We start from the raw sequence: 57,671 nt of genomic DNA, 5'->3' as shown, positions 1-57,671 counted from the left end.
TGTTTTGATCATATTTTTGGGGTTAGTCGGTTACTCACGTGAGCTGTATAACTTTTTATCGGATCCGTTGGTGGCACAGTTGCCTGCCAATTCGACCATGATTGCCACAGATATCACCTCGAACTTTATGGCACCGATACGTTTGACGGTCTTCGTCGCAGCCTTTTTGGCGATGCCTTATATTCTTTATCAAATTTGGTCATTTGTTGCGCCAGGTTTATATAAAAAAGAAAAGAGAATCGCTATCCCAGTGCTGCTGTCTTCTATATTTTTGTTTTATGCAGGTGTGGCGTTTTCTTATTTTATTGTGCTCAAAGGCGTCTTAAAGTTCTTTATCCTGTTTGCCCCGCAAAACGTATTACCGATGACCGATATCGACAGTTATCTGAGTTTTGCTTTAAAGCTATTTATGGTGTTTGGCTTGACCTTTGAGATTCCCGTCGTCACCTTGCTATTGATATTGGCAGGGATTGTCTCCATTCAGAGTCTAGAAGAAAAGCGTCGTTATATCATTGTGGGCTGTTTTGCTGTGGCTGCCGTGGTCACGCCGCCTGACGGGGTATCCATGCTGATGCTAGCAATCCCGATGTGGTTACTGTTTGAGCTTGGATTATTTTTGGCTAAAATCTTGATCAAAGAAGAACCTAGTACTGACCTGATATCAACAATCAAAGAATAAAGCATTTACCCGTCTGACTTATCTTGTTTTCTTCTTGCCCCACGCGTAAGCTTAGTGCTTATTGTCACGATTGAGTACCACCATCTATGAGCCATTGTTTATCCAGTGGCTTTTTTTGCCCCTTGTGTTTTTAATCACTTCTTGTATTTAGGTAGCTTTATTATGTCCGCATCGATGCCAGCTTATATGAGCGATCCCACTGATGAGCAGCTCGCCGCGCTGAATATGGCGATGGACCAAAAATCATTTAAAGTGGTGGCGTACGCAGGCGCTGGTAAGACCACGACACTCAAGCTAATCGGTGAGCGCTTGCGAGGTCGCGGGTTATATCTGGCCTTTAACAAAGCGATTGCCAATGATGCTCGTTCAAAGTTTCCGCCGCATGTAGAATGCCGCACTTTTCACTCGCTGGCCTACCGTCATGTCGCGCGTGATATTACCGCCAAGCTATCTCTACCGCGATTTTCACCTAAGCGCCTCGGTGATGATTTGGGCTTGCAACCTGTGCAAGTCCGTCGGCAAATGGATGGGGTTAATAAATACATTACGCTGACACCAGCACGGTTGTCTCGATTCGTCAGTGACGCAGTGAGTAATTTTTGTAGTACACATGCCAGCTACCCTGCGCCAAGGCATATCCTGTTCCCAAGCTGGCTCGATGATTCAGACGCCGAGCAATTACGCGAGATGCTCTACCCTGCCGTTGAGCAGCGCTGGCTACAGTCGATCGATGCGCGTCATCCTGCGGGCATCGGGCATGATATTTATCTCAAGCTGTGGGCATTGTCCAAGCCGAGCATCCCTGCGGACTTTATTTTGTTTGACGAGGCGCAAGATGCTGATCCATTAATGATGGGTATCTTGACCCAGCAATCAAGACAAGTCATCTATGTGGGCGATGCGCACCAGCAGATTTATGAATGGCGCGGCGCTGTGAATGCAATGAAAAAACTGCCATTGCCACAGACGTTATTAACGCAGTCTTTTCGCTTTGGTGAACCGATTGCAGAAGTGGCCAATACCTTACTAAAAGCGCTGCAAGAAGACGTGCCGCTAAAGGGCAATCCGAACAAACAGTCCTCTACTGATAAAGGTATGGTACACAGTAAAAAGGACGCCATTTTATGCCGGACCAATGCTGCGGCGATGTCACAATTACTCACAGGGTTAAAGCACGGGCACCGTGTAGCGCTACAAGCAGATACTGATCGTATGCTTAAATTCTGCCAAGCAGCAGAAAACTTAAAAAATGGTAAATCGGCTTATGGTGTACCCGAGCTGGCTTATTTTTATAATTGGGGCGATGTACAAGAGTACGCTGAAACCAATGAAGGCAGTGATCTTAAAACACTGGTCAAACTGGTCGATGACCATGGAACTAATGTACTAAGCCAAGCGGTCAATAGTCTCACCAGTATCGAAAATGCGGATTATGTCATCTCCACCGCGCATAAAGCCAAAGGGCTTGAATGGGGTAAAGTACAGCTAGATGATGATTTTTACTACGATGTGACGACCAATGCGGTCAAGATAAGTCCAGAAGAATTACGCCTGCTTTATGTTGCTTGTACCCGTGCCCAGAGCAATTTGGACATTCATAATATTAAAGACTTGATATCAGGATTACAGACAGGGAAAAAAGTGATTTTTGGCAATACTTAACCACTTTTTTGGTTGCCAACCTAACGCCTCAATCCACTTCACATTATAACGACCTTTTAACAGTGCATCACAAGTATGAATAATATTCAGCAACACCAAGCACGTCAAAATACCATGCATCAGTTATTTGCCAATCCCGTCCGACTCCTCGCACCCATGGAAGGTTTGACCGATCCACTGATGCGCCAAATTTTAACGCAAATTGCAGCAGACTTAGGTCGTCCCTATGATTGGTCAGTCAGTGAATTTATTCGTATCACCCAGCATGTCTTGCCAGCCCATGTGTTTTATAAATACGTGCCAGAGTTAAATCATAACGCCAAAACTGCCTCTGGCACGCCGATTCATGTGCAGCTTTTGGGTAGCGACGCGCAGCTGATGGCAGAAAACGCCACTTATGCTGCCGAGCTTGGCGCGCCTGCGATTGATATCAATTTTGGTTGCCCTGCCAAAACCGTTAATAGCCATCGCGGCGGCTCGGTGCTACTTGATGAACCCGAAACCATGTATCAGATTATCAGTGCGGTACGTAAAGCGGTACCCGCGCATATTCCTGTGTCTGCCAAAATTCGCTTGGGCTACACCGACACTTCACGTATGGATGACATTCGCGGCGCAATTAACGACAGTGGTGCCGACTGGCTAACCATCCATGCACGCACCAAAACCCAAGGTTATAAGCCGCCTGCCTATTGGGACAAAATCCAAAGTTTTAATGCGCTCGATATTCCAGTCATTGCCAATGGCGAGATATGGAGCGCCGCGCAAGCAAATGACTGTATGACTCAGGCAGGAACGCCACATCTCATGTTAGGTCGCGGCGCAGTGACACGACCTGATTTGGTTGCGCAAGTCGATAACTATACTGAAAATCATGATGACAGCGGAAAAAACACGGCAACCTTGCTATGGCAAGATTTGATCGCCCATCAAGTTAAGTTTTTGGAAGGTGAGGCAAAGAACGATGTGGTATTGGTTGGGCGTTATAAACAGTGGTTAGGGATGCTCACCAAAGGCTATGCTGAGGCGCAAACAGTGTGGGAAAGTATCAAGCGAGAGAAAAACAAAGCGGTGATTATCAATGCACTACAAGCAAGCGTACAACAATAATCACCTGATCATATGTGGTCTACTTAGTAAATATAGACGGGTAACGCTATACACTGACTCGTATCGCCAGATAAAATAGCATCAGACAGCATGCCATGGATAGCACCCAGAGAATAGAGCGAAACGTCGATAAGTTGGTGATATAAGCGGTGCAATAACCAATTCGAATGATCACATACAGCCATGCCAACACATTAATGATCGATTGTGGAACGAAAAATAGCATGGCCACCAACACGGCCGCCAAAAACACTGGCAAAGTTTCATAGCTATTTTGCTGCGCAGCATTGGCACGTGCAGCCATTCCAGTTGTGTGCTGAAAAAAATCGCGAGGATGTGCATTATTTCTGACCCTAAAGCCGCCAGATACTTTTGCCACTATTGATACAGCCCATGGTAGTAGACTTGCTACCACCATCGCCCAAATGGCAGACGCCACTTTATCAGAAACCAAGTCAAAAAATGCACTGATCATCGTATAAATCCTTAACCTGCAATCACTTCAAAATCATGGGTAATATTGACCCCACCTGCGACCAGCATGCGACTGGCTGAGCAGTACTTCTCTGCTGATAGATGAATGGCTTTTTCAACCTGTTTGTCTTTAATGTCTTGACCTGTGACTACAAAATGCAGATGAATATCGGTATAAACAGCTGGTACGGTTTCGGCGCGCTTGGCGGTCAGCTCACAACGCACGTCTGTCACTGCTTGACGTGATTTTTGGAGGATTGACACCACATCGTAGCTGGCACAACCACCCAGCCCTAGTAAGACTAGCTCCATTGGACTGGCGCCTTTTTCTTTGTCCGCATCGATTTGTACATTGTGTCCTGATGGTGACACGCCCATGAACGCTTTGTTCTCTTGCCATGTAACGCTTGCTTTTGATTCTGACATTGTAAATGTTCCTTACTGTAATTGGCATAAGCCTATTTTTATTGTTTGAAATATATGCAGCTTTGCTAGTGTAGCATAAGCCAAAGCAAGATTTGATAAAGCCATTGTTTGGCTATGGTGTCGTGAGAAAACAATTTCTTGGTTTTACTCTCTTCTTCAATAAATGATTTGAGCACTATGCAGCTATCGTTACTCGCATCGATATTTATCAAATTTTTATTTGAAAAACCCACAAAAGTCTATTTATAAATAATTGATTTTAAAAGGTAAAACTCGTGAAACATTTTATAGCAAAATACTGTTACACATTCTGCTTGTTTCTTGGTTTAATGACGGTAATGAATCTTGTTTTTAGCTGATATTGATAACCATCACCTTATAATAATTATGATTGCTATCGCAGTATCAGATGAAAACAGGCTATTTTTAAACAAATTAAAAAGGTTTAGTCATGATAGATGCAGACGGCTTTCGCGCCAATGTCGGCATCATCTTGGCAAATACACAAGGGCAGGTTCTGTGGGCAAAACGTATTGGTCACAACGCTTGGCAATTTCCGCAGGGTGGTATCGACCGCGGGGAGACGCCGATGGATGCAATGTATCGCGAGCTCTGGGAAGAGGTCGGTTTACACCCGCGTCATGTGGACTTATTGGCAGTCACTCAAGACTGGCTGCGCTATCGTCTGCCAAAACGTTACGTACGTCATGGCCAGCACCCCTTATGTATTGGGCAAAAACAAAAATGGTTTTTGCTACGCTTAGATGAGCCGAATACCCAACACATCCGCTTTGATGAAGGGAAACCTGAATTTGACCATTGGCAATGGGTCAGCTACTGGTATCCACTCGGACAAGTGATTCACTTCAAACGAGGCGTGTATCGTCGCGCTCTACAAGAGCTGGTACGTGAGCTACCCTTAAAGCAAGAGCTGATCTTGCCTGAGCAAAGCAATCATTTGATTCAATCTTAATCAGTAAAACGTACTTTTATTGTTTGTCATATTACAAAAAGCCTGTATCCAGTGATGCAGGCTTTTTTGTGTGAATGGTTTTAATAATGATGTATAGGTTCTCGTGAAATCAGTAGAAGTTATCACTGACATTGAATAATAAGTTTTTACTCACTAGCCACTGAATGTGGATACTCTCGACTGACAATGTGAGCGGTGATCTCTGAATCTACCCCGCCATTTTTGCTCAATGTCAAAATACTCTGGGTTCGTGTTCCATAAGTAGGCTTGCTGGTGTCAGCATTACCAAAGCTCACAGGCTCAATATAGACAGAGGATAAGGTCTGTTCAAGCTCAGTGCTCATCCCTGTATCTGGCAACTGATCATCCGGTGCCTTGGTATTATCTGACAACACATTGAATGCAGCTGCTTGCCAGTAGGCAGCCGCGCTGTCCTCGGCAATCAATGGCAACACCTCTTGGCGTAAACGCCCACGCAACCGCTCGGTCTTAAACCAGCTGTCCTCTGGCTGACCGTTTGAAATCACATGCAATCCTGTATGCAGTGGCGTAGGTGCATGACCACGATTATTAACAATGACTGCTTGCCGAGTGTCACCGACGATCAGATTAAAGCCTGCATAATTGCGCAAATCAATCTGCCGTGCAAATGCCATCGGACTGAGCGTACTGGTCAAAAAATGCGTGATCAACTCACCACGTGAACGCTCATTAATACCTGCCTGCACACCATCACGAAAGTTCAATACGGCCGCCCAGCGACCATTTTGCTGATAAATAGTGTCATCCTCGCCTACTGTATCTGTTAGCGACTGCTGATGAATACCCAGCCATGTACCGCCACTTTGCTTATCACGCCCTGCATAAATCGGCTGATCAGACCATTGATGCAGCCTCTCTGTCGGACGCTGCAGAAACTCATCGCGATTAGACAATAGCACTAATGGCAGCTCGTCAAACAACTGCCAAGCAATGGCGACAATACACATAATATTCCTTTGATAAACGTTTATGGGGCGCAAGATTTTTGGTAAAAATAAACATCATCGCTTAAAACTGATTTGCTCAGCAAGTATCATCTATCGATCACCACTCAATATCTTATTGGCAGGGTAACTGATTTGGGATGTTGTACGTATCACCTGTGACTGTTTATTCGGCACGTTAAACTCCCACGCTACCATGCCTTGATTGTCATTCCAATTGCGCTCGGTGACAGGCGGCGTGTGGGTGACAGCGACTTTGAGACTGTCATCACGGCTGATAGGCTCGCTCCCCAATACTTGCAGGCGCACAGGGCGGTTATGCTGATTGGTAAATTCATAGGCTTGGGTGGTTGTTAGAGTTTGGGTGCGGTTGAGCACGCCTTTTTCCCCTTGCTTGTCTTCATTGATTAGCGCTTTGACCATCATGCTAGGATCACGACCAAAACCAATCCCCTGCTCTTTTAGCATTTGATAGTTATAGCGCGATTGTCCAACATAGTTGTCATCACGGTACAGCTGTAGTGAGCCATCTACCCACTCTGGCGTCAGAAATGGCGCTGATGCATACCAGTAGGCAGCTGTCTCAACGCTTGGGGTACTACGAACCCACAGCTTACTGCTGCCAGACTGCTCGCCAATGACAGTACGTACTCGCCTGCCACCACTGGGTATCGTCACTCGCTGCGGCAAGCGATATTCAATAATACCGTTTTTATTTTGGCTACTGACCCTAAAGTTCGGCAGTGGTGCCATATTTGGTGCTCTAGAATCGTCGCTATAACCCTCTCTGGCAGATACTACGACAGGCGTGTTATCCGACATAGGTATTGCATACTCAACATTTTGGTTTTCTTCATATAGCGACAGGCGCGGTACATGAGGCAGTCGTCCTGTCGCGCGCTGGTTGGGGTTGGCTGTACTGAGAGTGACAGGAACGTTGGTCCAATTCTCGCCCGTTTGTTGGGCGATAATCGCAGAAGCGGTGATATTTAGCTGCTCGCTATTGGTGTTGAGACGCGCCTGATACGTAGGCTCCCAGCCTGCGCCTTGTACTTGATAATGCAATTTAATGCTACTTGGCGCGCGACTGGCAGTGCGTACACTCACTTGGGTCACATTACTCGCCGTTGACGTGACACTGCTTGCCATCATCTGATTTAGTGTATCTTGGGCGCTTGCTTGTCGCCGCTCCATCTCAATAATACTTTGGTTAATACGGGTCGCCTGCGCCTCTATATCGCGTGCGTTGCTAGCAATCGTACTCGCCGTATTGACTTGCGTGGCCTTAGTCAAATTTTGCAAATAGGCTTTTGCTAAGCGCGCCGCTTCTAATTCCGCATTAATACTAGCTAAAGTATTTTGCTGTGTTTGTACCTCGGCATCGCCTTGATATTGGCACTGGATTGCTTGCTCTCCTGTTAACTCTTCAATACTGATTTCACCAATATTGACATTACCCACCGCCTGCACGCTGAGACTGTCTTTATCCATATAAGGTGATAGGCACGAAAATACCACGGTTTGCTCACCGCTACCAGTAATGGGCAATGCTCGTGTCACACTTGCTAAGCCTTGATAAACCGTTACTTGCTCGATACTACTCTTTGCCGCTTGGGCGACGGGTAACCCTAATACCGTACTGCCCCCAAGCACAAGTGGCAAAACCATAAGGCGCGATCGTTGCGAGCGCCGTGATGAGGTGCGAGCATGAGCCGTTAGGCCAGACCACTGTGTTCGGTATGCGTTCATATATCTTTCCTTGGGGTGTGATTAATCATGGCGTCAGCGTAATCTGTTCATGAGATACGTATGTGAAATAATGTCTATTCTATAGGCTACCGTAGCCGTTTTGCAGATTTTTAGCAATAAGCGCTTTTAGCAACCTCTGTACTTACATAAGCTCTTCTCTATGGCGTGACTTTGTTTTTACATTGCACCAATTTTTTATCTCCTTCCCCGTTATGGTGCGCTCTATTAACAATCGTGCACTAAATTAACGAAAATCATAGAAAATATTTTTTTATTGCTCAAATATTATACGATTATTGGCATTTTTGACTTGGCACGGAACTTGAACGCTTAATAACTGTTCAGGAGCCATACTTTATCTTTTGTGTCTATTTAGGAGATGTCCATGTTTTCGTTACCCACTTTAGCCAATCCTCAGTTTGTTAATGCTCACCTACATGGCAAAATCAAATCACGTTTTTCCTTATTAGCGATTGCCGTCGTTGGTAGCCTGAGTCTAGCTGGCTGTCAAAAGCCTGCCGAAACTGCGGCATCGACAGAGACAACAACCGAAACCACAACAGAGACAACAACCACTCCTGCCGCTGATGGCGACACGATCAAAGTAGGCATCTTACACTCGCTATCTGGCACCATGGCCATTTCTGAAACTTCCCTAAAAGATACCGCACTGATGACCATTGACGAAATCAATGCCAATGGCGGTGTGCTCGGTAAGCAGCTAGAGCCTGTGGTGGTGGACCCTGCCTCTGACTGGCCGTTGTTTGCTGAAAAAGCGCGTCAGCTGCTCACTCAAGATAAAGTCGACGTGATTTTTGGTGGTTGGACCTCGGTCTCGCGCAAGTCTGTCTTGCCCGTGGTTGAAGAGCTGAATGGCTTGATGTTTTATCCCGTTCAGTATGAAGGACAAGAGCAATCAGAAAACATCTTTTATACTGGCGCGGCGCCCAACCAGCAGGCCATTCCAGCGGTAGAGTATTTGATGAGTGAAGAAGGCGGCGGTGCAGAGCGCTTTGTATTATTGGGTACCGATTACGTCTATCCACGTACTACCAACCAGATTCTAAAGGCATTTTTGAAATCAAAAGGCGTGGCTGATGCAGACATCATGGAAGAGTACACACCATTTGGTTTTAGCAACTATCAGACCATCGTCTCGAATATTAAAAAATTCTCAACAGGCAAAAAGACGGCGGTGATATCTACTATTAATGGCGACTCAAACGTACCGTTCTATCGTGAGCTTGCCAACCAAGGTATCAAAGCCTCGGATATTCCCGTCATGGCATTCTCAGTTGGCGAAGAAGAGCTGCGCGGTATCGATACCAGCTTGCTACAAGGACACTTGGCGGCATGGAATTACTTTATGTCGATCAAAAACCCCGTCAATAGCGATTTTACCAAACGCTATAAGCAGTACGCCTTGGACAAAAACCTGCCGAATGCCGACAAGGTTGTGACCAACGATCCTATGGAAGCCACTTATGTGGGTATCAATATGTGGAAACAGGCAGTGGAAGATGCTGGCACCACCGATGTTGATAAAGTACGTATTAGCATGGCTGGACAGACATTCGATGCGCCTTCTGGCTACACCCTCAAGATGGATGAAGAAAACCATCACTTATGGAAGCCTGTCATGATTGGTCAAATTCGCGCCGATGGTCAGTTTGATACGATTTTTAAAACGCCAGAGGTCATCCGAGCGCAGCCATGGAGCGAGTATATCCCGAAATAAATGGCTCCCTCAATAAATAGGTGCTGAAAAGCGCATGGTGGTAGCAAGTATGAATAGTAGACAAATAGACTATATCAATGAACGAGCCACCGCCTACTCGCTATCTTGAAGTTCAGCACTTATTCTCAAAATTTTAAGTACCTCCAAACCTTATCACGGCTTCTATGACTTACTGCGTTAAGTAATAGAGGACAAGGATTTGTTGTCTGTAAAAACAGGGAGCCGCACATGCAGCACCATACTTTACGCCCATTGTTGGGGCAGATATTATCCAAAAACAATAATGATCAGCAAGCAAGGACATACGCGTCTAGTATCTCAATGGTTGTGCCGCGACGGCTGCTGGTATTAATCGCCTTACTGTTAGCGGCCTTCACCACCATCGTTCATGCAGATGACGATGCTCAATCGGCAAATATCGCCACTGTGACCTCAGAGTCGATGACCGATGGTAGTGACACGCTGCGCACCAATAATGAGCAGTCATTGACTACCCCGACACAGCCTACGACGGCAGTATCAGGCGATGCTATTCAACAATTTGTGGCGGGCGATTTTAGTCAGCGCCAAGCCATGCTAAGTGCTTGGCCAGGATCGGTTGAGAGTTTGGACAATCTGGTCGAGTTGATTGCCAATGATGAGCTGTATCAAGGCAACCGTGGGCAAACGTATTTGCTCAATGCAGAGGAGCAACTCTTCACATATCCCGACAAAACCGAAACGTCCGATTGGCCAAGCGATTTGTCCCAAGTCACCTTGACCAATACCTTACGCTCGGCGCTTATCTTTGGACAGGCCAAGGTAAAGCTCGAATCTGACAAGCCAGCACAGCGCTTGCAGGCTGTGGAGATTTTGGCAGATAACATTGATCAAGTCGATCCAGCCATTATCACAGCCGCTGCCGCAAATGAGGACAATGCCAACGTTCAAAAAGCACTAACGGCTCTACAGGCTCGTATTGATTTCAAAAATGGCGATTTACCCACTCAGATTGAGGCTGTGAACCTACTCGCTGATAGCGATAATCCGCAGGTATTGGTTGATCTTGAATCTGCCCTTGCATCTGACAACTTGGATCCCACGCTTGAGGCGGCGCTCAGTGATGCCAGAGATAGCGTGGCACGCCGTATTGAGATAAGCACATGGACAGGTCATATTTTCACTGGCATGAGTACCGCCAGCATTTTATTGCTCGCAGCACTTGGCCTTGCGATTACTTTTGGTTTGCTTGGCGTGATTAATATGGCGCATGGTGAGCTGATTATGATTGGTGCGTATACCACTTATATGGTGCAAAACTTATTTCAAGCTTATCTGCCAGATATGGCGGGTTGGTATTTGCTTGCGGCGGTTCCCGCTGCATTTTTGGTCAGTGCTGTTATCGGTATGATTATTGAGCGCATTGTTATTCGTCCGTTATACGGTCGTGAGCTGGAGACGCTATTGGCAACCTTTGGCGTGAGTCTAATCTTAATGCAATTGGTACGGATGATTTTTGGCGCGCAAAACGTTGAAGTCAGTAATGTGGCGTGGCTCAGCGGTGCCTATCAAGTCTCATCAAGTTTGGTACTGCCTTATAACCGTATTGCCATCATCGTATTTACCGTCATCATCGTGGCGCTACTGGTGTACTTGCTCAACAAAACCCGCTTTGGTTTGTTTATACGCGCCGTCACTCAAAACCGTCAAATGGCACGTGCCGTTGGTATCCCTTCTGCGCGCATCGATATGATGGCATTTGGTTTGGGCTCTGGACTGGCTGGTATGGCTGGTTGTGCGCTTGCTCAAGTGGGCAACGTCGGCCCTGATCTGGGTCAGACGTATATTATCGATACCTTTTTGGTCGTCGTCGTTGGCGGGGTCGGACAAGTATGGGGCGCGGTATTGGCCGCCTTGGGATTGGGTGTCAGTGGTACCGTACTTGAGATTGGTATCGGTGCGGTATTGGCCAAGATTGTGTTGTTGGTTCTTGTGATTCTGTTCATTCAGAAGCGGCCACAAGGTTTATTTGCGCTCAAAGGCCGCTTTGTCGAATAAGGAGACTCTTATGATACTGACCAAATTACTGTCTGATACAAGGCGTAGCGCCATTTTAATCGGTTTGTGCTTTGCCGTGCTATTGATACTCCCTTGGCTACACTTAATGCCAGAGACGTCACCTTTTCATCTCTCTGCCTACTGGATTACCCTAATTGGCAAAATCATGGCATTGGCAATGGTGGCCTTGGCACTAGATCTGGTCTGGGGCTACGCTGGTATTTTGAGCTTGGGGCATGGTTTATATTTTGCGCTGGGTGGTTATGCATTTGGCATGTACTTAACGCGTGAGACTGCTGGCGATGGCTTGCCTGATTTTATGCGTTTTTTGAGCTGGACTGAGATGCCATGGTATTGGGCCGGCACGCAGCATTTTTGGTGGGCGATGGCATTGGTGGTTTTGGTGCCAGGTGTGATTGCCTTTATCTTTGGTTTTTTTGCTTTCCGCTCAAAAATCAAAGGTGTTTATTTTTCTATCATCACTCAGGCCATGGTCTATGCCGCCGCCCTGCTATTCTTCCGTAACGAAACAGGATTTGGTGGCAATAACGGCTTCACGGGCTTTACTACCCTCTTAGGTTATGACATTACTGCTGCCTCAACCCGTTCTATGCTGTGTTTTGTTACCGCCTTGGCATTACTCCTCTCTTACATGGGTCTGCGTTATTTGATGAATCAGCCGTACGGGCGAGTGCTAGGCGCAATTCGTGATAGCGAAAACCGCTTACAGTATTTAGGCTATCGCACGCTGTGGTACAAGCTCTCCGCTTGGGTATTATCCGCTGTCATTGCCGGTATCGCAGGTGCGCTCTATGTGCCGCAAGTCGGTATTATCAATCCAAGTGAGATGAACCCTGTGAACTCAATTGAGATGGCCGTTTGGGTAGCCACTGGTGGTCGAGGCAGCTTGGTGGGTGCGATTTTGGGGACAGGTGTGGTGAATGCAGTAAAAACCTATTTTACGGTTGCCTATCCTGAGTTTTGGCTATTGATATTGGGCGGGCTGTTCGTTGTAGTCACCTTATTTTTGCCCAATGGCATCATGGGCTTGTTCGATCGCTTCAAGAAGGAGAAACAGTAATGCTAACTGATAAATCAACACCATCTGAGCAGTCAATCCATGAGTATGGGCGTACTCATGGTGGTACGGGTCGCAGCCACCCAAAGCCAGCAGGCGTCGATTTTAGCCATGGCATTGCGCTATATCTAGAAGAGGTGAGCGTTTGGTTTGACTCGTTTCGCGCACTCAACAATCTGTCGCTCTATATTGAGGAAGGCGAGCTACGCTGTATCATCGGCCCCAATGGTGCGGGTAAAACCACGCTGATGGATGTCATCACTGGTAAAACTCGACCTACCGAAGGCAGTGTGTTTTTTGGTCAAACGCATAATCTTGCCAGCCTATCTACCGAAGAAATCGCTGAAGCGGGTATCGGGCGTAAGTTTCAAAAACCCACCGTGTTCGAAAATTTTACGGTAATGGATAATTTGCTACTTGCTGCGCCAAAAGACAAGCGCGTGGTCAAAAGCTTGTTCAACAAACTCGATGCCGATACGCGCGATACCCTCAATTCGACCCTTGAGCAAATCCGCTTGACGGACAAAATCAATAAGCCAGCAGGCTTACTCTCTCATGGTCAAAAGCAATGGCTAGAGATTGGTATGCTGTTGATGCAAAGCCCCAAGCTCATTTTGCTCGATGAGCCTGTGGCTGGTATGACGGATGCCGAAACTGAGCATACTGCCGAGCTGTGCCTGCGCCTCAAACAGAACCATACCTTAGTGGTGGTCGAGCATGACATGACTTTTATTGATGCGATTAGTGAAAAAGTCACCGTATTGGCACAAGGGGCGATATTGGCCGAAGGTACCTTGGCGGAAGTGCAAGCCAATGAAGCGGTGATTGAGTCCTATTTAGGTCGATAGTTGGACAATGATTCAATACATCATTAGCCCATAAACCGCGAAACTATGCAAATGCCAAGCTATGCAAATGCCAAGCTATGCAAATGCGAAACCCTGCAAATATTAAAAATCATTGAAAGATTAGGAGACCGTCATGTTACAAGTCAATGGTATCAATCAATATTACGGCGGCAGTCATATTTTACGAGATGTCTCGTTTACAGCGCCTGTAGGCGCGTGCAGTGTGGTACTTGGACGTAATGGCGTGGGCAAAACCACGCTACTCAAATGCCTGATGGGGATATTACCGATAAAATCAGGACAAATTTTGCTCAATGACCAAGACATCAGCAAACTCTCCCCCGAGCAGCGCGTGCGAGCAGGTTTGGCTTATGTGCCGCAAGGTCGCGATATCTTTTCGACACTAACGGTAGAAGAAAATATCTTAATTGGTATGGCAAAGTTTTCACGCGCTAAAGCCAAGCAAGTACCCAAGCATTTATATGATATTTTCCCAGTGCTTGATGAGATGAAACATCGCCGCGGTGGTGATTTGTCTGGCGGTCAGCAGCAGCAGCTTGCCATTGCTCGTGCGCTCGCCTCCGAGCCGTCTGTCCTTATTTTGGATGAGCCAACCGAAGGTATTCAGCCGTCTATTATCAAAGATATCGGTCGTGTGCTTCGCGACTTGGCTGACAAAGGGGACATGGCGATTGTACTGGTTGAGCAGTTTTATGAGTTTGCCGAAGAGCTTGCTGACAATTACACCGTGCTCTCGCGTGGCAAGGTCATCTCTCAAGGTGCAGGTGATACGATGGTCGACAACAAGGTACAAGATTTGGTCGCCATTTGATGACTCTTTCTCATACTTAGATAGTCATGCTCGCTCTTTGCCACTAATAATTGTGTCTCTATCTTACGCTGTGCATCATGAGAAACTCTTTATGATCGGTCTAAACCGCTCGCCTCTCTTCTATCATCCATATCTAGGGCATCAAATCAATGCCCTAAATCATCAATACCGCGTGCTTGCCTTGATAGCAATTGTGTATGACCAGCGCTTGAAATTTGCTATTATAGTCAGCACTTTATTATCGATATTATGACACTCTTATGATGATTCATCCTCAGTACGATCCTGTCGCCTTGGCACTTGGGCCCGTCGAAGTCCACTGGTATGGGCTGATGTATTTATTGGCGTTTGCTGCCGCTTACGGTCTGGCATGGTATCGCAGTACCAAGCGTGAGGGCTGGACGACAGATATGGTCTCAGATCTCGTGTTCTTTGGCGCACTGGGTGTCATCTTAGGTGGTCGTGTCGGTTACGTGTTGTTTTATCAGTTTGGCGAGTTGCTACAAAACCCAGCCTACATCTTCAAGGTCTGGGAAGGCGGCATGTCATTCCATGGTGGCCTGATTGGTGTCATGCTGGGGATGCTGTACTTTGCTCGCAAATATAAAAAGACTCCGTTTCAAGTACTCGATTTTATCGTGCCTTGCGTGCCGACGGGCTTATTGTTTGGGCGTATTGGCAACTATATCAATGGCGAGTTATGGGGCCGTGTCTCTGATGGTGGCTATAACTGGCTCACCTACTTTCCCCAAGCGGCTGGCTTTGATATGCAGCAGCTACAGGCCAATCCTGAGCTACAAGAGGTGATGACTGAGGTCAATGGTCAGTATTTATTGCCTCGTCATCCGTCACAACTGTATGAAGCCTTTGCTGAAGGTCTGCTGTTATTCTTGTTCCTGTGGTGGTACTCATCAAAACCTCGTCCGCGTATGGCAGTGACTGGTGTCTTTATGCTGGGCTATGGCTTGAGCCGCTTTATCATTGAGTTCTTCCGTCAACCAGACGTTGACCAAGGATTTATTTTGTTAGGCTGGGTGACCAAAGGGCAAATATTGAGCACGCCGATGATTATTATCGGTCTGTTTTTAATCGGTTACGCTTACAAGCGCGGTATCTACGATTGGGGTAAGCATGCCGCTTACTAAGGCTCTCGCCTTACCGATAAAACGATTAATAACTTGAATAAGAGGGTACGCCTCATAACGCCTACCCTAGCAATACTTTTAACAATGACAGCTTCTATGTGGATTATTAGCCTAATCTGTGGACGCTGTCAGCAGTAATTAAAGAGCATTTTTATGATCAATGGCACCCAAAGCAACAACGAACAAGCATATCTTGATTTGCTGCGCCACGTCTTAGACAACGGAACCGCAAAAGGCGATCGTACTGGTACAGGTACGCTGAGTCATTTTGGCGCGCAGCTGCGTTTTGACTTAGCGGTAGGTTTTCCATTATTGACGACCAAAAAAGTCCACTTTAAGTCCATTGCTTATGAGCTACTATGGTTTTTGAGTGGCAGCACCCACGTTCAATACTTGCAAGACCATGGCGTGCGTATCTGGAATGAGTGGGCGACAGCGGAGCAAACCGCACGTTTCAATCGTCCTGAAGGTGAGCTGGGCCCTGTCTACGGTCATCAATGGCGTAACTATGGTGCAAGTAAAGGCGCGGACGGCAGCTACAACGATGATGGTGTCGATCAAATCGCACAGGTCGTTGAGCAAATCAAGACCAACCCCAACTCGCGCCGCTTGATTGTTTCTGGCTGGAATCCAGGAGAGGCAGAGCAAGTGGCACTACCCCCGTGTCATACACTGTTTCAGTTTTTTGTGGCGGATGGTAAGCTCTCCTGCCAGCTGTATCAACGTTCGGCTGATCTTTTCCTAGGTGTGCCCTTTAACATTGCCAGTTATGCGTTATTGACGCATATGGTCGCGCAAGTGTGTGATCTGGAGGTTGGTGAATTTGTTTGGACAGGTGGTGATTGCCACATTTACCAAAACCACCGTGAGCAGGCTGAGCTACAACTGACACGTTCGCTATATACACCGCCAACATTGACCCTGAATCCAGAGGTGAAAGATATTTTTGCCTTTGAATACGACGATATTAGCGTCAATAACTATGAGTCTCATCCGACCATCAAAGCCAAAGTTGCCGTTTAAAATACGTCTCATGCACGACAATAAATAAGTCTGTAAGTTAAAATACAGACGTTTAAAAATATAATAGAAAGGACCCATTATGAGCTATGCCCACACTGAAGTTGCCCAAATCGCCGCCATAAGTAGCAATCGCTGTATCGGTAAAAACAACGAGCTGCCGTGGCATATCTCACAAGACCTGCAGCACTTCAAAAAAATGACCACACGTGACCCGCAAAATACGGCCTCTAGTAGCGATATTCAGGGCATCGTCATTATGGGTCGTAAGACGTTTGAATCCATGGGTAGCAAGCCTTTACCAAAGCGTGTGTGCTTTATCATCTCTACCCAAATGGACTATGCAGAACAGCAAGGACTGGTCGGACATGAATACGCGCATGTGGTGCATAATTTAGATGATGCCCTTACTCATGCCGCAAGTTTGGCACATGGGCTACATCTGGAGACGATCTGGGTGATTGGCGGTGAGCGCGTCTTTAGCGAAGCACTGATGTATACCGACCGCATTGAGCTGACCCACGTAGATACTGATATTACGGATGGTGATGCGTTCTATCCTGAGCTACCAGATCGCTTCAAAGTAGCAGAAGAATCTGAGCAAATGCACGATGAAAAAAGTGATTTGAGCTTCAAATTTACGACCTATAAAGTAGAGAAGACTGACCAATAGTGTTTGATTGACTCAAAAAAAAGGGTCAGCTTCAGATATGTATATTTATCAAAGCTGACCCTTTTTTATTTACTATCGTTTTAGCGTTACAGATCTACTCGTGTAATACTTTATAAACCGTCTTTGCCAGTACAGGGCCAATCCCTTGTACGCCTGCCAACTCTTGCTGTGACGCGCCAAGCAGTTGCTGCATACCGCCAAAGTGATTGAGTAAATCACGGCGGCGCTTTTCACCAAGACCTGGAATGACCTCAAGTACCGATGAGGAGCGGCGCTTATCGCGTTTTTTACGATGGGCGGTGATCGCAAAACGATGCGCCTCATCGCGAATATGCATCAGTAAATGTAATGCTTTGCTATCCATGGGCAAATCTAATGGCTCATGATCCAAAAAGTGCAACACTTCAAGTCCCGCCTTACGCCCTTCCCCTTTGGCAACACCAATGAGCAAGGTATCACCAAGAATGCCCAATTCAACCAGCACTTCTTTCGCCATACTCAGCTGACCCTTACCACCATCGATAAGCAACAAATCAGGCAACGGCTGCTTTTTATACCGCCTTGTCAGCACTTGCTTCATGGCTGCATAGTCATCGCCGCCTTGGATATCATGAATGGCATATTGACGGTAGTCACGCCTGCGCGCACCGCCTTGATCAAATACGACGCAACTACCGATGGTCGCCTCACCCATGGTATGCGCGATATCAAAACATTCAATGCGATCAATGGTGCGATCAGTCACCTCAGCCAGTACGTCTTTTAGTGCGCCAAAGCGTGCGTGCAATTCTAAATAATCACCAAGCTTAGTCTTTAGGGCATTACTGGTATTGAGTGTTGCCAAATCCAGCCACTCTGAGCGATGCTCACGCACATTGGTTTTGATGACTACTTTGCTGCCAAAATGCGTTGCCAATGCTTCGCTTACTGCTACCTGATCAGGAATCTCATGGCTTAATATAACCTCTGCTGGCAGATCGTCCGTCACCTGAAAATAAAACGAGGTAATAAAAGCTGATAGGTTATCTGCTAGCGACTCGCTACTGTCCACATCAGGGAAATAGTTTTTACCGCCTAACACGCGACCACCGCGCACGGTCAGCACGTTGACGCAAGTCATGCCCGCCTGACTATCAATGGCAATCACATCTGCCTCACCTTGCACGGTGTAGACAGCTTGCCTTGCTTGCACTTCGCGTAGCATCGACAATTGATCACGGTACAATACCGCCTTTTCAAAATCTAACGCTTCGGCAGCGCCTTCCATTTTCTCGATCAGCGTACTATGAATATCACTAGAGTCGCCCTTCAAAAAGCGAATGGTGTTATTCACATCTTCTGCATACTCTTCCGGCGATACCAGTCCAACGCAGGGCGCACGGCAACGCTTAATCTGATACTCCAGACAAGGGCGCTGGCGCTGCTTAAAAAAGGTGTTGGTACATTGGCGCATTTGAAACATTTTTTGCATCAACACTAGCGTTTCTTTTGCTGCATGGGCAGAGGGAAATGGGCCAAAGAAACGACCTTTTTGATGATTGCCTTTGCCGCGTCCATACGCCAAACGTGGATAAGGCTTATCCGCTGAGATAAACACGTATAGATACGACTTATCATCACGTAGCAAGACGTTATAAGGCGGGCGATACTCTTTAATTAAGTTCTGCTCGAGCAACAAAGCCTCGGTCTCACTACGCGTGATAATGGTCTCAATATTATGAATCCGTGCCACCAGTGCCCGCGTTTTTGGATGATCGATCGTCTTGGCAAAGTAACTATTCACACGGCTTTTTAGCGACTTGGCTTTACCAACGTATAAAATATCGCCGTTTTTGCCCAGCATCTTATATACCCCTGGCAAATTAGGCAAGTTCTTGATCAGATGCTTAAGACGGGCTTTTTTGTCATCGACAGGACTCAATTCTGAGACAGTAACCATAGAATGTATTGCTCTTAAAAATCTTAGTAATACTGCTAGTTATGGGGCAGGAATCGTGGTTTTGCAAGCTGATTATTGCCTCGATAGCACGCACAAAAAAGCCAGCTTTATGCTGACTTCGTTTGTTCGGTTATATGCTAATTATCAATGGTCTAATGACGGAAGTTTGCCATTAATGCTGGAATACCTGGCAACATACCGACGATAGCCATCACGCCAGTCAGTACCACGAACATAATACCTGGTATGATCCATCGGCTCATTTTAGTCAAATTAGCACTGCGCTCTTTTGAGCCAATCAAGCCCAAATTATCAAGCAATAGCGTGAGTGACCAACCAAAGGCTGGGTTCACTAAGGCAGAAGCAAACACCACAATAGCAGCAGACTGCGTGGTTTTACCTTCGCGCGTCATCTCCATGCCAGCCTCTAAGAGTGGGATGAAAACCCCAACGATCAATGCCACGCACATCACGGGTTGCCAGATGGCCAAATCCATTGGATAGCCCCAAACACCTGCGATAATACAGAACAAGGCCGTCAATAGCGCACCAGCAGGAATCGGACGCCTAGCAATCGCCGCAGGGACAATATACGTTCCCCAAGATGACGCAAAGTTGGCACCGCCTAGCACAGAGCCCACTACCTGACGAAATGAAGCGCTGGTCATCGTGTCATCGATGTCCATGAGCACTTTTTCAGTACGCTTAGGGTAGCTGATTTTTTGGAATACCTGATGACCCAAAAAATCTGGCGACCACATAGCAACTGCCAAGATAGCAAACGGCAATACCACAATGAAGCTTTCAATCGTCGGTAGCCCTAACATCCAACCTGTATTCTCACCCCACCAATACATTGGGTTCATATGCGGTAGACCTGGTGCCGTTTTGAACGCAAAAGGTGCGCCCAATGCAAAAGCAAGACCGCCACCTAACACGCAACTGAGCGGAACCGCAAGCCAGCGCTTTTGCCAATGTTCAAGCAATGCATATAGCAGGATAGTCGCTAGAATAATAAAGAAAGCAATGTGCGACATACCAATCCCTTCTGCCCAAGCAAAAAGGTTCTTAACCTGTGACGTCGTACCGATAAACCCTAAGTAGATTAAGAGGCCACCGCATACGCCTTTACTGGTTAAATTGGCCAGTAAGCTTCCTCCTTTACTAATAGCAAGCAGCAGGCCAAAAGCCCCAATGAGTAGGCCAAAAGCCATTGGATGCCCACCTGCAGCAACGACAATGGGAATCAATGGAATAAGTGGCCCATGAGTACCAGCGAGGTTGGCTGTCGGTAGCAGAAATCCAGAAAATAAGATAATAAAGAACGAGACAATCAACAGCTCATAACGAACGTTTTCTAAAACAAACGCATCACCTAAGCCGAGTGGTCCTGCAAAAGTTGCTGCAATAGCGCCTACCATGACCACTTTACCGATGGTCGCTGCCATCGCTGGGATAGTATCTTCATACTCAAAACGATAATCACGAAATGGTAAATTGGGACGCCAACGTTTTGGCTGCATAATTTGTAATTCGTGGTTGAGATAGGCATCTCGACTGTCGAAGCTTGAGCTTGGCTTATGCAAATCTATATAACTGCCTTGCAATTCGCTGTCTTGATTGGCTGGGTTTGGTCGCGGCGTATTAGACCCTGAAGATGAGGCCTGAATATTACTCATCACATTTCCTTGTGTCCATTAGGTTTTGATTGAATACTTTTTTGGTTTGGCGTTAGCTAAATGACCAATCGGTCATGATAAGCGGAAAACCATTGTATGTTAAGGCATAAGGAAATGCGAATTTAAGGTGAATTAAAAAGACTACATATATCGTTATAAAAATAAATTAAAGTTTTCATTGGATACAATAATAAACTTAATAGGAAACTATTGGGAATAGACAGCGCTAATTTAGACATAAAATTAAATTAAAGGCCAATTTTCTTAAGAATAACTGACATCTGAACATTTTTTATCATATAACTAAATACTAAAGATAGTTATATTAAATATTGCTTTGCGATAACTATAAAGACTATGCTTAGTTACGCTTTGAAACTAGCGAGTGCAGTCATTTTTAACTATGATAAATGTCTTTGTCGTTTATCGTCTAATAGCAAGCACTAAGAAACAGCGCTACCCATATCACTGAAAAATCAATAAAAGCAACAGGATAGATTTATGAGTGTACGTCCCAGCAATTTTGAGACTTTGAAGCGTCGAGCCAAGCAAAGTATCATGCCGCTACTGACCCCGCATCTTTTAAAGCTGCGACTCAATACTTACGCGCCCTATATCGGTGCAGGCATCAAAATCGACCACATCAGCCTCGATCAGGGATTGTGCGTGGTCAGCATGGAACTGACCACTCTCAACAAAAATATCGTCGGTACACAATTCGGTGGTAGTTTATACTCCATGGTAGATCCCTTCTATATGCTCATGCTGATGCATCAATTAGGTAGCAACTATGTGGTCTGGGACAAAAGCTCACATATTGATTTTATCGCGCCCGGTAACAGTAAAGTCACCGCGCGAATGAAAATACCTAGCACTGAGGTAATTACCATTCAAGAGTTGGCAAAAGACGGTGAAGCTGTATTTCGTGAATATAAAGTCGATATCGTAGACGATCAGCAAAAGCTCATTGCTACCGTCACCAAAACCTTGTATATCAGACTACGCAAATACAGCAAATCTAAAGAGCAGGCCAGCCGAATTGAAACACCCCATACTGAATAGTTTTTGGCTACTTTACTGGTAAGGCTTTTTGACTAATGACAAGGCATAGTATCTATCAGCTGTGAATATCCAGTTAACCAACCAGCAAGTTTAAATTGATAAGCGCGCACATACAAAAACCCCAATCTAGCATTCGCATAGATTGGGGTTTTGTCTTTTTTGGTATGGCCCGCTTATTTATAAATAAACCTATGAATAAGGGCTTGTATCTACTATTACCTTATTTGAGTCAATCCTAAAATAATACGATCAACTCAAAACGGCAAACTTGTGCTTAAATACCAGGTGCAGTATCAACGGCATCAGGTACACCAGCGTCAGTCTTTTTCTGAGCTGGACGTGGCGCAAGTTTTTCGCGGATACGTGCTGATTTACCAGAACGCTCACGTAAGTAGTACAGTTTCGCACGGCGAACAGCACCGCGGCGTTTCACTTCAATGCTATCGATCAGTGGTGAGTGCAGCTGGAATGCACGCTCAACACCAACGCCGCTTGAGATTTTACGTACGGTAAACGCTGAGTTTAGACCGCGATTACGCTTAGCAATTACAACGCCTTCAAAAGCCTGTAAACGCTCACGCTCACCTTCACGTACTTTTACTTGTACCACAACGGTATCGCCGGGTGCAAAGTTTGGGCGCTCAATCAATTGAGCATTTTCGATGACCTGAACCAATGGATGCTTGTTGCTCATGAGAGTTATCTCCTCACATTAGATAATAGAGGCTTGACGCATATCACCTGTTTGTAATAATTAATTGTATCTCTTTATAGGAAGATACAACATAAATGGGTTATAACCAACGGCCACTATGCGATGACTCGTTTTATTATTGCTCAAAATTCTGTTTCTTAACTGTTTATTAAGCTTAATGACGATAAAGTCAGGTATCAACAACCTACTTTTTATCTGCTTTTGCTAGTGCTTCAAGCCATTTCGCTTGCTCTACCGTCGGAGTAAACGCTTGCCACAAATCTGGACGACGCGTTTGCGTACGACTGACTTGCTGAGCAAAACGCCACTTAGCAATATTGGCATGGTGTCCTGAGAGTAATACCTCAGGGACGCTCATACCTGCAAACTCATGCGGCTTGGTATAATGCGGACAGTCAAGCAAGCCATCGACAAACGAGTCTTGCTCTGCTGACTTGTCATCCCCCATGATATCGGGTAGACGACGTATCACGCTATCCATCAGCACCATTGCCGGTAGCTCACCACCAGTCAACACATAATCGCCCAATGATACTTCCATATCGACATATTGTGACAGTAGGCGCTCGTCGATGCCTTCATAACGACCGCATAATAAAATTATGCCATCATAATCAGTCATACCGATGACACTACTCTCACTAAGCGTTTGCCCTTGCGGTGACATATAAATCACCGGACAATGCTCACTATCGACACGGCAACCGTATTCCTTGGCACGCAAGCGTGCATCCTCAATGGCTTTTGACAATGGCTCAGCCATCATCACCATCCCAGGACCGCCACCATAAGGGCGCTCATCAATACGGCGATAGTTATCAGTGGTATAATCACGTGGATTAATGCATTCAATTGTAACTTGCTCCTGAGTCACTGCCCGTCCCGTGATTCCAAACTCACGAATCGTGGCAAACATCTCAGGAAAAATACTAATGACGGCAAAATACATCTGATGTCTACTTACATTGAGGCTAAAACAATCGGTGTGACTATTAACAAATTCTGACTAAAAAGCCAGAAGCGATATCACCAGAGGCAATATTAATAATCACTTGGCCATGCCACAAGTACAGTTTTTTCAGTCGTATCGACTTCTATCACCGTTTGCTTATGCCATGGAATTAGGCGCTCTTCATTATCCAAACTGTCTGAATTGGTTCCCACGCGCATGATGTCGTGGGCACCAGTTTCAAACATTTCAGTGATATTGCCTAGATACTCGTTCTGCTCGTTCATCACGCGCATACCGACCAAATCCGACCAATAATATTCGTCTTCAGCTGTTTCCGGCAAGACATTTTGTTCGACCCAAACGGTCACACCGTTCATGGTCTCAGCAACATTGCGATCAGGAATCTGCTCAAATTGAGCCACAAGTCCTGTGCCTTGCTCACGCCAAGCTTTCACAGTCAAAGGCTTCATGCCAGTAGCAGTTTTCATCCACCACGGCTTCATGTCGAATATTGCTGTACGATCATCCGTATCGCTAAATACCCAAAGCCAACCTTTGATGCCGTAAGGCTTCTTGAGTTGACCAATTTTCATGAGATCACTAGCGTTTGGAGTGGATGACATAGCAGCTAACCTAACAATGATTAAAACAGCAATTACAAAAGCAATTGTGTCAAAAGCGATAAACAGTTAATGGCGCACCCTGGTCAGACCAGTTACGCTATGTGTTCTAAAGTCTACTGAATCAGCTTGTAATAAGACTACGAGCGGCTCAATAACAACGGAAACTTAAGCAGTTGCTTCAGTTTGTGCTGCAGACTTGTTGTAAGCTTTTGCTAATGAAGCAACGCGATCTGAAGGTTGTGCACCTTTTGCGATCCACGCATTGTACGCTTCCATGTTTAGGCGTACTGCTTCTTCAGACTCTTTAGCGAGTGGGTTAAAAAAGCCGATGTTTTCAATATAGCGACCGTCACGCGCGCGGCGTTGATCAGCAACAACTACTTGATAAAATGGGCGTTTCTTGGCACCGCCCCGTGCTAAACGAATAACAACCATGTGAATTCTCTCTTTCGCAGGTATACCAAAAAGGGCATAATTATATCACAGTCTTGATTTATTGAAAACATAAACTGTGCTTATTTAATTATTTATTAACAATAGCTTAAATACCCGTCTATGTAAAACATAATCGAGCATAACCGTACGTTTTATACAATCATTAAGGACGATCTATTTTAATCAGTTACTAAAATATACCGCGCTTTAGATTTGGTATTATTAAAATATTGGAGAGGCACATAACAGACTGCTTAAATGAATAGCGTCACAGTAAGATTCATCGATTATGCTATTCTATGGTGTGTTGAAGTAGACTGGCACACCCTACTCTCAGCCGCCATGTTTAGAAATAACCCGCTCTTTCTCCAAAATACAATTGCGGCTTAACTCAAAACCAAATTTAATCAGACATTTTCTTAATCTGCTGGATTTATATGATTACTCCAAACTCAAAGCCCCGTCGCAAAGGTTGGCTGCCACGTTCTTATTCCAATACCTGGCTGACAACCTTGATGGTCGCTTTTATTGTTCTCATAAGTGTGAGTTTGTCGATTTTATTCTTTTGGCGCAGTCTTTATCTGCCAGAACTCAAAAACCATGCGCGTTATTTGACAAGTGAGCTGCGATTAATCAATAGTGTAAATAAAGACTGGCAATATCGTCCTGATATCCGCCAATGGGTGTATCAACATTCTCATGTCGTGGTGGTGAACAACCCCAGTGACTTTCCAGAGGTGGCTGATAAAGCATTTGTGAGCTTCTTTACTGATGTACTTCAGTATGAGATTGGTGCACAGCTGGGTCGACCTGTCGAAGTTTATTTCAAGTTCAAACCAACACCGCAGCTTTGGGTACAAGACAGCCGCGATGACAGTTTCTGGATTCGTGAGCCAGTGGTTTATTACTCGCAGTACAGCCCAACATTGCTCATATTGTTTTTGATTGGTTTGCCTATCTTATCGCTGCTAACGATTATTTTGTTAGCTAGGCAATTGAACCGCCCTTTACGTTATCTACAACGTGCAGCGACTAACTATATTCGTCTGGGTCATGCGACCACACTGCCAACGCAAAAAGGCCCTACCGAGATACGTCAAGTAAACATGGCTTTCAACCGTCTATTTACAACATTAAATCAAGCCCAAAAAGAGCGAACTATTATGCTCGCTGGTATCTCACATGACCTGAGGACACCATTAACTCGTATGCGTTTGACTGCTGAGATGCTACCAGATGATTTTTTTCGTGAAGGGCTAATTTACGACATTGAGGATATGGATGCGATTTTGGAGCAGTTCATCTCATTTATGAAAGACGGCTCCGATGAGCCAGTTAGCTTGACCAATTTGGACACGATATTTAATGAGATCATGGTGCAATTCGCACCCATGAAGTTCGTTTATCAATCAGAGTGTCACAAGGTCATTCCTGTACGCCCCTTATCCATCAAGCGGCTCATCATCAACCTGATCAATAACGCCAATCGTTATGGCAAACCGCCGATTTATCTATCAGCCACGGTGATACCAACATTTATAGAAACGGTTGAAGAAGAAGATAGCGATGTCGTCAGTGAGAACGTTGTCAATAAAGAAGCACAAGAGCAACTGATGATTTGTGTGCGTGACTGCGGTGACGGTGTGGCAGAGGATCAATTGGAGCGTATCATGCAGCCATTTGAGCGTGGGGAGACCGCACGTACTACCCAAGGTAGCGGTCTAGGACTAGCCATTGTAGATCGCATTGCACGGTTACATCATGGCACAGTTGAGGCCATCAATCATCCCGATGGTGGGCTGCAAGTATGTGTGCGTATACCCCTACTCTCTAAAGTTGCTGGAGACAATACTTTGGCTGCTAATGCAGTCGATGACACATCTACAATCGATAGTATTACATCGAATGCAGACCACTCTTAACACTATCGCTCAGACAAACCCTGCGTGGATAAATTAATCTTTGCTACCAATGATAGGTGGAATATATTCAGCACTATTAGTAAATGCTAATGGCTGAGTAATTTCTTCTTTGGCTGTCTTTAGCGTTTGGGTTGTTGATGGCTGCTTTAGAAATAAGTAATAGCCCAGCGTAATCGCATTCAATAGCACCAAGCCACCAAATAAATATGGCATCCTTTGCCTCCTATATTGTCAAACTACCCTAGAATAAGCTGCTGCAAGCATGACACCTGATTATCAAAATATTGGTAATCAGGTTCGTTTAATGATGACAACTTTTTACTTGTCATTATTGTTCAGTATTATTCAGCGTTGTTATTTAGTATTGTTATTTAGTGTCAAAATCGCGTTCGCTTTTTTCTTGCGTCAATTCATCAGCAGCCAAAACTTGCGTCAATGGTTTGATAGGCCATGTCATCACAAACCTAGCACCCCCTAGTGAAAGACTCTCATCTACTTTCATACTACCATTAAACCAAAAGGCAATGCGCGATACAATAGACAGACCTAGGCCGTAGCCGCCTGATGCTCGTGTACGGCTATCATCCAAGCGCGAAAACGGTATAAATACTTTTTCACGATCAGCCTCAGGAATACCATGACCGTCATCTTCGACGCTAACGAAAGCATTGCCCTTTTTAACACCAGCACTCACGATAATAGTAGTTTCAGCATAACGTAAAGCATTACCTGCAAGATTCTGAATCACACGGTGCAGATAGCGTCGATCAGCAATCGCGGTTACTTTCGCATTTGGCAAGTTGGTCACTATTTTAATCGGCTTACCTAGTGCATTGGTCTCACGCTCAATCTGCTGTAGCAGCTCTCTGAGATTTACTGGTTCTAAATCTAATTTTGGCGAGCCCTCTTCGAGCTTGGCATAAGTCAAAATCTCATCAATCAAGCCATTAAGTGATTCGATATCTTCATCGATATAGTCACGCTGCATAAAGCGTGAATCTTCGTCATCAGTATCAGCCAGCATATCTACCGCAAATCGAATACGAGCAACTGGCGTACGAAGCTCATGTGATACGGCTCGCGTGAGCTCTCGTTGCGACTCAATCAAACGCTTTATATGTGACGTCATTGCGTTAAAGGTGGCTGATAAACGTGCGATCTCATCTTGCCCAATGACTTGTACTTGAATATCAAGGTTGCCTTTACTCACCTCATTAACACCAACTTGAATCAGCTGTAGCTTGCGCTCAAGTGGGAAAATGAGCGCATAAACACCCAAACTGATTAAAAACATACTAATCAGGATCATACTAATAATCAAATTAAGTGGAAACCAGTTAAATAAGGGTACAGGGCCTATCAAGACTGCCATATCATTGATTTCAGACGGAACCACTATCTTGATGGCCGAGCTACTGGTACTACTATTAGGGTCTTGTAATGAGATGACCACTTCATCGCGGCGTAGGCGTGACATTTGATCTGAATCTAAATCGAGCGTGTTAACAGGCACAAATGCCAGAGGAAAAGAAAATTTCTCCTCAAGTTCGGCCAAGCGTGCACGTTTATCAGACAAGGTGACTTCATAAGACAAATCGTCCAATAAAAAGACCGCAATTGCTCTGACTTGCTGCTCCGTAACCTCCGATATCCGTGCTGTTAAGACATTCTCATTATCCGGCAAGCGATAGTAAACATCTGCATACACAGGCTGTTCGACATAACGCACAACGGTATTGTCATTTTTAAAGCGTCGTAGCTCGCTGGCAGTAAAATCTACTTCATCAATAGGTATGATTTTGAAATTTGCACCAAACAAACTACTGGCATCAGACAGCCAGTATTCACGCTCTTCTGCAGTATTTTGGTGAGAGATACCTTCGCTCACCAAATGAAAAGCCCCCATTGCCATGTTTTCACGATAGGACTGTACACGCTCCTTATTGATAGTACCCATCAATAACTGCGCAAACAATGCTACGCACAAACAGACTATGAGTAGTCCAGCATAGATACGAACAAAAATACTGTGTTTTAAAGAAGAGACTAATGACATACGTGCCGTGACCAACTTAATGAATAAAAACTGCTGATATCTTATAGCCTATGAACACTGCTATATTACTAATATCAAGCTCTGTAGAATAGAATGATTAAACGCCAAATAATATACTCAAGTTCATATACCATTGTGTTCCATAAAAAACGTGCAAATAGTTTATGTATTTAATCAGCGTCTATAATAATTGCTTAATTAAACCACATAACACCGTATTTAAGTTTAAAAATTAAAATTTAGCCACAAAAAAACCAGCATAATGGCTGGTTTTTTTGTGAAGTGATTCTCAATATTTCATGATTATATGAATCAGTTCGACCTAGTTACCTTCTTTCACGAACAGGTAGCCTTTACTACGTACTGTTTTGATACGTTTTGGGTTCTCTGGATCATCACCGATTTTTGGACGGATACGCGAGATACGTACATCGATTGAGCGGTCTTGACCATCATATTCAATACCGCGCAGGCGCTCAAAGATATCTTCACGCGATAAAATGCGACCAGCATTCGATGCAAGTAACCATAATAAGTCATATTCGGCGCTAGTAAAATCTACCAGCTCATCACTAAGCGTGACTGAACGACCACCGTTATCGATGACTAGCTCGCCAAACTCTAGACGCTGTGGCACATCTTCTGATGGTGCATTTTCTGAACGACGTAGCAACGCACGAATACGAGCTAGTAGTACGCGCGGCTGAGCGGGTTTGGCAACATAATCATCAGCACCCATCTCAAGGCCGAGTACTTGATCCATATCTTCAGTACGGGCAGTCAACATCAGAATTGGATTTTGATAATGCGGACGCACTTCACGGCATACGGTCAGACCATCGCTACCAGGAAGCATAACATCAAGTACGACCATGTCTGGTTGCTCATTGACGATACGGCGAATAGCGCGGTTACCATCAGTTTCAATTGCTACTTCTAAACCATTTTTGACCAAGTAATCTTGAGTCAACATGGCCAGACGCTCATCATCTTCAACAATCAAGATTCGGGGGGTGTTGTCTTCTTCAGTCGTTGTCATTGTTATATCCTCTAATACATCTAATTTAAAAGCAGTAAAAGTAAGAGCGGTAAAAATTAATAGCACCATAAAGTGGCACAATCGATGTTCGTATAGCTGTTACAAACTTAGCAGCACAGTATACTATTAAACGTATCGCTTCCCATACTATAGCTGATAGTCGTTAACAAAACCTATAAACTATATCGAATAAAACTTTAGTTTACGTCCAAGAATAAAGTGATTTGTCCTCTACTGGCTAACCGTTTTATTCTGATTTGCCAATCACTGCCTAAATACATATAAATTGTCAAAATGAGTGATACATTACGCTTACATGCGCTCAATCATCACTCCCTATTTACAATGTTTCATTGTCTAATATAACGACATATTACGATTGTCGCCAGTCACTTTTGGACAAATTCTCATATTATTTTATGTGACAATGGATGAGTGGCTATATTTTAAAGAAGACATGAATGATGGATTCATCTATTTGAATTTAGTGAATTTAGCTTAAAAAAGACTGACAATAAAAAACCCATAGGCACAAAAAAACAGTCCATAAAGGACTGTCTTATTGTTGCTTGAGGATCCAAGCTAAAAATATCTAACCACAACTCTGCTTTACGCGCGGTTTTTGTACTTACGAATAGTTTGTAATTGTCCAACTGACTCTGCAAGCGACGCTAAAGCTGCATTGGTTTGTAGTGTATCAGACTGATTGACCAGCATTTGCTCTGCTTTTTTGCGTGCTTCAACGATTTTGCTTTCGTCAAGATTATGCGCACGCATAGCGGTATCAGCCAATACAGTTACCATTTTTGGTTGTACTTCTAGTACACCACCTGAAACATAAATGATTTCTTCTTCGCCGTTTGCTTTTTGCACTCGCATTGCACCCGGTTTTAGCAAAGTAATCAGCGGTGTGTGACCTGGCAATACACCAATCTCGCCTTCGGTACCAGTAGCTATTAACATGCTAATTTCGCCTGAATACAACTCTTCACGAGCACTTACGACGCGACATTGTAACGTTGCCATACTTAACTCCTTACCATCAAAGCGCAATCAAAAAACAGTAAACACTGCGATGCGTTACTAAAGAGTAGATATAAAATTTATATTATACCTACTCATTAACTCATGCTCATACAACTTACGCTGCAGAAGACTTCATTTTTTCAGCTTTAGCAACAACTTCATCGATGCTACCAGCCATATAGAATGCTTGTTCTGGCAGGTCATCATACTCACCTGCGATGATTGCTTTAAAGCTAGCAATGGTATCGCGTAGTGGTACGTATTTACCAGGTGCACCCGTAAAGACTTCAGCGACGTGGAATGGCTGAGACAAGAAGCGCTGAATCTTACGAGCGCGATAAACAACCAATTTATCTTCTTCTGATAGCTCATCCATACCCAAGATAGCAATGATGTCTTTAAGCTCTTTATAACGCTGCAATACTTCCTGAACACCACGAGCAACGTTGTAATGCTCTTCACCGATAACTTGTGGATCTAGCTGACGCGACGTCGAATCTAGTGGATCAACCGCAGGATAGATACCCTGTGATGCGATATCACGGCTTAGTACGACTGTTGCATCCAAGTGAGCAAACGTTGTAGCAGGTGATGGATCGGTCAAATCATCCGCAGGTACGTATACCGCCTGAACTGAAGTAATCGAACCTGACTGCGTTGACGTAATACGTTCTTGCAGTAAGCCCATCTCTTCAGCAAGTGTTGGCTGATAACCAACCGCTGATGGCATACGGCCAAGTAGTGCTGATACTTCTGTACCCGCTAGTGTATAGCGGTAGATGTTATCAACAAACAACAGTACGTCACGACCTTTGCCAGTAACAGGATCTTTGGTATCACGGAAGTACTCAGCCATGGTCAAACCAGACAGTGCAACGCGTAAACGGTTACCTGGTGGCTCATTCATCTGGCCATATACCATTGCTACTTTAGACTTACTAAAGTCTTCAGTGTTTACAACGCCAGCTTCCTGCATTTCGTGATAGAAATCGTTACCCTCACGAGTACGCTCACCAACACCAGCAAATACTGATAAACCTTCATGTTTTAGAGCGATGTTGTTGATCAGCTCCATCATGTTAACGGTCTTACCAACACCAGCACCACCGAACAGACCAACTTTACCACCTTTAGCAAACGGGCAAAGTAGATCAATAACTTTAATACCCGTCTCTAGTAGCTCAGTGCTGTTTGATTGCTCAGCATAACTTGGTGCTTCACGGTGGATAGACCATTTATCGTCAGCAGTAACAGGACCTTCTTCATCGATAGGACGACCAAGAACATCCATGATGCGACCTAGCGTACCAGTACCTACAGGCACAGAAATCGGTGCACCAGTATTAGTAACAGGTAGGTTACGCTTTAAACCTTCGGTTGAACCCATTGCAATAGTACGTACGATACCATCACCTAGCTGTTGCTGCACTTCTAGGGTGGTTTCGGTACCATCTACTTGCAAGGCATCAAAAATTTGAGGAACTTCATTACGGTTGAACTCAACGTCAAGAACCGCGCCAATAATCTGTACAATACGACCGCTACTCATTGCGTTCTCCTTGAACTTCTATATATAGGTGTAGTCAATTATGAAACAGCAGCAGCACCGCCAACGATTTCCGAGATTTCTCGGGTAATCGCCGCTTGACGCAGCTTGTTATAAACCAACTGTAAATCGTTAATAAGGTCACCAGCATTATCTGTTGCCGCTTTCATCGCGACCATACGTGAAGACTGCTCAGAGGCAATGTTTTCCATTACCGCTTGATAAACAATCGACTCGATATAGCGACCAAGCAATTCATCAATCAACGTCTTGATGTCAGGCTCGTAGATATAATCCCAGCTAAGTTCTGTCTGTAGACCACTGTCTTCATCACCAAATGACTGCTCTGGTAGAGGTACCAACTGATTGACTGTCGGCTTCTGAGTCATCGCATTGACGAATCGGTTATAGACCACATAGATACGGTCAAGTTTACCGTTGCTGTAGTCCTCAAGCATGGCTTGAACCGGTGCATTTAATTGCTCAAACGTTGGTTTGTCACCATAATCGGTCACAGCCGATGTAACATTACCACCAAAGTTTTTGAAGAAGCTGACACCTTTGGCACCGATGACTGCAAACTCAGCTTGTACTGACTGATCTTGATAATCTTGGATACTTTTAGTTAAAGCTTTGAATAAGTTAATATTCAAACCACCCGCTAGGCCACGGTCAGAGGTGATGACAATATAGCCAACCTTATTGACTGGACGCGATACCATATACGGATGTTTGTAGTCTGATGAGGCATGCACCAAATGTGAAATAACCCGGCGCATACTATCAGCATACGGGCGACCCACTTCCATGCGCTCTTGAGCACGGCGCATCTTACTCGCTGCTACCATTTGCATGGCACGAGTGATTTTCTGGGTGCTTTTAATACTGGTGACTTTGGCACGTATCTCTTTTAAGCTTGCCATAATGATTCCAATATAAGAGGGTTAAAAAGCATTGGCGCATGCAACAATCATTTGATATACAACATCACTTTTATAGAATAACATTTTATATCTTGTGGCAATACGCGATCTAATACCGGTCATGGTTAAGACAGTAGCGCCAATATCTAGTCAGACAACGCGCCACTTTTCAAACGACAGTCATAACCACTTCGGCTTAACCCGTTAAATTAATAACTGTGATTTTGTTTAAAGGTCTCTAACGCTGACTTTAAACGACCTGCGATATCATCATTGTAGTTCGCAGTGTCATCAATCTCACGCATCAATTCACTTTGTTCATCATGCATATAACGCAAGTAGGCTTCCTCAAAAGAACCAATCTTCTCGACTGGTACGTCAGCTAAAAAGCCTTCGTTTGATGCATAGATAACCGCTGCTTGCTCAGAGATTGACATTGGCTGATACTGCTTTTGCTTCATCAATTCAGTCACACGCTCACCATGATCAAGCTGTTCGCGAGTGGCGTCATCAAGATCTGAGGCAAACTGAGCAAATGCTGCCAATTCACGATACTGAGCCAGTGCGGTACGAATACCACCAGAGAGCTTTTTGATGATCTTAGTCTGAGCAGAACCACCAACACGCGATACCGAGATACCAGCGTTGACTGCTGGACGGATACCTGAGGCGAATAAGCTAGACTCTAGGAAGATCTGACCATCAGTGATCGAAATGACGTTGGTTGGTACGAATGCAGATACGTCACCAGCTTGTGTTTCGATGATTGGTAGTGCGGTTAAAGAACCAGTTTTACCTTTCACTTCACCGTTAGTGAACTTTTCTACGTAATCCGCGTTTACGCGTGATGCACGCTCAAGTAAACGTGAGTGTAAATAGAATACATCACCAGGATAGGCTTCACGACCTGGCGGACGACGTAGCAATAGTGAAATCTGACGATAAGCAACGGCTTGCTTTGATAAATCATCAAATACAATCAGTGCATCTTCACCGCGGTCACGGAAGTATTCGCCCATCGTACAACCTGAGTAAGGCGCGATATACTGTAGTGCTGCAGGCTCTGATGCTGAAGCTACCACAACAGTGGTGTATTCTAGTGCGCCAGTTTGCTCAAGCTTACGTACCACGTTAGCGATGGTCGAACGTTTCTGACCGATAGCCACGTATACACACTTAATGCCTGAAGCTTTCTGTGCGATGATCGCATCGATAGCCATTGCTGTTTTACCAGTCTGACGGTCACCAATGATAAGCTCACGCTGACCACGACCGATTGGGATCATAGTATCAACGGCTTTATAACCGGTCATCACTGGCTGATCTACTGACTGACGATCGATAACACCAGGGGCGATCTTTTCAACTTTGTCAGTCATCTTGGCATTGATAGGACCTTTGCCATCAATAGGATTACCCAAAGCGTCAACAACACGGCCTAGCAGCTCAGGACCTACGGGTACTTCAAGAATGCGACCAGTACAATAGGCTTTTTGACCTTCTTGTAATTTTAGGAAGTCACCTAGTACTACTGCACCAACAGAATCACGCTCTAAGTTAAGCGCCATTCCGTAGACTTCACCTTCAAACTCAATCATTTCGCCGTACATGGCATCTTCAAGACCATGAATCTGCACGATACCGTCAGATACTTTGACAATCGTGCCTTCATTCTTTGCAGTTGCACCCGCATCAAGGTCTTGAATACGCTGCTTAATCAGGTTACTGATTTCCGCTGGATTCAATTGTTGCATTGCCTTGTTTCCTTTAATTTATGATAACCCGCCCACTGACTCAAATGCTCTTACTGTCACGCAGACACTATATGACTGCGTCGATAAATGGCATTAGGCAGTTAGCTGTGTTTTTAACTGTTGTAACTTGCCGCGCATCGAATCATCAATGATTTTGTCACCGACTTTGATTGTAGCGCCTGCCAATAAACTTGGGTCCACTGATTCATGAATGACTATGCTTGCATTTAGTGATGTAGCAAGACGCGTTTGTAGCATTTGACGCTGTTCATCAGTCAATGGGTAGGCAGAAGTCACATATGCGTCAAGCTGCTTTAAGCTTATTGCCTTGTGACGGCGATAATGCTCATAAACTTCAGGAAGCAGCGCCAGACGCTCTTGTTGCGCCAACTGCTTAACAAAATTATTGAGCTGGGGTGATACTTTAGGGTAGCTAATACTGTTACCGTAGCGAGAACCCTTGCTCTCGCCCAGTAGCTGTTTAAAAGCAGAGTCGCTATCACCGGCTACTTGTGAGTCATAAAGATCGACCAAAGCAGCTGACTTATGCTCAGCAGAAACAGCTGGATTGTCTAGCCAAGTACTGAACGACTTGTCATTGACAACAGTGCTAGCGACAAGTAAGAAATCTTCCCACTCGTGTACAGCGCCGTTTTCATTGGCATAGTCAAACGCGGCTTTAGCGTACGGTCGTGCTAAGGTTGATAAGTCAGCCATTATATCCTCACAATTACAGCTTCGCCGCCAGTTGGTCTAACATACTGGCATGTTTTTGCACATCGACTTTGTCTTGCAAAATCTTCTCTGCACCAAGTACAGCCAGTTCAGCAACTTGGGCACGTAATGATTCACGCGCTTGATTGATTTCTTGGTCGATAGACGCTTGCGCTTGTTGACGAATGCGCTCACCTTCCGCTTGGGCTTGCGATTTTGCATCTTCGATGAGCTGATTGGCACTCTTGTTGGCTTGCTCGATTAGAGCGGCAGCCTTGGTCTTTGCAAGATCAAGTTCCTGCTGGACATTTTGCTCCGCGGTTGCCAAATCTGCTTTTGCTTTTTCTGCGGCATTCAAACCTTCAGAGATTTTGCGCTGACGCTCATTGATGGCACCGATAAGTGGTGGCCACACGAATTTCATGCAAAAAACCACAAATATTGCAAAAGCAATGGCTTGACCGACGAGGGTAAAATTGATATTCACGTGATCACCTCTTTGTTAATGAAAAATCAGTTTCATTGATCATGTTTGGTAGTCAAATCTTGACTATATTTAATAGAAAACCCTTGAGCACCAAACATGTACAACTGAGCTTTCGGATTAACCTGCTAGAGGGTTAGCGAACAACAATAGCATAGCAATACCAACACCGATCATCGGAATAGCATCCAAAAGACCTGCTACGATGAACATACGAGTTTGCAACTGTGAGCCAAGCTCTGGTTGACGAGCAACGCCTTCTAAGAATTTGCCACCTAGAATAGCAAAACCAATACCTGTGCCAAGTGCGCCAAGACCGATAAGTAGTGCTACTGCGATAACTGTGTAACCACCTAATACTGGATCCATTGATGTATCCTCATTTACCTATTGAATGTCTAATTAATGTTCAGTTGATGATGCAAGCGACATATAAACTATCGTCAGCATCATGAATACGAACGCTTGAAGTGTAATAACTAAGATGTGGAAGATAGCCCACGGTACCGATAACGCCCATTGAATCCAAAACGGCATTAGAGCAATCAGTATGAAAATCAATTCCCCAGCATACATGTTACCAAACAGACGCAAACCGAGTGATACAGGTTTTGCTATTAAGGTAACTGCTTCTAGGATGAAGTTGATCGGGATCAAAATCGCTTGTACGATTGGGTTCTTGGCACTAAATGGATGCAGTGTTAACTCACCGATAAAGCCGCCCAACCCTTTTTCTTTAATGCTATAAAAGATAATCAGTGCAAAGACAGAGAACGACATGCCAAGCGTGATGTTAGGATCAGTCGTTGGAACAATCTTAAAGAAAACATGATGGGGATCATGACCCATAGCAGCGCCAACTTGGCCAGCTAAACCTGGAATAAAATCAACAGGGATCAAATCCATCAAGTTCATCAAGAAGATCCAAACAAAAATAGTCAACGCCAATGGCGCAATCAATTTTGATGTACCACTGTACGAATCACGAACGTTGTTATCAACAAACTCAACGATCATCTCAACCGCTGCTTGAGTTTTACTTGGTACGCCTGAAGTAACCTTTTTGGCAACCATCCAAAAGATGGTACAAAATAAAATACCCAGACCCACTGACCAGAGCATAGAATCAAGATGGATAGCGTTAAAGCCCATTTGCGCTGCTTCTTCAGCAGTATGAGCGACTTTCCATCCTTCGCCCGGCAGATAACCGTACGTCCAATTCGTTAAGTGGTGAGAGATATATTCTGATGATGTTTGCTCGGATGCCATAATGTAAGCTTCTTATTAATCAACGATTTAATCAACTACCAAAAATATGGTTGTCATCTGATGGGTTTGTTATTTCTATTTGCCCTGCAATTAAGCAAACAAATAAATCATACTAAAAGCACCCATGTAACCAACAACATCCAACCCATAGTTCTATTACTAATGCTATATTTGATAACTTGACATAAATTTTAGCTATCAAAAAAGGGCTTATGATAACTCAGTAATAGCCCTTGCATGTATACGCAAAATTATTATATATGTGCTTGTTTACTGGCCGTTTTTTACGACCGGCGCTTAGTGTAGCGCTTATAAACAAAATATTTAGCTGTCTATATTAATGCAGCGTAGTATTCGTGTAAAGTCAATTATGATTTTATTATCCAATGTATGAATAAGTTAGCTGACAATAACGGCCACTAATATAGTTAGTCGTCCATAACTAAACTGTAAAAATTTAATCATCAATGATATTAGTAGCTAAATTGACTCTACCCTATCATTGTGTCGTTGCATACTACGCCTCATATAAAGGCTCATACTTCGATTTTTATAATCAATGGTGCTGTCATGGGACAGTTTTATACTTTGACTTTTTGAACTAGTCATAGAGAAGTTGGACGGCAGGGTGACTTGCCATTACTATGAATAAATTATCTATGTAGTGATCATTTATTAGCGCTAGCGTATATGCCACAACATCCAACTGTGACTAATTTGCATTACCATAAAACCGATAAATAGCGCAGGTGCCGATAGGGGTTGTACGGTAATAAAAATTAGTGCGAAACCAAACACAGTCAACAGCCATTTAGCCATCTGACCTCGATATAGCTGGCTAACGATATGTTGGCGCACGCGATATCCAGTGTACCAAAAGATAAAAAAAGCAAAAACAACTTGAGTCGTAAAACTGAGCAGCGCACCAATGGCGGCGCTTTTTGCTACAGTAAGCTCACTACGTAACCAAATCGTATCTATAATCCAAGCAATAATGATAAGGATAAACAATATCCATGCTTGCCGTTTGATATAGATGCCTATTTTATCTTTTTGCGTGCGTTTGGCAGGCTTGGTCATCGATATTCCTATAGCCTTTCAGCATTGGGATAATATAGCATACTTACAACACTTTTATCCGTAAATGACTTACTCTACAGGCATTATCTTTAAACCAAAATAAAACGCCACTTATTATAAGGAGACAGCCACTATTAAGCAAGTAAAATATGACTTTTATCAGTCACCTAACGCAACCCACTGGTATTGCTATGTTACGTAGCCGTACCAGATACTTGAAAAACAGCTGTCTCACTCTTTTTAAAACTTTAGCTTATAGAACAACCCTAACAAATAGATTCCTATTCTATGATATGCATTGGTGGATTTGCTGAGCCATTTCTGTCCATCCTTCCACAAAGTCTTCGCTATCGCTCATGTCTTCGATTTGGACAGTGGTATTGATAGGCTGCAATTTGACAAGCAATCCTTTGCTAGCGGTGCCCTGATTGACTAAGCACATTTGTTTGGTTGGACGATTATCATTAAGCCAGCGCAATTGACTTGCTTTTGGGGCAAGGTGATGGTCTGGGCTTAAGCTACCTGCCAGCTTTATTTGTGTGGCATTTTCAATATATTGATAGGCATCGTGATAGGCCCAATAAGGACGCTGTTTTTGTGTGGATTGCTGTATCTTCGCTACAGCATTGTCCATACGCTGTGCAAATTTTTTGGCGTTGGCTTGGTAGGTACTTTTATACTCTGGATTGGCATGGCTATGAATAACAGCTAAGGCACGAGTAATGGCCTTTGCATTTTCAGGATCGAGCCAGATATGTGGATCAAATGTACCCGCAATAGGCTTTCCTTGAATATCACGAAGAGGATGCCGAGTAAAAGCATCAAAAGCAAATAGGTCAATGGCATTAGGTGCCATCTCTAAACTGCCAGTCAGGCTGTTTTCTAATGAGGGACCAAACCAAACCACGAATTTACTGTCTTGAATGGCTTTCTTATCACTTGGACTAATACTGCTATGATGCCCCACATCGCCAGCTTGTAAAATTTGGTTAGCAGAAGGTGTGCCTTCCGTTACGGCTTGACTGAGTAAAAACATGGGATGATTGCTGACACTGACCGTTGCTGCGTGCGCGCTTAATGTAAAAGAGCCTAAGACTACCAATCCTGTAATCAGTAAGCGCTGTAACGTAATGATTGAGCGTCGTAAATAAGTAAAAGCAGAGTTCATGGTAAGCTCTTTAATCAATGAGTAACAAAGTTATGAGTCACAGTGTCGTGCCGCATCATTGGATAAAAAATGATCAATATATATAAGCGAGGTAAGACAACTGATTCGATTTCACGTTTATTATGTTATACTATAACAATAGAAAACGCTATCATAAAAAACGTCATGCGATTACCATGCTATTTTGGGAGCCTGTACTATGTCTACTACCTCATCGAATTGCGAGCATTTACATGATGTGCAAGATTTGACTCCGCATGACGTTATTGAACGCTTAGCAGCAGCAAAAGAGCACTGTCGTCTGAGTGGGGCACGTTTTACCCCTTTGCGCCAGCAAATATATCAGCTGGTTTTAGAGTCTGATCAACCTGTTGGTGCTTATGACTTAATCACGCAATTGCAGCAAATGCGCCTCTTTGAGATGGATGATAGTGATACGCTAAAAGCATCAGGCTTATCAAAGCAATCTGTAGGAAAACCATCAACCAAAAAGCGAGCGCCAAAAAATGTTGCGCCGCCAACGGTTTACCGCAGCTTAGAGTTTTTACTAAGTGAAGGGTTGATTCATCAATTAACGTCTATCAATGCTTATGTTCCTTGCTGCCATCCCAGAGCACAGCACACGGCTGCCTTTTTAATCTGCGATCGGTGTCAGCGAGTTCAAGAATGTAGCAGCTTACCAGTACAAGAAATGATGAGTTTCGCTGAACAAGATGTCGGTTTTACGGTTGAGCGTAGTGTTATTGAGCTGAGTGGTCGTTGCCAAGTTTGCCAGTAAGATTTATTGAGGCTCTTTGGTTGCCTGAAAAGTACGTCGCTGTCCTTGATTGTTTATTTGTATTATCCATTTACCTATTCGTTGTCATCCTATGAGCCTGTCTACCTCACCCCCTAACCAGTCGACTACTGCTATTGTGAATAGTAGTACCACGAATGAAGCTGGCAAACTGCTGAGCTTGAACGACGTCAGCTACCATATCGGCCACCAACGTTTGCTCTCACATATTGATATCGATATTGCAATCAATGAGACCGTCAGTATTATCGGACCTAATGGTGCGGGTAAGTCAACGTTGGTCAAGCTTATTTTGGGTCTGATCGAATCCACAAAAGGCAGTATCACAGCCCATCAACAGCTACAGCTTGGCTATGTACCGCAGCGATTCGCTGTGCCGCCCATATTGCCGCTGCGCGTCTGCGATTTGTTGGGACAAGCAGATAAGAGACGCCTTACCGCTGAGCAGCGAAAGTTTATCTTTGATAATTTATCACTAACGCATTTATTGTCACGACAAATGCTGCACTTATCAGGTGGTGAGACGCAGCGAGTGCTACTGGCAAGGGCGCTATTAGATAAGCCCAATTTACTTATTCTAGATGAACCGATGCAGGGTCTCGATCCTGATACCGAGGTTTGGTTATATCAATTTATCGATGAGTTGCCGGAGTTTTTGCGCTGTGCGATGCTGGTAGTATCACATGATCTGCACTGGGTAATGAAAGGCAGTCGCCGTGTCATTTGTCTCAACAAGCACATTTGCTGTGAAGGACAACCAAGCGAGCTTGCTATGAGCTCTGAGTTTCAAAAGCTATTTGGTCATCATTATGAGCAGCCATATGTGCATCAGCCACATGCTTGCGAGCATCATGCACCAAGCGAGCTATAACGATAATGACCAAAAACAATGATGAACTAAATCGAAAATAGCTAACATCAAATTCGTTAAAGCCAGCATTACCAGACCGATAGACATCACTAACTTTTCTTATAAAAATTTTACGGACACTTCTTATGACCGCTTGGTTAGCCATTATTGCACCTGCTTGGATCGCTGGCAGTATTTTAGCCCTACTATCAGCGCCTTTAGGATGCTTAGTCTTGTGGCGACGCATGGCATTCTTTGCCGATGCTTTAGCACATGGTACCTTGCTTGGAGTCGCACTTGCTGCTTGGTGGCAGTTGCCCATGGGTATAGGTGTGGCATTGGTTAGTGCAGCGGTGGTGCTGTGTCTGGTACTGATGGATGATGACCGTCTACCAGCTGATGCCGTGCTCGCGGTGGTAGCCGTCACGCTGTTGTGTTTGGGGCTATTGACTTTAACGCAGCTTACCAATCAACAAGCCAATGTCTTAGGGTTTTTATTTGGCAATTTACTTGAACTGGACTGGGCGGATTTGCCACTACTCGCTGGTAGTGTACTGGCTGGGTTGGGGCTACTATTGTATATTTGGCCCGCTCAAATAAAACTTGCAACTCATGAAGCATTAGCTCGCATTCAAGGCATTAACCCGACCCGCCAGCGACTATTTTTTATGGGTGTTCTTGCAGGGTTTTGTGCAATTGCGCTACAAGCTGTTGGAAGCTTATTGATCAGTGGTTTATTGGTATTACCTGCACTAACGGCACGCTTATGGTCTTCATCACCAAAACAAATGGTGATCACAGCGTTTATCATTGCGCAGCTCGGCGTGACGCTTGGCGTGTGGGGAAGTATCTGGCTAGATATCCAGACTGGACTCTCTATCGTATTGATATTAGCGATATTGTTTTTTATCGCGCTAATGGTTTCGAAGCTAGCCAAAATAAAATTTCGGTCAGCGCGCTAGCGTGCTGATATATAGGCTATAGCAGCATTATACATCTGCTTTAGTCAACTTTATTTCATTAATATCACTAGAGCTTTCATTGGCTTTATGTTATAAACTTGCTTTACCATTATTTGTACCGATTCACTATATGACTCGTCATTAATTAGTGTTAATAATAGATTAATATAATTTTGAAAATAGTAGATCATTTATCCATATTCGTTCTCGCAATGACCATTGTTTTGATTCGATAAGGGACCGACCCAATGCCGAACTATCCCGTCAATAAAATCAGCACGTCCGATGAACAGATAAATATTTTACAAATTACTGATTTGCATCTATCTACGCCTGTCGCTGCTGATACTGACAGTAGTCATGTCAATGAGGTGGGTGATTGTCAGCGTAATTTTGAAGCTGTACTGCAGCAAGCACTGAGTGAAGATATTCGCTGTGATTTAATTATCGTGACTGGCGATCTGGTCAGTAAAGTAAAGCCCGCCACCTATGACCATATCTTTGATGTACTACAGGCAACCCAAATTCCTTTTGTATGTATCGCTGGCAATCACGATGTGACTGATGAGAATGGTGAAGACTTGCCGTTTTTTCAGCGGACACTCATTGCCCAGCCTGCTGACTCACGCTTACTCAGTCGGCACATCATTGAGAGTGATCACTGGCAGCTACTGTTATTAGACTCGTCTATCGCAGGTAAAGTGGCAGGTGAGATAACCACTACAGATATTGATTGGTTATGCAAACGGCTTGAGGCATGTGATAAGCCTGCGCTTATCGCCCTACACCATCACCTCATCCCAGTAGATTCTGACTGGATTGACACCCATATGGCGCAAAACGCTGAAACTTTTTGGGAGTATATGGCGCCTTTTGAGCATTTACAGGTAATCATTAGCGGTCATACTCACCAAGAGCAGATTCGTTATCGTCAAGGTGTGACTGTTTATAGCACGCCATCTACCTGCTATCAATTTAAACCTTATTCGCATGATTTTGCTTACGATGAAGCTTGCTTGCCTGGTTACCGCTGGTTGCAATTAGCCAACAATGGAAAGGTTGCAAGCTGGATTGAAAGACTGGATACTTAATGCCCATGTTTATTGGTGCATAAAATAGCTATAGCGCTTATACCTCAAGGATTTAGCACCTATTAACTGAAGTGGCAGTAGAGAGTAGATTAAGAAAAAATGAGATCAGGATAAAAAATAACTTCATTATTATTAAAAACAATGATACAACTTGTAAAATGAAGCGAAATGGCCTGATATCTCACATTAGTCAGCAATATAGTAGCTAAAATCGTTTTTCACAGTCAGTCATTTACCACATGATTGCAGCCATGCTATTGAACGAAAATTTTGCATCGCAGTATACCTAAGCAATGGTGTGTCGATACCGATAGACCAGCATAACGATATTATTTGATCAGCTGTGTTACTTGTGTTACCAAGTGGTAAAACGTTTGATAAAAGGACAAATTATAGCGTTTGTAAAACTGATAACGTCTTGTCTTTTGATACGTCGTTTTATTGAATTAATTTGAAAAAGTAGGATACCCATATGAGCACCGTGACCACAAATCCAAGTGAAGTCAAGTTTACTCCTTATGTGCCAGCCCCAGACGAAGAGTATATGTCTGATGCACAGTTAGAGCATTTTAAGGCGATTTTGTTGGAATGGAAAAACCAACTGATTGGCGAAGCGGATCGTACCAAAAGCTACATCCAAGACGAATCAAGCGCCATGCCTGATATCAATGACCGTGCAACTCAAGAAGAAGAGTTTGCGCTAGCCTTGCGCACACGCGACCGTGAACGCAAACTTATCCGCAAAATCGACAAGTCCATGCTAGAAATCGAAAATGATGACTATGGCTTTTGTGAAACTTGTGGCGTAGAGATTGGTTTGCGCCGTCTTGAAGCACGTCCAACAGCGACCCAATGTATCGACTGCAAGACTTTGTCTGAGATTAAAGAACGCCAAAACCAAGGCGCTTAAATCAGATAGAACTAAGATGACTGTAAAACAAAGCGACCCTATGAGTGGTCGCTTTTTGCATTTTAGACGACCGTTTAGATGACTGCCTCTTCACGCAAACGCTTCCCCTACTCTGTGTTGAGTAGAGGGAGCGTTGGTGAAATGTTGCCTTTGCTCACGAAACAATCTCATTTAATAAATATCTTTTGAACCTGATTTTTATTATTCTATCTGTATTATTTTTATCGATAGCCATTTATTGTGAAAACTATTCCTACTGATACGCCATCTCACATCAAATCATCCCAGCCTATTGGCCGCTTTGCCCCTTCACCAACGGGTGAGTTGCACCTTGGTTCTTTGACCACGGCACTTGCAAGCTTTTGCCATATCAAATCGCTCGGTGGACAGTGGCTGCTGCGTATCGAAGATACCGATACTGAGCGCTGTGATAGACAGTTTACTGAACAGATTTTGATGGACTTAGAGGTGCTTGGGTTGCACTGGGACGGTGATGTCATTTATCAATCTGAACGCATTGATATTTATAACGAATACTTGTCTTCATCGTTACGCCCATTGACCTACGGCTGCCAGTGCTCACGCAAAGACCTAGAGCAATATTGGGCGCAAGAGGAAATTAATAGACATCACAATAATGCTAACTTAACGCAACCATGCAATCAAACGCAGCCAAACAGACAGCGTTACCCACGACGCTGTGTTGCATCTGGCCTTGATAGGCAACAGCATAAATTACGTATACAGCTGCCAGACTATAAAATTGGCTTTCACGATGGTATCCAAGGACTGCAATGGGACAATCCGCAGCAGACACTAGGAGATATGGTGGCTCGTCGTCAAGACGGTATGATCAATTATATACTGGCAGCCAGCATTGATGACGGCCTACAACAGGTAACTCATATCATGCGTGGTTTGGATATTTTACCCATGACCACAGCGCAGATCAGTATCATGCAGGCGGCACAACTGCCAACCATTGACCATTGGTATCATCTGCCATTAATCAACAATACAGATGGTCAAAAGCTCTCTAAGCAGAATCTTGCACAGCCAATTGATACCTCAGATCCAAGCCAGCTTATCGCTGATGCCTTAAAACTCCTACAGCAACCAAAGGTCGATATTGATACACCAGAGAATATGCTCAAGCAAGCAATTGCTCAATGGGAAAATACGCCGCTACGAGGGAAGCAGCAGTTGAATTCGCCTTATTGAAGATAACTAAAAAGCAACTCACAAAAAAATAGATAGCAAAAAGCGCCACTGTTTGCGGCGCTTTTTTAGTGCTTGATCATAGAATGTATAGACTAACTTAAACTTTTTAGTAGTAGCGGCATTGGCTCTTTTCAATCTCAGGACTTTCTTTATATATTTTCAATAATAAAGCCACCATCACCAAGCTAATCAACATTGAAGAACCGCCATAGCTAAAGAACGGCATGGTGAGGCCTTTGGTAGGAATGGCACCCATGTTCATCGCCGCATTAATAATCGTCTGCGCAATAAACACCACACCGATACCGAACGCGGTATAGCTCATGCGCATTTGGCGACGTTTTAGCGCGTTGTAACTGATACGCATCGCACTACCGATAATCAATGCCTCAAGTATCAATACCATACTGACACCAACAAAGCCCAACTCTTCACCCGTAATCGCCAATAAAAAGTCAGTATGCGCCTCAGGCAAATGCGACAGTTTTTGCACGCTTTCGCCATAGCCAACCCCGGTAAACTGTCCACGGCCAAAAGCAATCAGACTACGTGCCAGCTGATAATCGGTATCCTGCACATCATCAAACGGATCCATGAACGACATCACACGTACCAATCGGTACTCTGCCGTGGTCACCATCAACACTGCGCCACCAACGGCTGCCGCACCCAATGCTAAGAAATGCTTATAAGGTGCTCCAGCGATATAAAAAATCGCAAATAGCGTCCCCAAAACAACGACAAAAGAACCAAAATCTGGCTGCGACAATAGCAGTATCGTTATCAGTACCACCACTAGCATAATGCGTAAAAAGCCATCTAGGCCATTACGAACCTCAAAAGAGCGGCGCACCACAAAATCAGAGACAAACACAATCATGACAAGCTTAGCCAACTCGGCTACCTGAAAGTTAAAGCCTCCCAGCGTGAGCCAGCGCTTAGAGCCGTTAATGGGTGTACTAAACAGCGTTGCCACCAGCAAAATACCAGTAATACCCAACAAAAGAAACTGCGTTTCAGTCTTATATAGCGTCCGTAACGACACACCATAATAAGGGATAATGGCGACGATTAACCCAATCGTCATGTACAGTAGCTGATTATTGAAAAAATACAGCTCCGTCATACCGCGACTGAGCGCAAAAGGAATAGAAGCAGAAGCCACCATCAGCAAACTAAGTACCATCATGCAACCTACGCTCGATAGTAAAATTGCACGTGCTGATGGCATAGAAAGCACACCATCTGAGCCAGAGGCTTGCTTGGTTTTGGGCGAAGAACGAAAAAAAGAGGAGAGCGCCATAATTTTATATACACTAACAAACGAAAAAACACGGCGTCTATGAAACGCCACCGTTTAAAAATTCATAAAATAAATCTTACTAGATAGACGATGATAAAAACCCTCAATCATCAAAAAATGCTTGAGCAATCATTTATCTAGCAATCAGAGTCATTACGATCGACAGTAGCAGCAATTTATAAGCAAAACAATCATTTATACGAGAAATGCTGCTTTGGTTAATAAGTAACTCACGTGCTACTACACCATCTAAGCTAATCTGTTCGAGCCCATAGCCATTTAAAACTTTTAACTGATAATCGTGCTATCTGATTGTGCCGTATCTAACTGAGCAACCAATCGACTGAAATGCTCACCGCGAGCCGCATAACCACTGTATTGATCAAAACTGGCACAGGCAGGTGACAACAATACCGCTTGCACTTGCGATAGGCTGCTGGCAGTGACTTGCTGAATAGTGACAAAGGCGTTTTCTAATGTTTGGCATTGATGCAATGCCACATCGTCGCTGATCTTGGCGGCTCGCAAATGCTGCTCAATCTGCTTGCCATCCTCACCAATGAACAATACTTGGCTGACGTACTGATTGATAAAGGGCGTCAACTCGCCAAACTGCTGGCCTTTACCTTGCCCGCCTAAAATCAAGAGAAGTTTACCATCTTTAGGAGCGTAGACGGCGCCCAATCCTTCGATCGCAGCCATGGTAGAGCCAATATTGGTGCCTTTAGAATCATCAAAATAGTCGATATTAGCAAAGCTCCCTACATACTGGCAGCGATGCTCAAGACCTGTGAATTGCTGTAACGTCTCGAGCATACTCTCAAGGGGCAACCCTGCAAGCTCACCGAGCGCTAAAGCTGCTTGCGCGTTTAGCAGATTATGACGTCCTTTCATCAACAGTTTGTCTGCGGACAGTAACCTTTCTGTACCACGCGCAATAAATGTTTGACCTTCCACATCTGTTATCAGGCCATACTGACCTTTGTCAGGCGCATGGATGCCAGTACTGATCCTTGGCAGATTGTCTGCAACCAATGGTCGGGTGAGTGCATCCTCACGGTTGATGACGACGGACTTAGCGCCTTGGAAAATACGATGTTTGGCCTGATGGTAGCCCAGCATATCACCATGGCGATCGAGATGATCTGGCGACATATTGAGGACAGTAGCAACCTTTGCCCCCAAATTTGTGACGGTTTCTAGTTGAAAGCTAGATAGTTCTAGCACCGCCAGCTCCATGTTCGTATTATCCAGCAAAGTGAGTGCCGGTATCCCTATGTTGCCGCCCACACCCACATTGATACCAGCGTCTGCTGCCATTTGCCCCACTAAGGTGGTCACGGTGCTTTTGGCATTGGAGCCTGTGATCGCCACGATCGGCACCGTACAAGCCTCACAAAAAAGCTGAATGTCGCTGACGACGGGAATATTTGCGTGACGAGCTGCTGCAATGGCAGGCATGTCAAGCGAGATACCAGGACTGATAATAATGCGGGCAGCTTGCTGCAATAATTCTGCATCAATGGTACCAAACTGACGAACCTCAATCTCATCTGGCAATTGTGCTGCCAGTGTAGGCGCGACCTGTGCATCTGTTACCGCCACTTGATAGCCTTGTTTGGCAAGATAATGCGCGACCGATAACCCAGACTGTCCCAAACCAACCACGACCTGTAGACCATTACCCTTGTGAATCAAGGTTTCTGTTGCGTTATGAGCGGTCATATCTATTCCTTCTATTGAACGAGCGAGATGTCATCAAGCACACTGATGCGGATAGCGACTCCAAATGACACCGTCGAGATGACAAGCATCATAACGGTATCGTTCAGATTTCGGTACTGATTTTTTATGTGTTTGTGCTATTATTCGCCTATTTTTATATTCAGTGGCTAATGCTATAATAGCTAACTTAATTGATGCGTGACATTGCTATATGATAAAGCAGTTCACCCAAGCATTTTAGTTTATCATGTTGTCACATTAATCGCGCTATTGTCACGTCTCTTTAGCAATGATTCATGTGTCACAACGGGATGTCAGACCCGCATTCTTTTCTGGCAGATTATTGATTACCCTCTACTGCAGCAAGTGATTGCTGATTCTATGTCTTACGATAGGCCTTTTTTATAGCCTATTTTAAGAAATCTGGTTCAAACCATATTTTAGGTAGTTTTATTGCTCTTATCATCTTTTTGAATATTGATGAGCGTATTTGTGATACCAAAAAAATCAGTAGACATACTTATGATTGACCTTTCACATTCCAACACGGCAACATGACCTGTGCATGTTGACGTAAAAGAAAAATGAATAGCTATTTTTAGTGACACGATCATTTTATAAATGAGTAATGATTACTTTTTTTGCCTCTAACCCTATGTAGTTTACTTATGATATCTTTTGTTGATAACTTGCGTGACGAGTGGTTCTCCAACGTTCGCGGTGACGTTTTATCGGGCTTGGTTGTCGCCTTGGCGCTCATTCCAGAAGCCATTGCTTTCTCTATTATCGCAGGTGTGGATCCAAAAGTCGGCCTATATGCCTCATTCTGTATCGCGGTCGTGATCAGTTTTGTCGGTGGTCGTCCAGGTATGATTTCGGCAGCAACGGGTGCTATGGCCTTAGTCATGGTTGATTTGGTTGCCGATCATGGTTTGCGGTATTTACTGGCTGCGACCTTATTGTGCGGTGTCATTCAGGTCGTCATGGGCATTCTAAAGCTTGGTAATTTGATGCGCTTTGTCTCGCGCTCAGTGGTGATTGGCTTTGTCAACGCACTGGCAATATTGATATTCGCCGCCCAGTTACCAGAATTAAATCCCATGACTGAACGTGTCGGTATGACGGTATATATCATGACGGCTGTGGGTTTGGCAATTATTTATCTGTTTCCACTTATCCCTAAAATAGGCCGTGTGATTCCCTCTCCATTGATTTGTATCGTTGGTTTGACAGCGGTCGCCATGTATATGAATCTTGATATTCGTAACGTCGGTAACATGGGTGATTTGCCAGATTCGTTGCCTGTGTTTTTGTTGCCTGATATTCCATTAAACCTAAATACATTGTTGACTATTGCTCCTTATTCTATTGCGCTTGCCATTGTGGGTTTATTAGAGTCTATGATGACTGCGACGATTGTCGATGAGCTGACCGATACGCCAAGTGATAAGAACAAAGAGTGCCGTGGTCAAGGCATAGCTAACGTGGTGTCAGGCTTCTTCGGTGGTATGGCAGGCTGTGCGATGATTGGTCAGTCAATGATTAATGTAAAATCCGGTGGACGCACGCGCCTTTCTACCTTGATCGCAGGTGTAGTACTGCTTATCATGGTGGTGTTTTTGAGTGAATGGGTCAGCCAAATTCCGATGGCAGCCCTCGTTGCTGTCATGATTATGGTATCGATTGGCACGTTTAACTGGCAATCTATTCGCGAATTTAAAACGCACCCTATGTCATTTAACATTGTTATGTTAGCGACGGTATTGACCACTGTCTTTACGCACAACTTAGCTTATGGCGTTGGTGTTGGCGTGTTGCTATCTGCCTTAGCATTTGCCAATAAGATTGGTCAGTTCTTAACCATATTCAGTGAGTACGATGATAGTAGCAATACCCGTTATTATTATGTTCAAGGACAGGTGTTCTTTGCCTCTACGACACAGTTTTTGAATAGCTTTGATACCAAAGAAGCGGTAGACAGCATTCAAATTGACGTCAGCAATGCACATTTTTGGGACATCAGTGCTGTTGATACCTTGGACAAGCTGGTCATGCGCTTGCAACGTGAAGGTATTGATGTCAAAGTGGTAGGACTCAACAATGCGAGTCGAACACTGATTGACCGCTTCTCTATTCACGATCGCCGAGATATTGGCTTATTAGATTAAGCAAATCTACGTCTAACTTGTCATTGATGTATGGCAAGGTTTTGTGAATCGATGAATGATTTGTGAATCGATGGATAAATAGACAGCTGCGTTGGTCAAAAGAGTTGGGTATGTACGTGATGCCTTAGCCCTACGCTGAGTGGCTGATTTTGATGATTAGAATGATGTGGCCGTTTTATGAGTAACTTAAAACCAGATAGTGTCATTGCTTGCTTGGACTGTCCTGATCATGTCCAAGCTGTATTAGAGGCCAGCATGTGGGCTTCTATTCGCTTGCGCGCGCCTGTAGGACTGCTACATTCAGTCCCAAGCTTACAGCAAAAAGCTGCGGTCAATTATTCTGGTTGTCTCAATATCGATGATGAAAATGCCTTGCTTGAGCAGTTCACAACCAAAGAGCATTTGGGCAACTGTGAGCTAAAAGCACAGGGCAAACTATTACTGTCTCAAGCTACCACGTATTGCGAGCAAAAGCCTCATAAGCTTAAAACTTATACCTTGCATCGTCATGAAAACCTGAACCAGAGTATCGATTACGTCGATGACAAGGCACAATTGATCGTCATCGGTCATCATGTCACGTGCAAAACGACATTAGGACAACTGATTAGAGTCAGCCACTGCCCCATTTTGGTGACACATGCACCATTTTTGCCCCCTACTACCGCTTTGTTTGCTTTTGACAACAGTCCAACATGCCATAAGTTACTTAATTGGTTGTGTAAAACCCCGCTCGTGCGTGCCTTGACCATTCATATTGTCATGATCGGTAAAGAAACCTCTGATAACTGTGACGCCCTACGTGAAGCATACGCGAAGCTCAAGCAAGCAGGTATCAAATCTAAAAAAACATTATTAGACTGCCGTGATGTTGCGGCGGCTTTAAATTACTACCAAAACCAAAACGATATCGGCCTACTCATAACAGGCGCGTTTGGCCAATCGCGTTTACGTGAGTTGCTACAAGGCAGCGATACTAAGAAGTTATTAGGCAGCACCAAAACACCATACCTCCTTTTTCCTAAGGCTTAAGCATCGTTTTATCTACACACATAGCCTATCTATATAAGCGCAGAGCACCAATGACTCTTTTGGTCTCTGCCGCTTACCGCGACCTCTCCTCTATTTAGCTTTAATCAGCTGTCATCAAACGTTCATTTTATTACTAAACTCAAGTTAGCAAATCGTCACATGAAATAGAGGGATAGCCTCCCCAAGCACCTAAAAAGTTGGTTATAATAAAGTTTTCATTAACCAAACGCTAAAGGTTGAGTCGCTTTTACTATGTTTATAATGATGGCTCTCATCATTACATCGTCACCCATATACTCTGTTGCAACCGCGGTTATTTTTGAATAAATAAACCCAATTCTACCTCCCCCTTGAGTAGGTTGGCACAGTTCTTGAATAACTTACCGTAAGCAAAGCAGAGATACGACGATGCACCATAATGCCTCTATCAATCTGCGGCATCACACAAATAAGGAATTTTTTATGAAGCTAATCACTGCGATCTTAAAACCGTTTAAGCTCGACGATGTGCGTGAAGCGCTTTCTGACATCGGTGTTAAAGGTGTTACCGTCACTGAAGTCAAAGGTTTCGGTCGTCAAAAAGGTCACACAGAGCTCTATCGCGGCGCAGAATACGTGGTGGACTTTTTACCTAAGGTAAAAGTCGAAGTCGCTGTGATCGACGAGATGGTCGAACCTGCTATTGAAGCAATCACTCGTATCGCTAGCACTGGCAAGATTGGTGACGGCAAAATCTTCGTCACTGCGCTTGAGCAAGTCATTCGTATCCGTACGGGCGAAACCGGACCTGATGCTATCTAGATTTGAGGCCATATCTATAAACATCGATTTATAGAGAAAGGCTCTTACTGCATTTTTATCTATCGGTCATACCGATATCTATATTGTAAATTCAAGGGGAATTTAAATGGAAAGTCAAATCTTTGAGCTCCAGTATGCGCTCGATACGTTTTACTTTTTGATCTGTGGGGCGTTGGTCATGTGGATGGCAGCTGGCTTCACTATGTTAGAGGCCGGATTGGTCCGATCAAAAAACACGGTCGAAATCTTAACTAAGAATGTCGCGCTATTTGCAACCGCCAGTATCATGTACATGATATGCGGCTACGCTATTATGTATGGTGGCGATCTGTTCTTGAGCGGAATTGCAGGCGGCGATACCTTAGTAGAAGACGCACTAGCAGCCTCTGCCGAAAATGGCTTTGGTGGTGACTCTGTCTACTCTGCAGCCTCAGATTTTTTCTTCCAAGTAGTCTTTGTAGCAACCTGTATGTCAATCGTTTCAGGTGCTGTTGCTGAGCGTATGAAGCTATGGGCTTTCTTATTATTTGCTGTTGTCATGACTGGTGTTATCTATCCATTAGAAGGCAGTTGGACTTGGGGCGGTAACGATGTCTTTGGGTTATTTAACCTAGGCGATATGGGTTTCTCTGACTTTGCAGGCTCTGGTATCGTCCATATGGCGGGTGCTGCTGCTGCTCTAGCAGGTGTATTACTCCTAGGACCCCGTAAAGGTAAATACGGTCCTAACGGTGAGATACGTGCGATTCCTGGCGCCAATCTTCCACTAGCCGCGCTTGGTACATTGATCCTATGGATGGGTTGGTTCGGTTTCAACGGTGGTTCAGTACTCAAACTTGGCGATATCGCCAGTGCCAACTCTGTCGCCATGGTATTCTTGAACACTAATGCTGCTGCTGCTGGTGGTGCTGTGGGCGCTCTGATAATCGCTCGTATCATCTTTGGTAAAGCGGATCTAACCATGCTCCTAAACGGTGCATTAGCCGGCCTAGTGGCCATTACTGCAGAGCCATCAACCCCTTCTGCGCTACAAGCCACTCTTTTCGGTGTTGCCGCTGGTGTCATCGTCGTATTATCAATCTTAGCGTTAGATAAAATCAAAATTGATGATCCAGTGGGTGCAATCTCAGTTCATGGCGTGGTTGGTCTGTTTGGTCTACTAATCGTACCAATTACCAACCCAGCATCTACCTTCATCGGTCAGATTGCAGGCGCTGCGACCATCTTTGCTTGGGTATTTGTTGCAAGCTTCATCATTTGGGTCATCATCAAAGCTGTCATCGGTATCCGTATCTCTGAAGAAGATGAGTACGAAGGTGCTGATATTGCAGAGTGTGGTATGGAAGCTTATCCAGAATTTATCAGATAAGATCTCTTAATAGTCTAAACCCTATCGTTCGATACGCTGATACTACTTACCGTAGTGTCAGCGTTTATTATTTTATTGAGTAACCTCCCCTTACTGACACAATAAAATGTAAAACATAAAAAATCCCGCAGTACCTTTCGGTAGTGCGGGATTTTATCTATTAAGTACAGATCTGATAAAAAACTACTTGATCGACTTATTTCTTTTTCCACTCTTGGCTACGAGAGAATGGACCAATATAGCCTCTTAGCTTCAAAGTATTACCACTTAGATTTGCCGTCATACGATAATCTTTGCCTTTTTCAGGATCAGTAATCGTACCACCGCTGTATTTACCGCCACCATCAGATTTTAGACCTCTAATAATGGTCGTGCCTATATGCTTTTTGCCTTTGGCTGAGTTAGTAGCAATGAGCGTACCTGTCAGTACCCCATTTGACTCAGTAATTTTTACCGTACCTTTTGGCTTGCCTTCATCATATGTCTGCCAAGTCGTATTGGCTAATGGGTCAGCAGCAAATGCCATACTAGCAATACCAATACCAGCAACGGCTAACGTGGTTTTTGTAAATAATTTCATAGATTGACTCCCTTCATACAATGATTGCTCGAAACATTATGTTTCTGATTTCCTAAGCTTATCCTTTGCTAGAATCTTTTATTACAAGCTTTGCGATTCTCTACTTATAAAGCGTAGGTTATCGATATTGCTCATAACTCTTTGTCAAAGATTTTGAGCGACATAAGCGATGTCTTGACTCATTATAATCAATTTTCCGACTTTGCCTAGTAATTTTTTTATACTTTATTATTTCTATAAAATAAAACCATATCAAAGACTTACAAGAAGGGATTGTCGATATCTTTGCCCAATTGGTCATCATTTTCCTTTGACTTATCATCATTATTATTATAAAGGTTTTTACTTTCAAATGTGTTTATGACCCGACTCATTAGCTCATGCAATTGCTGAGCGTGTTCATATCCGGATGCATCCAAAGTCAGGTCTAGATCACCATAGATGATGATTTTGTCCTTTTGGTTTTCAATAACAAGATCACCAACCTGCATGCTTTGGTGATCATTGGCGAATGGGTCAATCATGTGTGCATCCTTATGGTGTATTTAAAACTCAAAAAGTATTCTACGTTTTGCTCTATGCCTTTAACTGCGCAAGTAACCACTCCAAAATAGCCCAGACGAATAGCATCCAATCCGGCTCCTGAGCTGGCGCATCAGTTGTGTCTGAACTCTCACCTGCCTTCAGTGGCAAATCCAATGCTTCTCGCTTAGTTTGAATGTCCAACATCGGCAAGACATCGATACCGGTTTCAGCGGTCAGCTCATCGATACTAATAACATCAATGCGTTCAGATTCGTCATTTGGCGCGTAATATACCCCTGCTTGATCGGTCGCTGGAATGTAGACGGCTTTGAAAAAATGGCTCGGCACGAGCACACGATTGGCAAGCTGCTTGGTCTTAGTATTGGTAAATGCGACGCCAGTAATGGTATAAACCTCACCGTATTGCTGGGTCAAATAGCGAGTTGCCGATTCGATATTGCGCCAAATATAACGATTATTGCGCGGCGACTGCGGCGCGATATTGGCCAAACTAAAACTATCATATTGCTGACTGCGCGTTGCCATATTGGCATTTGGTGCTAGATGTCCGCGATCATAACCAGAACCTGAATAGTCAGATAATGACGCGCGTGCTGATTCTGGGAGCTTGCTTTCTTCATGGAAGCTATCTTCACGGTCGATCTGTTTGGCTTGCTGCAGACGTGTGCGATCTAGATGTTCTGCTGACCACAGCGGTGTCCGTGATACACCAGAGTACATAACGGCAAAGCCATCCATGCATAGTGTTTGTGTTTGATTACTTAGCTTGGTGTTGGTAAATTCAGGGTAAATCCCACCATAAAAGGACTGGCTACACTGCGTGAAATCATCAGCATGCGCCTGATTAACACCTATTATAACTGTCATGACAGTCATTAGTATGCTGTGTTTAAGTCCATATGTGCGCTCACGGAAACTTATCATTCAATCTTCAACCATTTATACTCATCATTGCGTATCTGCTATCCTAGCAGGCAGTTAGCAATAAAGAAAGATAGCGCGCAAGTCGTGACATTTTAAATGGTATCCGCTATACTTAGGCGTTCAAAAAACGGTGAAGTGGGTGAGTGGCTGAAACCGCACGCCTGGAAAGTGTGTATACGTTAATCGCGTATCGAGGGTTCGAATCCCTCCTTCACCGCCAATCTTATAAAATCTTAGTTTTCCCACCTTGACCCAATTCCACTCATATACCAATTAAACCCTTTATAAATAACGCGTCTAGCGTTTTTTTTATGTCTACTGTTTTCCCAACCCCACCCAACGTGACCCACCTATCACGTCGCTTGTGTTGGTCTATTCGTTGGTCTATTATTCATATAGACCGTAATTAGACCAACATTCGATCTAGATTTATACGCCTTAGACCAACATAATTGTCTTAACGCTTTGAATGTATAGCTCGTAGGTATGAGGAATAGACCAACATGTTAAGTGATACCAAAATTCGTAAGCTTAAACCAAGTGATAAGTGCATACCTTTGCGGCCTGACAAGTATACTGACAAGTATGGATTACAGCTTTTTGTGCGTAGCACGGGTACAAAATCATGGATAAGCGTTTATCGCTTTGATGGTAAGCAAAAAAGTATGACTCTTGGTACCTATCCACTCATGTCGCTATCTCAGGCCAGACAAGCCAATACTGAGATCAAAGCATTATTGGCTAACGGTATTGATCCAAAAAATAAAAAACGGCAAGATAAGCTTGCCAATATTTATGCGCAAAAATTTAATGACTATGCGCTAGACTGGCTTGCTGAACGACAACGTAACGTCAAGCCGCGTACTTATCAGCAAGACTATAACCGTATGCATAAAGACGTGTTATCTCATTTTGAAGGCATTGCTTTAAAGGATGTAAGCTTTGAAGACTGCCGATCAATGGCAGACGAGATCGAAAAGCGTGTGAACAAAAACGGTGAACCGCCACGTGAGGTTACCAGACGCACTATTGATTTGGTTGCTAATGTTTTGAAGCGTGCCAAACGCGAGCGTATCATTGAGCAAAACCCAATTGATGACCTAAAGGAACTCTATCCTAAAGCCAAAAGTCAGCACATGAAGCATGTCGATATCAGTGAGCTGCCTGGCCTACTACAAGCTATCGAGGGTTATCATGGTCACGACCAAACTAGATTAGGTATGAAATTCTTAGCCTATTCATTTTGCCGCACCATTGAGCTGCGTATGATGAAATGGGCACATATCGATTTTGCCAACCGTTTATGGCGCGTTGATATCGACAATCTCAAAATTGCGCGTAAGCATGTCGTACCACTATCAGATCAAATGCTCGCAGTGCTAGAAGAGATGAAAGCCATTACAGGGCAATATGAATACGTGTTCTATCATACGGGCATGCATCAACCGTATAGCGAAGAGTTCATTAATAACGCGCTAGATATACTAGGGTATGCGGGCAAACAGACAGGGCACGGCTTTCGCCACATTGCTTCAACCAATCTGAACGAGCTTGGCTACATGGGCGATGCTATCGAA

General features: G+C 44.2%; 53 protein-coding genes and 1 tRNA gene (2 of these 54 running past the window's edge). 26 read left to right on the top strand and 28 right to left on the bottom strand.

Going from position 1 to position 57,671, the window contains the following annotated elements; genetic code table 11:
• From tatC to AC58CZ_RS11675, 3 genes are all read left to right on the top strand, one after another.
• Positions 1-679: the 3' portion of a twin-arginine translocase subunit TatC gene (gene tatC / locus AC58CZ_RS11685; RefSeq protein ID WP_494224563.1), read on the top strand. Its footprint begins 209 nt before the window's first position; 679 of the gene's 888 nt are visible here — the last part of the coding sequence; its start codon lies beyond the left edge, outside the window; it ends in the stop codon at positions 677-679.
• Between the two features lie 162 nt (positions 680-841).
• Positions 842-2,341, top strand: coding sequence for a UvrD-helicase domain-containing protein (locus AC58CZ_RS11680; protein ID WP_212564097.1), 1,500 nt, complete (start codon positions 842-844; stop codon positions 2,339-2,341).
• A 75-nt stretch (positions 2,342-2,416) separates the two neighbouring features.
• On the top strand, positions 2,417-3,451 hold the full coding sequence (locus AC58CZ_RS11675) for a tRNA-dihydrouridine synthase (protein WP_494224562.1): 1,035 nt from the start codon (positions 2,417-2,419) through the stop codon (positions 3,449-3,451).
• A gap of 46 nt (positions 3,452-3,497) precedes the next feature.
• Here AC58CZ_RS11675 and AC58CZ_RS11670 read toward each other — a convergent pair whose 3' ends face one another.
• Complete coding sequence (locus tag AC58CZ_RS11670) at positions 3,498-3,926, bottom strand: MAPEG family protein (protein WP_075106435.1); 429 nt, start codon at positions 3,924-3,926, stop codon at positions 3,498-3,500.
• 11 nt (positions 3,927-3,937) lie between these two features.
• Positions 3,938-4,351, bottom strand: a complete 414-nt coding sequence (locus tag AC58CZ_RS11665) for an OsmC family protein (protein ID WP_494224561.1) — start codon at positions 4,349-4,351, stop codon at positions 3,938-3,940.
• Between the two features lie 451 nt (positions 4,352-4,802).
• Here AC58CZ_RS11665 and AC58CZ_RS11660 point away from each other — a divergent pair, with 451 nt between their 5' ends.
• A complete protein-coding gene (locus AC58CZ_RS11660) occupies positions 4,803-5,324 on the top strand; it encodes an RNA pyrophosphohydrolase (protein ID WP_058023527.1) in 522 nt (173 codons plus the stop codon).
• A gap of 146 nt (positions 5,325-5,470) precedes the next feature.
• Here the strand turns inward: AC58CZ_RS11660 and AC58CZ_RS11655 are convergent, their stop codons facing one another.
• Positions 5,471-6,313: an NRDE family protein gene (locus tag AC58CZ_RS11655; RefSeq protein WP_494224560.1), complete on the bottom strand. Its 843-nt coding sequence runs from the start codon at positions 6,311-6,313 to the stop codon at positions 5,471-5,473.
• A gap of 90 nt (positions 6,314-6,403) precedes the next feature.
• On the bottom strand, positions 6,404-8,059 hold the full coding sequence (locus AC58CZ_RS11650) for a mucoidy inhibitor MuiA family protein (RefSeq protein ID WP_494224559.1): 1,656 nt from the start codon (positions 8,057-8,059) through the stop codon (positions 6,404-6,406).
• Between the two features lie 385 nt (positions 8,060-8,444).
• Here AC58CZ_RS11650 and urtA point away from each other — a divergent pair, with 385 nt between their 5' ends.
• From urtA to AC58CZ_RS11610, 8 genes are all read left to right on the top strand, one after another.
• Positions 8,445-9,797 carry an urea ABC transporter substrate-binding protein gene (gene urtA, locus AC58CZ_RS11645; protein ID WP_494224558.1) on the top strand — a complete coding sequence of 451 codons (1,353 nt, stop codon included), beginning with the start codon at positions 8,445-8,447 and terminating at the stop codon, positions 9,795-9,797.
• Positions 9,798-10,238: 441 nt separating this feature from the next.
• The gene (gene urtB / locus AC58CZ_RS11640) at positions 10,239-11,834 is read left to right on the top strand and encodes an urea ABC transporter permease subunit UrtB (RefSeq protein ID WP_494224598.1); all 1,596 of its coding nucleotides are present in this window, start codon (positions 10,239-10,241) and stop codon (positions 11,832-11,834) included.
• A 10-nt stretch (positions 11,835-11,844) separates the two neighbouring features.
• The gene (urtC, locus tag AC58CZ_RS11635) at positions 11,845-12,915 is read left to right on the top strand and encodes an urea ABC transporter permease subunit UrtC (protein ID WP_071002819.1); all 1,071 of its coding nucleotides are present in this window, start codon (positions 11,845-11,847) and stop codon (positions 12,913-12,915) included.
• Between the two features lie 35 nt (positions 12,916-12,950).
• Positions 12,951-13,760 (top strand): urea ABC transporter ATP-binding protein UrtD, encoded by an 810-nt coding sequence (urtD, locus tag AC58CZ_RS11630; RefSeq protein ID WP_071003742.1) that lies wholly within the window; start codon positions 12,951-12,953, stop codon positions 13,758-13,760.
• 133 nt (positions 13,761-13,893) lie between these two features.
• On the top strand, positions 13,894-14,592 hold the full coding sequence (urtE, locus tag AC58CZ_RS11625; RefSeq protein ID WP_058023522.1) for an urea ABC transporter ATP-binding subunit UrtE: 699 nt from the start codon (positions 13,894-13,896) through the stop codon (positions 14,590-14,592).
• A 260-nt stretch (positions 14,593-14,852) separates the two neighbouring features.
• A complete protein-coding gene (gene lgt / locus AC58CZ_RS11620; protein WP_494224557.1) occupies positions 14,853-15,737 on the top strand; it encodes a prolipoprotein diacylglyceryl transferase in 885 nt (294 codons plus the stop codon).
• A 153-nt stretch (positions 15,738-15,890) separates the two neighbouring features.
• The gene (locus AC58CZ_RS11615; RefSeq protein ID WP_494224556.1) at positions 15,891-16,760 is read left to right on the top strand and encodes a thymidylate synthase; all 870 of its coding nucleotides are present in this window, start codon (positions 15,891-15,893) and stop codon (positions 16,758-16,760) included.
• Between the two features lie 79 nt (positions 16,761-16,839).
• Complete coding sequence (locus AC58CZ_RS11610; RefSeq protein WP_494224555.1) at positions 16,840-17,430, top strand: dihydrofolate reductase; 591 nt, start codon at positions 16,840-16,842, stop codon at positions 17,428-17,430.
• A 94-nt stretch (positions 17,431-17,524) separates the two neighbouring features.
• Here the strand turns inward: AC58CZ_RS11610 and uvrC are convergent, their stop codons facing one another.
• Together uvrC and AC58CZ_RS11600 are read right to left on the bottom strand one after the other, a co-directional pair.
• The gene (gene uvrC / locus AC58CZ_RS11605; protein WP_494224554.1) at positions 17,525-19,369 is read right to left on the bottom strand and encodes an excinuclease ABC subunit UvrC; all 1,845 of its coding nucleotides are present in this window, start codon (positions 19,367-19,369) and stop codon (positions 17,525-17,527) included.
• A 152-nt stretch (positions 19,370-19,521) separates the two neighbouring features.
• Complete coding sequence (locus AC58CZ_RS11600) at positions 19,522-21,048, bottom strand: DUF3360 family protein (RefSeq protein ID WP_058023517.1); 1,527 nt, start codon at positions 21,046-21,048, stop codon at positions 19,522-19,524.
• Between the two features lie 501 nt (positions 21,049-21,549).
• On the opposite strand from AC58CZ_RS11600, the gene AC58CZ_RS11595 reads away from it, so the two are divergent.
• On the top strand, positions 21,550-22,110 hold the full coding sequence (locus AC58CZ_RS11595; RefSeq protein WP_494224553.1) for a DUF4442 domain-containing protein: 561 nt from the start codon (positions 21,550-21,552) through the stop codon (positions 22,108-22,110).
• A 274-nt stretch (positions 22,111-22,384) separates the two neighbouring features.
• Here the strand turns inward: AC58CZ_RS11595 and rplS are convergent, their stop codons facing one another.
• The 4 genes from rplS to rpsP all read right to left on the bottom strand — a co-directional run bounded on the left by rplS (position 22,385) and on the right by rpsP (position 24,835).
• The gene (gene rplS, locus AC58CZ_RS11590) at positions 22,385-22,804 is read right to left on the bottom strand and encodes a 50S ribosomal protein L19 (RefSeq protein ID WP_075106449.1); all 420 of its coding nucleotides are present in this window, start codon (positions 22,802-22,804) and stop codon (positions 22,385-22,387) included.
• Positions 22,805-23,009: 205 nt separating this feature from the next.
• Positions 23,010-23,774 carry a tRNA (guanosine(37)-N1)-methyltransferase TrmD gene (gene trmD / locus AC58CZ_RS11585; protein WP_494224552.1) on the bottom strand — a complete coding sequence of 255 codons (765 nt, stop codon included), beginning with the start codon at positions 23,772-23,774 and terminating at the stop codon, positions 23,010-23,012.
• Between the two features lie 92 nt (positions 23,775-23,866).
• Positions 23,867-24,400 (bottom strand): ribosome maturation factor RimM, encoded by a 534-nt coding sequence (rimM, locus tag AC58CZ_RS11580; RefSeq protein ID WP_289116316.1) that lies wholly within the window; start codon positions 24,398-24,400, stop codon positions 23,867-23,869.
• Between the two features lie 165 nt (positions 24,401-24,565).
• On the bottom strand, positions 24,566-24,835 hold the full coding sequence (rpsP, locus tag AC58CZ_RS11575; protein WP_021812802.1) for a 30S ribosomal protein S16: 270 nt from the start codon (positions 24,833-24,835) through the stop codon (positions 24,566-24,568).
• Positions 24,836-25,272: 437 nt separating this feature from the next.
• On the opposite strand from rpsP, the gene AC58CZ_RS11570 reads away from it, so the two are divergent.
• Positions 25,273-26,757, top strand: a complete 1,485-nt coding sequence (locus tag AC58CZ_RS11570) for an ATP-binding protein (protein WP_494224551.1) — start codon at positions 25,273-25,275, stop codon at positions 26,755-26,757.
• Between the two features lie 33 nt (positions 26,758-26,790).
• On the opposite strand, the gene AC58CZ_RS11565 is transcribed toward AC58CZ_RS11570, so the two are convergent.
• From AC58CZ_RS11565 to AC58CZ_RS11505, 13 genes are all read right to left on the bottom strand, one after another.
• Positions 26,791-26,970, bottom strand: coding sequence for a hypothetical protein (locus AC58CZ_RS11565; RefSeq protein ID WP_058023511.1), 180 nt, complete (start codon positions 26,968-26,970; stop codon positions 26,791-26,793).
• Between the two features lie 154 nt (positions 26,971-27,124).
• Positions 27,125-28,813: an ATP-binding protein gene (locus AC58CZ_RS11560; protein WP_494224550.1), complete on the bottom strand. Its 1,689-nt coding sequence runs from the start codon at positions 28,811-28,813 to the stop codon at positions 27,125-27,127.
• A gap of 322 nt (positions 28,814-29,135) precedes the next feature.
• Positions 29,136-29,852 (bottom strand): response regulator, encoded by a 717-nt coding sequence (locus AC58CZ_RS11555; RefSeq protein ID WP_071002805.1) that lies wholly within the window; start codon positions 29,850-29,852, stop codon positions 29,136-29,138.
• 609 nt (positions 29,853-30,461) lie between these two features.
• Complete coding sequence (locus tag AC58CZ_RS11550; RefSeq protein ID WP_071002804.1) at positions 30,462-30,878, bottom strand: F0F1 ATP synthase subunit epsilon; 417 nt, start codon at positions 30,876-30,878, stop codon at positions 30,462-30,464.
• 115 nt (positions 30,879-30,993) lie between these two features.
• Positions 30,994-32,427: a F0F1 ATP synthase subunit beta gene (gene atpD, locus AC58CZ_RS11545; protein WP_058023507.1), complete on the bottom strand. Its 1,434-nt coding sequence runs from the start codon at positions 32,425-32,427 to the stop codon at positions 30,994-30,996.
• Between the two features lie 38 nt (positions 32,428-32,465).
• Complete coding sequence (gene atpG / locus AC58CZ_RS11540; protein WP_058023506.1) at positions 32,466-33,347, bottom strand: F0F1 ATP synthase subunit gamma; 882 nt, start codon at positions 33,345-33,347, stop codon at positions 32,466-32,468.
• A 209-nt stretch (positions 33,348-33,556) separates the two neighbouring features.
• Positions 33,557-35,101 (bottom strand): F0F1 ATP synthase subunit alpha, encoded by a 1,545-nt coding sequence (atpA, locus tag AC58CZ_RS11535; protein ID WP_494224549.1) that lies wholly within the window; start codon positions 35,099-35,101, stop codon positions 33,557-33,559.
• Positions 35,102-35,194: 93 nt separating this feature from the next.
• On the bottom strand, positions 35,195-35,818 hold the full coding sequence (locus AC58CZ_RS11530) for a F0F1 ATP synthase subunit delta (protein WP_058023504.1): 624 nt from the start codon (positions 35,816-35,818) through the stop codon (positions 35,195-35,197).
• Positions 35,819-35,831: 13 nt separating this feature from the next.
• Entirely contained in the window at positions 35,832-36,302 is a 471-nt protein-coding gene (locus AC58CZ_RS11525) for a F0F1 ATP synthase subunit B (protein ID WP_494224548.1), read from the bottom strand.
• 117 nt (positions 36,303-36,419) lie between these two features.
• Entirely contained in the window at positions 36,420-36,668 is a 249-nt protein-coding gene (atpE, locus tag AC58CZ_RS11520) for a F0F1 ATP synthase subunit C (protein ID WP_010197960.1), read from the bottom strand.
• Between the two features lie 33 nt (positions 36,669-36,701).
• Positions 36,702-37,568, bottom strand: a complete 867-nt coding sequence (atpB, locus tag AC58CZ_RS11515; protein WP_058023502.1) for a F0F1 ATP synthase subunit A — start codon at positions 37,566-37,568, stop codon at positions 36,702-36,704.
• Positions 37,569-38,249: 681 nt separating this feature from the next.
• The gene (locus AC58CZ_RS11510) at positions 38,250-38,648 is read right to left on the bottom strand and encodes an ATP synthase subunit I (RefSeq protein WP_494224547.1); all 399 of its coding nucleotides are present in this window, start codon (positions 38,646-38,648) and stop codon (positions 38,250-38,252) included.
• Positions 38,649-38,934: 286 nt separating this feature from the next.
• Positions 38,935-39,816: a metal ABC transporter solute-binding protein, Zn/Mn family gene (locus tag AC58CZ_RS11505; RefSeq protein WP_494224546.1), complete on the bottom strand. Its 882-nt coding sequence runs from the start codon at positions 39,814-39,816 to the stop codon at positions 38,935-38,937.
• A 199-nt stretch (positions 39,817-40,015) separates the two neighbouring features.
• Here AC58CZ_RS11505 and AC58CZ_RS11500 point away from each other — a divergent pair, with 199 nt between their 5' ends.
• From AC58CZ_RS11500 to gluQRS, 6 genes are all read left to right on the top strand, one after another.
• The gene (locus AC58CZ_RS11500) at positions 40,016-40,594 is read left to right on the top strand and encodes a transcriptional repressor (protein ID WP_494224545.1); all 579 of its coding nucleotides are present in this window, start codon (positions 40,016-40,018) and stop codon (positions 40,592-40,594) included.
• A 91-nt stretch (positions 40,595-40,685) separates the two neighbouring features.
• Positions 40,686-41,483 carry an ATP-binding cassette domain-containing protein gene (locus tag AC58CZ_RS11495; RefSeq protein ID WP_494224544.1) on the top strand — a complete coding sequence of 266 codons (798 nt, stop codon included), beginning with the start codon at positions 40,686-40,688 and terminating at the stop codon, positions 41,481-41,483.
• 125 nt (positions 41,484-41,608) lie between these two features.
• On the top strand, positions 41,609-42,424 hold the full coding sequence (locus tag AC58CZ_RS11490; RefSeq protein WP_058023498.1) for a metal ABC transporter permease: 816 nt from the start codon (positions 41,609-41,611) through the stop codon (positions 42,422-42,424).
• 248 nt (positions 42,425-42,672) lie between these two features.
• Positions 42,673-43,515, top strand: a complete 843-nt coding sequence (locus AC58CZ_RS11485; RefSeq protein ID WP_494224543.1) for a metallophosphoesterase — start codon at positions 42,673-42,675, stop codon at positions 43,513-43,515.
• Positions 43,516-43,987: 472 nt separating this feature from the next.
• The gene (gene dksA, locus AC58CZ_RS11480; RefSeq protein ID WP_058023496.1) at positions 43,988-44,425 is read left to right on the top strand and encodes an RNA polymerase-binding protein DksA; all 438 of its coding nucleotides are present in this window, start codon (positions 43,988-43,990) and stop codon (positions 44,423-44,425) included.
• Positions 44,426-44,665: 240 nt separating this feature from the next.
• Positions 44,666-45,646 carry a tRNA glutamyl-Q(34) synthetase GluQRS gene (gene gluQRS / locus AC58CZ_RS11475; protein WP_494224542.1) on the top strand — a complete coding sequence of 327 codons (981 nt, stop codon included), beginning with the start codon at positions 44,666-44,668 and terminating at the stop codon, positions 45,644-45,646.
• 106 nt (positions 45,647-45,752) lie between these two features.
• Here the strand turns inward: gluQRS and AC58CZ_RS11470 are convergent, their stop codons facing one another.
• A complete protein-coding gene (locus AC58CZ_RS11470) occupies positions 45,753-46,949 on the bottom strand; it encodes an FtsW/RodA/SpoVE family cell cycle protein (protein ID WP_494224541.1) in 1,197 nt (398 codons plus the stop codon).
• Between the two features lie 288 nt (positions 46,950-47,237).
• Complete coding sequence (murD, locus tag AC58CZ_RS11465) at positions 47,238-48,674, bottom strand: UDP-N-acetylmuramoyl-L-alanine--D-glutamate ligase (RefSeq protein WP_494224540.1); 1,437 nt, start codon at positions 48,672-48,674, stop codon at positions 47,238-47,240.
• Between the two features lie 668 nt (positions 48,675-49,342).
• On the opposite strand from murD, the gene AC58CZ_RS11460 reads away from it, so the two are divergent.
• The 4 genes from AC58CZ_RS11460 to AC58CZ_RS11445 all read left to right on the top strand — a co-directional run bounded on the left by AC58CZ_RS11460 (position 49,343) and on the right by AC58CZ_RS11445 (position 54,044).
• Positions 49,343-50,842: a SulP family inorganic anion transporter gene (locus AC58CZ_RS11460; RefSeq protein ID WP_494224539.1), complete on the top strand. Its 1,500-nt coding sequence runs from the start codon at positions 49,343-49,345 to the stop codon at positions 50,840-50,842.
• Between the two features lie 177 nt (positions 50,843-51,019).
• Positions 51,020-51,874, top strand: a complete 855-nt coding sequence (locus AC58CZ_RS11455) for a universal stress protein (protein WP_494224538.1) — start codon at positions 51,020-51,022, stop codon at positions 51,872-51,874.
• 462 nt (positions 51,875-52,336) lie between these two features.
• A complete protein-coding gene (locus AC58CZ_RS11450; RefSeq protein ID WP_010197981.1) occupies positions 52,337-52,675 on the top strand; it encodes a P-II family nitrogen regulator in 339 nt (112 codons plus the stop codon).
• Positions 52,676-52,781: 106 nt separating this feature from the next.
• Entirely contained in the window at positions 52,782-54,044 is a 1,263-nt protein-coding gene (locus AC58CZ_RS11445; protein ID WP_494224537.1) for an ammonium transporter, read from the top strand.
• A 196-nt stretch (positions 54,045-54,240) separates the two neighbouring features.
• Here AC58CZ_RS11445 and AC58CZ_RS11440 read toward each other — a convergent pair whose 3' ends face one another.
• From AC58CZ_RS11440 to AC58CZ_RS11430, 3 genes are all read right to left on the bottom strand, one after another.
• Complete coding sequence (locus tag AC58CZ_RS11440) at positions 54,241-54,624, bottom strand: DUF2147 domain-containing protein (protein ID WP_058023491.1); 384 nt, start codon at positions 54,622-54,624, stop codon at positions 54,241-54,243.
• Positions 54,625-54,884: 260 nt separating this feature from the next.
• Positions 54,885-55,148 (bottom strand): hypothetical protein, encoded by a 264-nt coding sequence (locus tag AC58CZ_RS11435; RefSeq protein ID WP_075106466.1) that lies wholly within the window; start codon positions 55,146-55,148, stop codon positions 54,885-54,887.
• A 52-nt stretch (positions 55,149-55,200) separates the two neighbouring features.
• On the bottom strand, positions 55,201-56,037 hold the full coding sequence (locus AC58CZ_RS11430; protein WP_494224536.1) for a DNA/RNA non-specific endonuclease: 837 nt from the start codon (positions 56,035-56,037) through the stop codon (positions 55,201-55,203).
• Positions 56,038-56,223: 186 nt separating this feature from the next.
• Here AC58CZ_RS11430 and AC58CZ_RS11425 point away from each other — a divergent pair.
• A tRNA-Ser gene (locus AC58CZ_RS11425) sits at positions 56,224-56,314 on the top strand.
• Between the two features lie 283 nt (positions 56,315-56,597).
• On the top strand, positions 56,598-57,671 hold the 5' portion of the coding sequence (locus tag AC58CZ_RS11420) for a tyrosine-type recombinase/integrase (RefSeq protein ID WP_340050114.1). 291 nt of this gene lie beyond the right edge of the window; only the first 1,074 of its 1,365 coding nucleotides appear in the window; it begins with the start codon at positions 56,598-56,600; its stop codon lies off the right edge, out of view.

It is taken from the genome of Psychrobacter sp. CR212, assembly GCF_059693765.1.
Note: the sequence above shows the minus strand (reverse complement) of the source record. Positions and strands in the feature narration are given on the sequence as shown.

Bases quoted from the DNA above. Each gene is read 5' to 3' on its own strand.
- AC58CZ_RS11680 (WP_212564097.1), top strand. From the start codon at position 842: ATGTCCGCATCGATGCCAGCTTATATGAGCGATCCCACTGATGAGCAG.
- AC58CZ_RS11675 (WP_494224562.1), top strand. From the start codon at position 2,417: ATGAATAATATTCAGCAACACCAAGCACGTCAAAATACCATGCATCAG.
- AC58CZ_RS11670 (WP_075106435.1), bottom strand. From the start codon at position 3,926: ATGATCAGTGCATTTTTTGACTTGGTTTCTGATAAAGTGGCGTCTGCC.
- AC58CZ_RS11665 (WP_494224561.1), bottom strand. From the start codon at position 4,351: ATGTCAGAATCAAAAGCAAGCGTTACATGGCAAGAGAACAAAGCGTTC.
- AC58CZ_RS11660 (WP_058023527.1), top strand. From the start codon at position 4,803: ATGATAGATGCAGACGGCTTTCGCGCCAATGTCGGCATCATCTTGGCA.
- AC58CZ_RS11655 (WP_494224560.1), bottom strand. From the start codon at position 6,313: ATGTGTATTGTCGCCATTGCTTGGCAGTTGTTTGACGAGCTGCCATTA.
- AC58CZ_RS11650 (WP_494224559.1), bottom strand. From the start codon at position 8,059: ATGAACGCATACCGAACACAGTGGTCTGGCCTAACGGCTCATGCTCGC.
- urtA (WP_494224558.1), top strand. From the start codon at position 8,445: ATGTTTTCGTTACCCACTTTAGCCAATCCTCAGTTTGTTAATGCTCAC.
- urtB (WP_494224598.1), top strand. From the start codon at position 10,239: ATGACCGATGGTAGTGACACGCTGCGCACCAATAATGAGCAGTCATTG.
- urtC (WP_071002819.1), top strand. From the start codon at position 11,845: ATGATACTGACCAAATTACTGTCTGATACAAGGCGTAGCGCCATTTTA.
- urtE (WP_058023522.1), top strand. From the start codon at position 13,894: ATGTTACAAGTCAATGGTATCAATCAATATTACGGCGGCAGTCATATT.
- lgt (WP_494224557.1), top strand. From the start codon at position 14,853: ATGATGATTCATCCTCAGTACGATCCTGTCGCCTTGGCACTTGGGCCC.
- AC58CZ_RS11615 (WP_494224556.1), top strand. From the start codon at position 15,891: ATGATCAATGGCACCCAAAGCAACAACGAACAAGCATATCTTGATTTG.
- AC58CZ_RS11610 (WP_494224555.1), top strand. From the start codon at position 16,840: ATGAGCTATGCCCACACTGAAGTTGCCCAAATCGCCGCCATAAGTAGC.
- uvrC (WP_494224554.1), bottom strand. From the start codon at position 19,369: ATGGTTACTGTCTCAGAATTGAGTCCTGTCGATGACAAAAAAGCCCGT.
- AC58CZ_RS11600 (WP_058023517.1), bottom strand. From the start codon at position 21,048: ATGAGTAATATTCAGGCCTCATCTTCAGGGTCTAATACGCCGCGACCA.
- AC58CZ_RS11595 (WP_494224553.1), top strand. From the start codon at position 21,550: ATGAGTGTACGTCCCAGCAATTTTGAGACTTTGAAGCGTCGAGCCAAG.
- rplS (WP_075106449.1), bottom strand. From the start codon at position 22,804: ATGAGCAACAAGCATCCATTGGTTCAGGTCATCGAAAATGCTCAATTG.
- trmD (WP_494224552.1), bottom strand. From the start codon at position 23,774: ATGTATTTTGCCGTCATTAGTATTTTTCCTGAGATGTTTGCCACGATT.
- rimM (WP_289116316.1), bottom strand. From the start codon at position 24,400: ATGTCATCCACTCCAAACGCTAGTGATCTCATGAAAATTGGTCAACTC.
- rpsP (WP_021812802.1), bottom strand. From the start codon at position 24,835: ATGGTTGTTATTCGTTTAGCACGGGGCGGTGCCAAGAAACGCCCATTT.
- AC58CZ_RS11570 (WP_494224551.1), top strand. From the start codon at position 25,273: ATGATTACTCCAAACTCAAAGCCCCGTCGCAAAGGTTGGCTGCCACGT.
- AC58CZ_RS11565 (WP_058023511.1), bottom strand. From the start codon at position 26,970: ATGCCATATTTATTTGGTGGCTTGGTGCTATTGAATGCGATTACGCTG.
- AC58CZ_RS11560 (WP_494224550.1), bottom strand. From the start codon at position 28,813: ATGTCATTAGTCTCTTCTTTAAAACACAGTATTTTTGTTCGTATCTAT.
- AC58CZ_RS11555 (WP_071002805.1), bottom strand. From the start codon at position 29,852: ATGACAACGACTGAAGAAGACAACACCCCCCGAATCTTGATTGTTGAA.
- AC58CZ_RS11550 (WP_071002804.1), bottom strand. From the start codon at position 30,878: ATGGCAACGTTACAATGTCGCGTCGTAAGTGCTCGTGAAGAGTTGTAT.
- atpD (WP_058023507.1), bottom strand. From the start codon at position 32,427: ATGAGTAGCGGTCGTATTGTACAGATTATTGGCGCGGTTCTTGACGTT.
- atpG (WP_058023506.1), bottom strand. From the start codon at position 33,347: ATGGCAAGCTTAAAAGAGATACGTGCCAAAGTCACCAGTATTAAAAGC.
- atpA (WP_494224549.1), bottom strand. From the start codon at position 35,101: ATGCAACAATTGAATCCAGCGGAAATCAGTAACCTGATTAAGCAGCGT.
- AC58CZ_RS11530 (WP_058023504.1), bottom strand. From the start codon at position 35,818: ATGGCTGACTTATCAACCTTAGCACGACCGTACGCTAAAGCCGCGTTT.
- atpE (WP_010197960.1), bottom strand. From the start codon at position 36,668: ATGGATCCAGTATTAGGTGGTTACACAGTTATCGCAGTAGCACTACTT.
- atpB (WP_058023502.1), bottom strand. From the start codon at position 37,568: ATGGCATCCGAGCAAACATCATCAGAATATATCTCTCACCACTTAACG.
- AC58CZ_RS11510 (WP_494224547.1), bottom strand. From the start codon at position 38,648: ATGACCAAGCCTGCCAAACGCACGCAAAAAGATAAAATAGGCATCTAT.
- AC58CZ_RS11505 (WP_494224546.1), bottom strand. From the start codon at position 39,816: ATGAACTCTGCTTTTACTTATTTACGACGCTCAATCATTACGTTACAG.
- AC58CZ_RS11500 (WP_494224545.1), top strand. From the start codon at position 40,016: ATGTCTACTACCTCATCGAATTGCGAGCATTTACATGATGTGCAAGAT.
- AC58CZ_RS11495 (WP_494224544.1), top strand. From the start codon at position 40,686: ATGAGCCTGTCTACCTCACCCCCTAACCAGTCGACTACTGCTATTGTG.
- AC58CZ_RS11490 (WP_058023498.1), top strand. From the start codon at position 41,609: ATGACCGCTTGGTTAGCCATTATTGCACCTGCTTGGATCGCTGGCAGT.
- AC58CZ_RS11485 (WP_494224543.1), top strand. From the start codon at position 42,673: ATGCCGAACTATCCCGTCAATAAAATCAGCACGTCCGATGAACAGATA.
- dksA (WP_058023496.1), top strand. From the start codon at position 43,988: ATGAGCACCGTGACCACAAATCCAAGTGAAGTCAAGTTTACTCCTTAT.
- AC58CZ_RS11470 (WP_494224541.1), bottom strand. From the start codon at position 46,949: ATGGCGCTCTCCTCTTTTTTTCGTTCTTCGCCCAAAACCAAGCAAGCC.
- murD (WP_494224540.1), bottom strand. From the start codon at position 48,674: ATGACCGCTCATAACGCAACAGAAACCTTGATTCACAAGGGTAATGGT.
- AC58CZ_RS11460 (WP_494224539.1), top strand. From the start codon at position 49,343: ATGATATCTTTTGTTGATAACTTGCGTGACGAGTGGTTCTCCAACGTT.
- AC58CZ_RS11455 (WP_494224538.1), top strand. From the start codon at position 51,020: ATGAGTAACTTAAAACCAGATAGTGTCATTGCTTGCTTGGACTGTCCT.
- AC58CZ_RS11450 (WP_010197981.1), top strand. From the start codon at position 52,337: ATGAAGCTAATCACTGCGATCTTAAAACCGTTTAAGCTCGACGATGTG.
- AC58CZ_RS11445 (WP_494224537.1), top strand. From the start codon at position 52,782: ATGGAAAGTCAAATCTTTGAGCTCCAGTATGCGCTCGATACGTTTTAC.
- AC58CZ_RS11440 (WP_058023491.1), bottom strand. From the start codon at position 54,624: ATGAAATTATTTACAAAAACCACGTTAGCCGTTGCTGGTATTGGTATT.
- AC58CZ_RS11435 (WP_075106466.1), bottom strand. From the start codon at position 55,148: ATGATTGACCCATTCGCCAATGATCACCAAAGCATGCAGGTTGGTGAT.
- AC58CZ_RS11430 (WP_494224536.1), bottom strand. From the start codon at position 56,037: ATGACAGTTATAATAGGTGTTAATCAGGCGCATGCTGATGATTTCACG.